This window comes from Chitinophaga sp. 9-1-y (assembly GCF_059511905.2).
The window spans coordinates 4264600-4322270 of record NZ_CM197955.1 but is presented as its reverse complement, the minus strand read 5'-3'; the positions used below and the strand labels follow the sequence as shown (position 1 = coordinate 4322270).

The 57671-nt window shown below is 46.3% G+C and carries 47 protein-coding genes and 1 tRNA gene (2 of these 48 only partly in view); 32 read left to right on the top strand and 16 right to left on the bottom strand.

Features of this window, described 5'->3' with window-relative positions; translation table 11 throughout:
* From mqnE to dnaE, 4 genes are all read right to left on the bottom strand, one after another.
* Positions 1 to 456, bottom strand: partial view of an aminofutalosine synthase MqnE gene (gene mqnE, locus AC5ZC7_RS17015; RefSeq protein WP_496157714.1) — the start only. 726 nt of this gene lie to the left of the window's left edge; the window shows 456 of its 1182 coding nt (coding positions 1-456); its start codon is at positions 454 to 456; its stop codon lies beyond the left edge, outside the window.
* The gene (locus AC5ZC7_RS17010; RefSeq protein WP_496157715.1) at positions 453 to 2594 is read right to left on the bottom strand and encodes a M43 family zinc metalloprotease; all 2142 of its coding nucleotides are present in this window, start codon (positions 2592 to 2594) and stop codon (positions 453 to 455) included. The genes mqnE and AC5ZC7_RS17010 overlap by 4 nt, the downstream gene beginning before the upstream one ends.
* A 242-nt stretch (positions 2595 to 2836) precedes the next feature.
* On the bottom strand, positions 2837 to 3154 hold the full coding sequence (gene trxA, locus AC5ZC7_RS17005; protein ID WP_133810785.1) for a thioredoxin: 318 nt from the start codon (positions 3152 to 3154) through the stop codon (positions 2837 to 2839).
* A gap of 108 nt (positions 3155 to 3262) precedes the next feature.
* Positions 3263 to 6907, bottom strand: a complete 3645-nt coding sequence (dnaE, locus tag AC5ZC7_RS17000; RefSeq protein ID WP_496157716.1) for a DNA polymerase III subunit alpha — start codon at positions 6905 to 6907, stop codon at positions 3263 to 3265.
* A gap of 136 nt (positions 6908 to 7043) precedes the next feature.
* Between dnaE and AC5ZC7_RS16995 the strand changes: the two genes are divergently transcribed.
* The 5 genes from AC5ZC7_RS16995 (at position 7044) to AC5ZC7_RS16975 (ending at position 11794) form a co-directional block, all read left to right on the top strand.
* Complete coding sequence (locus tag AC5ZC7_RS16995) at positions 7044 to 7718, top strand: NlpC/P60 family protein (protein WP_496157717.1); 675 nt, start codon at positions 7044 to 7046, stop codon at positions 7716 to 7718.
* A gap of 136 nt (positions 7719 to 7854) precedes the next feature.
* Complete coding sequence (locus AC5ZC7_RS16990; protein ID WP_496157718.1) at positions 7855 to 8748, top strand: hypothetical protein; 894 nt, start codon at positions 7855 to 7857, stop codon at positions 8746 to 8748.
* Between the two features lie 38 nt (positions 8749 to 8786).
* Entirely contained in the window at positions 8787 to 9785 is a 999-nt protein-coding gene (locus tag AC5ZC7_RS16985) for a polysaccharide deacetylase family protein (RefSeq protein ID WP_496157719.1), read from the top strand.
* 3 nt (positions 9786 to 9788) lie between these two features.
* Positions 9789 to 11030, top strand: coding sequence for a glycosyltransferase (locus tag AC5ZC7_RS16980; protein ID WP_496157720.1), 1242 nt, complete (start codon positions 9789 to 9791; stop codon positions 11028 to 11030).
* A gap of 8 nt (positions 11031 to 11038) precedes the next feature.
* Positions 11039 to 11794 carry a glycosyltransferase gene (locus AC5ZC7_RS16975; protein WP_496157721.1) on the top strand — a complete coding sequence of 252 codons (756 nt, stop codon included), beginning with the start codon at positions 11039 to 11041 and terminating at the stop codon, positions 11792 to 11794.
* A gap of 110 nt (positions 11795 to 11904) precedes the next feature.
* Here AC5ZC7_RS16975 and AC5ZC7_RS16970 read toward each other — a convergent pair whose 3' ends face one another.
* Complete coding sequence (locus AC5ZC7_RS16970) at positions 11905 to 14400, bottom strand: YfhO family protein (protein WP_496157722.1); 2496 nt, start codon at positions 14398 to 14400, stop codon at positions 11905 to 11907.
* Between the two features lie 344 nt (positions 14401 to 14744).
* Here AC5ZC7_RS16970 and AC5ZC7_RS16965 point away from each other — a divergent pair, with 344 nt between their 5' ends.
* The gene (locus tag AC5ZC7_RS16965) at positions 14745 to 15551 is read left to right on the top strand and encodes a queuosine precursor transporter (protein ID WP_496157723.1); all 807 of its coding nucleotides are present in this window, start codon (positions 14745 to 14747) and stop codon (positions 15549 to 15551) included.
* Between the two features lie 119 nt (positions 15552 to 15670).
* Here the strand turns inward: AC5ZC7_RS16965 and AC5ZC7_RS16960 are convergent, their stop codons facing one another.
* Together AC5ZC7_RS16960 and AC5ZC7_RS16955 are read right to left on the bottom strand one after the other, a co-directional pair.
* Positions 15671 to 16123: an NUDIX domain-containing protein gene (locus tag AC5ZC7_RS16960; RefSeq protein ID WP_496157724.1), complete on the bottom strand. Its 453-nt coding sequence runs from the start codon at positions 16121 to 16123 to the stop codon at positions 15671 to 15673.
* Between the two features lie 20 nt (positions 16124 to 16143).
* Positions 16144 to 17082 carry a CorA family divalent cation transporter gene (locus AC5ZC7_RS16955; protein WP_496157725.1) on the bottom strand — a complete coding sequence of 313 codons (939 nt, stop codon included), beginning with the start codon at positions 17080 to 17082 and terminating at the stop codon, positions 16144 to 16146.
* An 88-nt stretch (positions 17083 to 17170) separates the two neighbouring features.
* Between AC5ZC7_RS16955 and AC5ZC7_RS16950 the strand changes: the two genes are divergently transcribed.
* On the top strand, positions 17171 to 18661 hold the full coding sequence (locus AC5ZC7_RS16950) for a lipopolysaccharide biosynthesis protein (protein WP_496157726.1): 1491 nt from the start codon (positions 17171 to 17173) through the stop codon (positions 18659 to 18661).
* A gap of 57 nt (positions 18662 to 18718) precedes the next feature.
* Here the strand turns inward: AC5ZC7_RS16950 and AC5ZC7_RS16945 are convergent, their stop codons facing one another.
* The 3 genes from AC5ZC7_RS16945 to AC5ZC7_RS16935 form a co-directional block, all read right to left on the bottom strand.
* Positions 18719 to 19900: a TDP-N-acetylfucosamine:lipid II N-acetylfucosaminyltransferase family protein gene (locus AC5ZC7_RS16945; protein ID WP_496157727.1), complete on the bottom strand. Its 1182-nt coding sequence runs from the start codon at positions 19898 to 19900 to the stop codon at positions 18719 to 18721.
* A 142-nt stretch (positions 19901 to 20042) separates the two neighbouring features.
* Positions 20043 to 20828, bottom strand: coding sequence for a diaminopimelate epimerase (gene dapF / locus AC5ZC7_RS16940; protein WP_496157728.1), 786 nt, complete (start codon positions 20826 to 20828; stop codon positions 20043 to 20045).
* Positions 20829 to 20858: 30 nt separating this feature from the next.
* The gene (locus tag AC5ZC7_RS16935; protein WP_496157729.1) at positions 20859 to 21737 is read right to left on the bottom strand and encodes a phosphorylase family protein; all 879 of its coding nucleotides are present in this window, start codon (positions 21735 to 21737) and stop codon (positions 20859 to 20861) included.
* Between the two features lie 206 nt (positions 21738 to 21943).
* Here AC5ZC7_RS16935 and AC5ZC7_RS16930 point away from each other — a divergent pair.
* Together AC5ZC7_RS16930 and AC5ZC7_RS16925 are read left to right on the top strand one after the other, a co-directional pair.
* Positions 21944 to 22017, top strand: a tRNA-Cys gene (locus AC5ZC7_RS16930).
* A gap of 397 nt (positions 22018 to 22414) precedes the next feature.
* Complete coding sequence (locus tag AC5ZC7_RS16925) at positions 22415 to 22900, top strand: GNAT family N-acetyltransferase (RefSeq protein ID WP_496157730.1); 486 nt, start codon at positions 22415 to 22417, stop codon at positions 22898 to 22900.
* A gap of 123 nt (positions 22901 to 23023) precedes the next feature.
* Here AC5ZC7_RS16925 and AC5ZC7_RS16920 read toward each other — a convergent pair whose 3' ends face one another.
* From AC5ZC7_RS16920 to AC5ZC7_RS16905, 4 genes are all read right to left on the bottom strand, one after another.
* A complete protein-coding gene (locus AC5ZC7_RS16920; protein WP_496157731.1) occupies positions 23024 to 23761 on the bottom strand; it encodes a 3-keto-alpha-glucoside-1,2-lyase-like domain-containing protein in 738 nt (245 codons plus the stop codon).
* Positions 23762 to 23810: 49 nt separating this feature from the next.
* A complete protein-coding gene (locus tag AC5ZC7_RS16915) occupies positions 23811 to 25133 on the bottom strand; it encodes a Gfo/Idh/MocA family oxidoreductase (protein ID WP_496157732.1) in 1323 nt (440 codons plus the stop codon).
* Between the two features lie 261 nt (positions 25134 to 25394).
* Complete coding sequence (locus tag AC5ZC7_RS16910; RefSeq protein WP_496157733.1) at positions 25395 to 26900, bottom strand: magnesium chelatase; 1506 nt, start codon at positions 26898 to 26900, stop codon at positions 25395 to 25397.
* Positions 26901 to 27007: 107 nt separating this feature from the next.
* On the bottom strand, positions 27008 to 28102 hold the full coding sequence (locus AC5ZC7_RS16905; protein ID WP_496157734.1) for a VWA domain-containing protein: 1095 nt from the start codon (positions 28100 to 28102) through the stop codon (positions 27008 to 27010).
* A 217-nt stretch (positions 28103 to 28319) separates the two neighbouring features.
* Between AC5ZC7_RS16905 and AC5ZC7_RS16900 the strand changes: the two genes are divergently transcribed.
* Together AC5ZC7_RS16900 and AC5ZC7_RS16895 are read left to right on the top strand one after the other, a co-directional pair.
* Positions 28320 to 29165 carry a TIM barrel protein gene (locus AC5ZC7_RS16900; RefSeq protein ID WP_496157735.1) on the top strand — a complete coding sequence of 282 codons (846 nt, stop codon included), beginning with the start codon at positions 28320 to 28322 and terminating at the stop codon, positions 29163 to 29165.
* Positions 29166 to 29320: 155 nt separating this feature from the next.
* Positions 29321 to 30421, top strand: coding sequence for a T9SS type B sorting domain-containing protein (locus AC5ZC7_RS16895; protein WP_496157736.1), 1101 nt, complete (start codon positions 29321 to 29323; stop codon positions 30419 to 30421).
* A 63-nt stretch (positions 30422 to 30484) separates the two neighbouring features.
* Here the strand turns inward: AC5ZC7_RS16895 and AC5ZC7_RS16890 are convergent, their stop codons facing one another.
* Positions 30485 to 31222 carry an ATP-binding protein gene (locus AC5ZC7_RS16890; RefSeq protein WP_496157737.1) on the bottom strand — a complete coding sequence of 246 codons (738 nt, stop codon included), beginning with the start codon at positions 31220 to 31222 and terminating at the stop codon, positions 30485 to 30487.
* Between the two features lie 405 nt (positions 31223 to 31627).
* Between AC5ZC7_RS16890 and AC5ZC7_RS16885 the strand changes: the two genes are divergently transcribed.
* From AC5ZC7_RS16885 to AC5ZC7_RS16785, 21 genes are all read left to right on the top strand, one after another.
* The gene (locus AC5ZC7_RS16885) at positions 31628 to 32347 is read left to right on the top strand and encodes a response regulator (protein WP_496157738.1); all 720 of its coding nucleotides are present in this window, start codon (positions 31628 to 31630) and stop codon (positions 32345 to 32347) included.
* A gap of 124 nt (positions 32348 to 32471) precedes the next feature.
* Positions 32472 to 33281, top strand: a complete 810-nt coding sequence (locus tag AC5ZC7_RS16880; RefSeq protein WP_496157739.1) for a polysaccharide biosynthesis/export family protein — start codon at positions 32472 to 32474, stop codon at positions 33279 to 33281.
* Between the two features lie 3 nt (positions 33282 to 33284).
* Entirely contained in the window at positions 33285 to 35636 is a 2352-nt protein-coding gene (locus AC5ZC7_RS16875) for a polysaccharide biosynthesis tyrosine autokinase (RefSeq protein WP_496157740.1), read from the top strand.
* 98 nt (positions 35637 to 35734) lie between these two features.
* Positions 35735 to 36241, top strand: coding sequence for a transcription termination/antitermination NusG family protein (locus AC5ZC7_RS16870; protein WP_496157741.1), 507 nt, complete (start codon positions 35735 to 35737; stop codon positions 36239 to 36241).
* Between the two features lie 16 nt (positions 36242 to 36257).
* Entirely contained in the window at positions 36258 to 37280 is a 1023-nt protein-coding gene (locus tag AC5ZC7_RS16865) for a sugar phosphate nucleotidyltransferase (protein WP_496157742.1), read from the top strand.
* A 25-nt stretch (positions 37281 to 37305) separates the two neighbouring features.
* Positions 37306 to 38250: a GDP-L-fucose synthase gene (fcl, locus tag AC5ZC7_RS16860; protein WP_496157743.1), complete on the top strand. Its 945-nt coding sequence runs from the start codon at positions 37306 to 37308 to the stop codon at positions 38248 to 38250.
* 10 nt (positions 38251 to 38260) lie between these two features.
* A complete protein-coding gene (locus AC5ZC7_RS16855) occupies positions 38261 to 39607 on the top strand; it encodes a nucleotide sugar dehydrogenase (RefSeq protein WP_496157744.1) in 1347 nt (448 codons plus the stop codon).
* A 30-nt stretch (positions 39608 to 39637) separates the two neighbouring features.
* Entirely contained in the window at positions 39638 to 40735 is a 1098-nt protein-coding gene (gmd, locus tag AC5ZC7_RS16850) for a GDP-mannose 4,6-dehydratase (RefSeq protein ID WP_496157745.1), read from the top strand.
* A 10-nt stretch (positions 40736 to 40745) separates the two neighbouring features.
* On the top strand, positions 40746 to 42299 hold the full coding sequence (locus tag AC5ZC7_RS16845; RefSeq protein ID WP_496157746.1) for a lipopolysaccharide biosynthesis protein: 1554 nt from the start codon (positions 40746 to 40748) through the stop codon (positions 42297 to 42299).
* Positions 42300 to 42304: 5 nt separating this feature from the next.
* The gene (locus tag AC5ZC7_RS16840; protein ID WP_496157747.1) at positions 42305 to 43468 is read left to right on the top strand and encodes a glycosyltransferase; all 1164 of its coding nucleotides are present in this window, start codon (positions 42305 to 42307) and stop codon (positions 43466 to 43468) included.
* A complete protein-coding gene (locus AC5ZC7_RS16835; protein WP_496157748.1) occupies positions 43452 to 44717 on the top strand; it encodes an O-antigen ligase family protein in 1266 nt (421 codons plus the stop codon). Before AC5ZC7_RS16840 ends, AC5ZC7_RS16835 begins: the two co-directional genes overlap by 17 nt.
* A 19-nt stretch (positions 44718 to 44736) precedes the next feature.
* Positions 44737 to 45882 (top strand): glycosyltransferase, encoded by a 1146-nt coding sequence (locus AC5ZC7_RS16830; protein WP_496157749.1) that lies wholly within the window; start codon positions 44737 to 44739, stop codon positions 45880 to 45882.
* 11 nt (positions 45883 to 45893) lie between these two features.
* Positions 45894 to 46820: a polysaccharide pyruvyl transferase family protein gene (locus tag AC5ZC7_RS16825; protein ID WP_496157750.1), complete on the top strand. Its 927-nt coding sequence runs from the start codon at positions 45894 to 45896 to the stop codon at positions 46818 to 46820.
* Positions 46821 to 46823: 3 nt separating this feature from the next.
* Entirely contained in the window at positions 46824 to 48182 is a 1359-nt protein-coding gene (locus AC5ZC7_RS16820) for a hypothetical protein (RefSeq protein WP_496157751.1), read from the top strand.
* Positions 48179 to 49255: a glycosyltransferase gene (locus tag AC5ZC7_RS16815; RefSeq protein WP_496157752.1), complete on the top strand. Its 1077-nt coding sequence runs from the start codon at positions 48179 to 48181 to the stop codon at positions 49253 to 49255. Before AC5ZC7_RS16820 ends, AC5ZC7_RS16815 begins: the two co-directional genes overlap by 4 nt.
* A gap of 9 nt (positions 49256 to 49264) precedes the next feature.
* Positions 49265 to 50395, top strand: coding sequence for an XrtY-associated glycosyltransferase XYAG1 (locus AC5ZC7_RS16810; protein WP_496157753.1), 1131 nt, complete (start codon positions 49265 to 49267; stop codon positions 50393 to 50395).
* A complete protein-coding gene (locus AC5ZC7_RS16805) occupies positions 50396 to 51301 on the top strand; it encodes a glycosyltransferase (protein ID WP_496157754.1) in 906 nt (301 codons plus the stop codon).
* 6 nt (positions 51302 to 51307) lie between these two features.
* Positions 51308 to 51889: a WcaF family extracellular polysaccharide biosynthesis acetyltransferase gene (locus AC5ZC7_RS16800; protein WP_496157755.1), complete on the top strand. Its 582-nt coding sequence runs from the start codon at positions 51308 to 51310 to the stop codon at positions 51887 to 51889.
* Positions 51886 to 53319, top strand: coding sequence for a capsule assembly Wzi family protein (locus AC5ZC7_RS16795; protein WP_496157756.1), 1434 nt, complete (start codon positions 51886 to 51888; stop codon positions 53317 to 53319). Before AC5ZC7_RS16800 ends, AC5ZC7_RS16795 begins: the two co-directional genes overlap by 4 nt.
* Positions 53320 to 53337: 18 nt before the next feature.
* Positions 53338 to 54561, top strand: a complete 1224-nt coding sequence (locus AC5ZC7_RS16790) for a WcaI family glycosyltransferase (protein ID WP_496157757.1) — start codon at positions 53338 to 53340, stop codon at positions 54559 to 54561.
* Positions 54562 to 54591: 30 nt separating this feature from the next.
* Positions 54592 to 55977, top strand: coding sequence for an undecaprenyl-phosphate glucose phosphotransferase (locus AC5ZC7_RS16785; protein WP_496157758.1), 1386 nt, complete (start codon positions 54592 to 54594; stop codon positions 55975 to 55977).
* A gap of 114 nt (positions 55978 to 56091) precedes the next feature.
* Here AC5ZC7_RS16785 and AC5ZC7_RS16780 read toward each other — a convergent pair whose 3' ends face one another.
* On the bottom strand, positions 56092 to 57671 hold the final stretch of the coding sequence (locus AC5ZC7_RS16780; RefSeq protein WP_496157759.1) for a protein O-mannosyl-transferase family. 1654 nt of this gene lie beyond the right edge of the window; only the last 1580 of its 3234 coding nucleotides appear in the window; its start codon lies off the right edge, out of view — the gene reads right to left on this strand; the stop codon is at positions 56092 to 56094.

The window sequence follows — 57671 nt, the reverse complement described above, 5'->3', positions numbered from 1 at the left end:
CGGACGGTGTGCCCTGATTTGTTTGATCAGTTCCACGAAAAAGTCCAGTTGCATTTTAGGATGTACGCCACCTACGATATGTACTTCTGTAACGGGTTGGTTGTCGTATTTTTTTACGATGTCCATCATCTGGTCGATGCTCAGTTCCCATCCATCTTCCCGGTTCTTATACAGGCGGGAATAGGAGCAGAAGTGGCAGGTAAATACACAGACGTTCGTTGGTTCTATATGAAAGTTGCGGTTGAAGTAGGTCTTGTCGCCATGCATGCGTTCGCGTACATGGTTGGCTAACGCGCCTACAAGGCCGATATCTGCTTTTTCAAATAAGACCAGCCCTTCATCGGGCGTAATTCTTTCCTGTTGAAGGATCTTTTCTGCAATGCGCTTCAGTGCTGCGTCCAGGTTGGGTTGCTGAAGGAGCGTTTGAACAGCCGGATTATCTTTTCTCGTCGTCATCTTACTTTCATTAATTTGATGGTGTTGGCCCTGTTCCTGTAAATTAATTTTACAAAATAAACACCATTTGGCTCATTTACCAAATTAAAGGTAAGCCGGTTGCCGGCGCCTATTGCTGATGCTGGTTGGCTACCCATTAGTTGTCCCTGCGTGTTGTAAATAGCAACCTGTTGCAGGTCTTCCGGTACCTGGTAAAAAGTGACCCAAAAGATGCCGGTGGTAGGGTTGGGGTTCACTAAAATCCCCTTTTCCCGGAGCGAAGGATTTACTTCTTTCGTGACAATATTTATATTATCAATATAAATGTTATTCTCTGAATTTGAAATATTTCTGAAGGCTACTTGAAATTTTCCTTTATGTGCAATAGCGGTCAGATCCACAGAATCCCGGCGCCACTCGCTGGCGGTGGGTACAAACTCGGTTTGTATTGGTTTTGCCCTTGTAATCAGGTTGGGGCCCCATTTGGAATAGAGCAGTGTGCCGGTTTGGCGGCAATCATTGGTGGTGATAATCTGTAACGTATCCCAGGAAATACCGGTGCTGGACGGATCTGAATATACGGCTGCTGCCACATCGAAAAACAGGAATACCGAATCGGCGCCCTGCGGATCAATAACCGGTGTAATGAGGTCGTCTGTTTGATCGTTGGTATTATAGCCCAGGTTGCGGATCAAAGCAGACGCGTGGCTGTTTCTGCCTACATCACGGGAACGTTCCCAGGTAAAGCTGCGGTCAGGATTATAGAGATCCCAGCCTGGTGGCGGGAAGCTATCGTCTTCGAAGCCTTGTGAGAGGGGAAGCCTGGCTTCTGCATCATAACGGAAACGGATATTCGCAGTATCGTTGGATACATTGCCATCGGCTTGTCCGTTGGGAGATTGCGTATAGGCTTTCAGGTTATATGTGTTAATAGCCACATCAGCGCCCGGCAGGGTCACTGTTGTTTGCTGTAAGCTGGCGAGGTTCCCCGTCCACTGGTAGGAGGTGAGCGCACTACCATTGAGCTGGTACCAGATGGTCACTTTGGTGAGCGGATTAGTACCCCGGTTGCGCAGCACTACTGTGGGTGTAATATGGTTGTCGCATATTTTACCATCCGGCGCTGTAACGCTTACCAGTGAAGCGTCATTGCCTGCCAGCACCGGCGGCACGCAGCCATTGGAGCTCATCAGGCTCTCCGTAATATTTTCCAATACAAAACGCATCCGGTCTACCTGGCCGGCGGTAAAGAGATGCATGCAGGCATCGTCCGTATAGTCCATGTAGTTCATGAACATAATACCCGGAAACGTGGTAGAACAATTATCCAGTTTAGGGAAAGAAGGACATCCGTAGGTATTATCACCCTGCAGGGGCGTGTCGGTGATCCCATCATCGATGGTACAGCCGCCATTATCATCTCCCCAAACATGTTTTAAACCAAAATAATGGCCTATTTCGTGGGTAGCGGTACGGCCCAGGTTATATATCCCGCCTACACTGCCGGTAGTGCCAAACGCGGTGTATTGTATTACCACCCCTTCCTGTTCCAGCGGGTAGCCGGTTCCCGGAGGGGCCGCCACGCCCAGGTAATTGCCGGAAAGGCGGGTGACCCATATATTCAGGTATTTGGAATGGTCCCAGCCCTCTGTGCCACCGGTAGCGGCATATTTGGCATCCGCCGCACCATTGAGGATAGAAAAGCTTTGTCCGGGTGCTGTTTTCACCCGTACAATGCCATTGGTTGGCTCATCACCGGGCGTACGTTGCGCCAGGCAAAAATGAATTTGCGTATTGCCAATGATGGATTGCCAAACGGGGGGCACCTGGGAAATATCTGTATTGGCGGCATTGTAATCGCGGTTCAACACATCGATCTGCGACTGGATTTGCGCATCGGTCACCACACTGGGATCATCGAGCAGCACATGTACCACTACCGGGATAGATACCGATACCGGGGTTGATTCCGGTCGGACATACAGGCGTTGTCGGATTTGCCCCTGTTGCATAAGGGCTTCGTTTTTTTGCAACAATTCCTGTAAACGCGGAATTTTTTGAACCCGTTGTTGCAAGGCTTCTGCGGTACCGCATTTGCGCTGTGCCATAGCAGTAGCGCAACAGAAAAAGGTAAGAAGGATAATAAACTGATGGCGCAATAAAGTAGAATTTGTAAATGAAGATACGGGAAAGAACGGGGATTTTTGTCTTGCTCAGGATTAGGCTGATTATACTTATTTTTTTTGTTGACGGCGATAGGGGAGATAGAGTAGGTATATTCTTTTCGGTCATCTTTCTAAAATCAATAAATGTAATCAGTGTAATCAGTTTAATCCTGAACAAGACAAAAAAAGCGCGACGGATTATTCCGTCGCGCTCCTAAACTCAGTTTTTATAAAAATTACATATTGGCCTGTATTTTTTTATCCAGTACGGATTTAGGCACAGCACCCACCTGTTTGTCCACTACCTGGCCACCTTTTACGAAAAGGATAGCAGGAATGCTGGTGATACCGTAATTGATAGATAACTGTGGATTCTGATCCACGTTAACTTTTCCAATGTTTACTTTGCCTGCGTAATCTTTAGATAATTCTTCAATTACCGGACCGATAGCGCGACAAGGACCACACCATTCTGCCCAAAAGTCAATAACAGTTAATTTATCGGAATTCAGAACTTCCGTTTCAAAGTTCGCGTCAGTGATTTCTAAAGCCATATACTACGATTTAAAATGTTTTATTTAACGATTGTTTTGATTTTTCGAATTATGTTATGTTATTATCAAATCTTAATCCACGTGCAAATTACTGCATTTTTGGCATCACTACTTATTGATTATCTCTATATACACATCAATGTCAGGTTGTTTATGCAGAAACACTGCCAGCTCGTCATTCATCTCAATATTCCGGTTAAAAGTATGCAGTTTAGCCTGTGTTTGATCGTCCCGGTCGGTCAGGTGCACATGCAGGGTACTATTGCCCGGAAAACGGTTGACATTGTCTACCAGGAAGTCTACCGTTTGTTTGTTGATGAATTTAGGCATCGTATTCAGATAAATCTGTTTGGTATGCGTTTTCTTCACTTCCTGCAGTAATTGTATGCTACTTACTTTAAACTCGTATTCATTATCGTTGAAACGCTTGGATTTGAAGCCGCCATTGATAAAGAGGCATAATCCGGGCTTCAGGTAGGGGGCAAAGCGGATAAAATCTTCACTCCAGAGGGCAAATTCAAACTTGCCGGTATAATCTTCTATGGTCATTACCCCAAATTGCCGGTTGTTACGGGAAATTCTTTCCTGGGCATTGGTGATGTATACGGCCAGCCGGAAATTACGTTCCCGGGAGCGTCCACCGGTACCGCCGGGTTGGGCGATTTCTGTCTGATATTCTACCAGTTCCTGCACGGAGTTCATATGGTAGTGTTTCATTTCAAAACGATAATCATCCAGCGGATGCCCGGAGATGTAGATACCTGTAATATCTTTCTCGTTGTTCAGTTTCATGATCAGCGGCCAGGCATCGCAGTTCGGGATTTTTGGCGGCTCTACATCCGGCAGATCATCTGCCCCGAAGAGGCTACCAATATTGGAGGAGCCGGCAGTTACCTGCTGACCGAACTTTACTATTTTATCCAGGCCATTGAGTTGCTCACCCTCCGGCTTGTGGAAGTATTGTGCACGGTGTAATTCAGGGAAGCTGTCGAAAGCACCGGACATCACCAGGGCTTCCAGTGATTTCTTGTTGACCGCACGCTGATTTACGCGTTTGATGAAATCGAAGATATTTTTGAAGGGACCTTCTTTTTTACGCTCTTCCAGCAGGTTTTCAATGGCCGCTTCACCCACACCTTTCAGGCCACCCAGGCCGAAGCGCACCTGGCCCTGCTTGTTCACCGCAAAGCCTTTGAAAGATTCATTCACATCGGGCGGTAATACGTCGATGCCCATGCGTTTGGACTCTTCCATGAAGAAGGTAATCTTTTCAATATTGCTGGCGCAGTTCAGTACCGAAGCCATATACTCAGAAGGGTAGTGGGCTTTCAGGTAGGCCGTTTGATAGGCCACAAATGCGTAGCAGGTAGAGTGCGACTTGTTGAATGCATAAGAGGCGAAGGCTTCCCAGTCTGTCCACACTTTGTCGCAGACCTTAGGGTCGTGGCCATTTTTGGCACAACCTTCCATGAATTGGGCCTTCATCTTATTCAGTACCGCGATCTGCTTCTTACCCATGGCTTTACGGAGTACGTCCGCATCCCCTTTGGAGAAGTTAGCCAGTTTCTGGCTCAGCAACATCACCTGCTCCTGGTATACCGTGATACCGTAGGTATCGTTGAGGTATTCCTCCATTTCAGCAATATCGTATTGTACCGGCTCCAGCCCGTGTTTACGACGGATAAAGGAAGGGATGTACTCCAGTGGCCCCGGACGATACAAGGCGTTCATCGCAATGAGATCGTCGAATCTATCCGGTTTCAGCTCGCGCAGGTATTTCTGCATACCGGGCGACTCGAACTGGAATGTAGCGTTGGTTTCCCCTTTTTGATAGAGGTCGTATGTTTTGGCGTCGTCCAGTGGAATATTGTCTATTTCAATGGTGATGCCGTGGTTTTGGCGGATTAGCTCCAGCGCTCCTTTGATGATGGTGAGGGTTTTCAAACCCAAAAAGTCCATCTTGATAACGCCGGCAGACTCGATAATGCTTCCTTCGAACTGGGTAACGAGGAGGTCGGAGTCTTTGGCGGTAGAAACGGGGATGAGGTCGTACAGGTCTTGCGGGGCAATGATGATACCCGCTGCGTGGATACCGGTATTACGTACAGAGCCTTCGAGTACGCAGGCTTCGCGGAGTACTTCGGCCTGGAGGTCTGTTCCGGTAATCAGTTCCCGGAGTTTCTTTACGTTTTCAATATCTTCCCCGGCGAGGCCTTCTTTATCGGCCAGACTTTTTTCTCCTTCGAGGGGGGCGTTGAAGATACGGTCCAGCTGAATGCCGGGCTTGTCTGGTACCAGTTTGGCCAGTCCGTTGGATTCTACCAGTGGCAGGTCCATTACACGGGCAACGTCCTTGATACTCATTTTAGCAGCCATGGTACCATAGGTGATGATTTGCGCCACCTGGTTACGGCCATATTTCTGTACTACGTAGTCAATTACTTTCTGACGGCCTTCATCATCGAAGTCCGTATCAATATCGGGCATGCTCTTACGTTCCGGGTTGAGGAAACGCTCAAACAGCAGGTTATACTTAATGGGGTCAATATTGGTGATGCCAATACAGTAGGCCACAGCGGAACCGGCAGCGGAACCACGACCCGGACCAATGAATACGCCCAGTTCACGGCCCGCTTTGATGAAGTCGGCCACGATGAGGAAGTAGCCGGCAAATCCCATGTTTTCAATTACCTGCAACTCAAAGTTGATACGCTCTTCAATATCAGCGGTCATTTCCTGGTAGCGGTTGCGGGCGCCTTCGAAGGTGATATGCCGCAGGTACTGGTCTTGTGTGAAAAATTCTTTTGGAATGGGGAAGTTCGGCAGCAGGATATCTCTTTTAAGATCCAGCAGCGCTACTTTATCTACAATTTCGTTGGTATTGTCAATGGCTTGCGGAAGATCATGAAACAATTTGCTCATTTCTTCCGTCGTCTTAAAATAAAACTGGTCGTTATAAAACGCGAAGCGTCCTTTTTTGGGGCCGGCCGCATCGTCGTCGGAAAAATCTTTATTGGTAGGGGTACTTTTCTTTTCACCCGTGTTGATACAAAGCAGGATGTCGTGTGCATTTGCATCTGCCTGGTCTACATAGTGAGAATCGTTGGAGGCGATTACTTTTACATTGTACTTTTCTGCAAAGCGCAGCAGCACTACGTTTACCTGGTCTTGTTCCGGAATACCGTGGCGTTGCAGCTCCACATAAAAATCATCTCCAAAAATATCCAGCCACCAGCGGAATTCTTTTTCTCCGGCTTCTTCTCCATGACGAAGAATAATCCTGGGAACGGAAGCACCGAGGCAGCAGGTAGTAGCAATGAGGCCTTTGTGGTACTGTACTACCAGTTCTTTATCGATACGTGGATATTTACCATACAGGCCTTCCATATATCCCAGTGAACAAAGTTTGATCAGGTTACGGTAACCTTCATCATCCTTTGCCAGCAATACCTGGTGGTAACGTACATCTTTTTCTTCTCTTGTAAAGGCGCGTTTATGACGGTTTTCTACCACATAAAATTCGCAGCCCACAATCGGTTTTACTTTTAATCTTTTATCTTTCGGGTCGCCCGGATTGAGTTTATTATTATATGCTTCTGCCACAAACTGGAATGCGCCAAACATATTACCATGGTCTGTAATGGCCAGGGCAGGCTGATTAGAAGCCATGGCTTTTTTATACAGTGATTTGATATCGGCAGCACCATCCAGTAAGGAGAATTGGGTATGAACGTGTAAATGGGAGAAATTCATCAGCTAATCTATTTCGTCAAGCGACAAAAGTACGGGAAAAAGGAAAGAATTACGAATTAGGAATTCGTAATTCTTTCCTAACGCCTTGGCCTTCTGCGCAATATTTGTATTTTAGCGAAAATTTAGCCTGCCGATTATGATCAGAGTAAAGGGACATTTATTTGTGAAGCTGTCGATTTGTGCCTTGTCACTTAGTTCCTGCGCTTCACTGAAGAAAAGTACTACCAGTAAGAAAACCACTACCACGCCCACTAGCAGCGGCAACAACAGGCCTGTTGAATTTATAGATGGCATTGCAACTAACCATCATCCGCGCAACAGCAATAGCTTTAACAATAAAGATATCAGCATCAGTAAAAATATTACCAGGGGTAGCGCCACACTGGAGAATGCACAGAGCTGGCAGTTTAAATATGCGCAGTTGCTGGATGTTCCCGTAGAAGACGTGCTAAACCAGAAGTTGTATGGTTTTATTGAAGAATGGTGGGGCACTCCTTATCGCTTGGGAGGGAAAAGCCGTGCAGGTATTGATTGTTCGGGATTCGTGAATACCCTGATGAATGCGGTATTCCAGTCGGGTCTTTCCGGTAACTCCGCCGACTTGTTTACACAGATAAGAAGACTCAGTGTACGTGATTTGCGCGAAGGAGACCTGGTATTTTTCCGGATTCATAAGAAGCGTATTTCCCATGTAGGCATCTATCTCGAAAACGATAAATTTGTACATGCATCTACCAGTGCCGGCGTGATTATCAGCGATCTGAATGAACCTTACTGGAAGCGCTATTTTGCCGGCGGAGGAAGACTTTAACGCCGTTCTACACATTTGTTTTATTGTTAATTTTATACGATTTTTACCGTTTTAACTTAACCACCCCGCTCTGCGGGGACTTATTACATTTATGGAATTCGCTCCCATCGTACTATTTGTTTACAACCGACCTGATTTGACGCTCAATACTTTGCAGTGCCTGAGCAAAAATGAGGAAGCGAAAGAAAGTACCTTATATGTGTACTGTGATGGCGCCAAAGCAGGGGCTTCCCCGGAACAGCTGGAACGGATTAAACAGGTGCGGGAAATAGTGCGCAGCCAGCCATGGTGTAAACAGGTAGTGATTCGGGAATCGGAGAAAAACAAAGGACTGGCTACCTCCGTAATTGACGGGGTAACAGAAGTGATTGGTCAGCACGGTAAAATAATTGTTTTGGAAGATGACCTGACGCTGTCGCCCTTCTTCCTGAAATATATGAACGATGCACTGGTCAAATATGCGGAGGAAGAAAAGCTGATGGCGGTGCATGGTTATCTGTATCCATTTGAAATGCCAGCTAACTATGCCGACACTACTTTCCTGGTGCATGACCCGGGCAGTCTCGGATGGGGTACCTGGAGCCGTGCCTGGAGCAAGTTTGAAGCGGATACCGATAAGGTGATGACTGAGATAAAAGCCAAAGGGTTGAAACGGGCATTTGATTTATGGGGTGCTTACCCGTTTTACAGGATGCTACGGCAGCATAAACAAGGTAAGGTAAGTTCCTGGGCCATTCGCTGGAGAGGTACCGCCTACCTGCATGATATGCTGACGTTATACCCGGTGAAATCGCTGGTAAGACATGATGGCAACGGCGTTGCCGCAACGCATCATAGTACCGCCGAAGATTACTTATATACAGAAGTGTGCCAGTCGCCCATCCCCGTAGGCGATATCCCGGTACAGAATAACCTGCCGATGGAGAAATTGTTTTCTAAATTTCTGCGGGCAAAAGCCGGGATGACTATTCCCGCAAAAATTAAAAACAGGCTCAAAAAATACTGGAGAAAAGTCACCGGTGGTGCTTAATATCAAGCGCGCCTGATACGATTATAAAGTACTATCTGATGGGAAACGTGAGTCAAAAAGTATTTTCAGTGATGCACTATGTGGCGAACAAAGTGCAGCGGCCGGCAGTGATCTTATTGTATCACCGGGTCACTACCTTACAGCAGGACCCGCAGGACTTGTCTGTTACGCCCGCCAACTTCAATGCACAGCTTACCCACCTGGCATCTGACTATACTGTACTGGATGCCGATCGCTTTTTATATCACGTAAAAAATAAGAAGGCATTCCCGGAAAGGTCTGTGTTTATTACGTTTGATGACGGATACGCCGACAACTACCACGAAGCGTTGCCGATATTGACGCAACGGCAGGTACCTGCCCTTTTTTATATCACCACTTCCAAACTGAATACGAATTACGAGTTGTGGTGGGATGACCTGGAACGTATCCTGCTCACCGACAGCAATCTGCCACCGGTATTACGTATTCATATTAACGGGCAGATGTGGCAATACCCCACAGACACGCTCACGGCTATACGGGAAACCTATTATGCCCTGCAGCAGGTGTTACGTTTCTGCAAACCGGATATGATTGATGCCGCGATGGCGCAATTATATGAATGGTCCGGCAAAGATGCTATTGGCCGGCCTACGCATCGCCTTATGACCTGGGACGAACTAAAAGGGATGAACAATGCAGCCTATGCTACCATTGGTTGCCACACCCACCGGCATCCGGCAGTAGGGATGTTGAGCTACGAAGAACAATATGAAGAAATAGGCAGGTCGAAGGAAATACTGGAAAGCACACTGGGCGCGCCCCAGGTACATTTCTCTTATCCTTTTGGCGGCCGGAAATTCCTGGGAACCAAACGTTATTACAACGCAGATAGTATAAAAGCCTGTCAGAAACTGGGTTTACAACTGGTGACGGCCAATTACTACGGACAGGTGCATAGCTGGAGCAATCCATATGCCTTGCCCCGTATCCTGGTGCGCGACTGGCCCATTGACGTATTTCGCAGGCATATGCAACAGTTCTTTAAATACTAGCGGGTGAGAATACTTTTTATCAATAAATATGAGAACAGCGGCGGTGCAGCGATTGCAGCGCAACGGATAGCAGCCGGGCTTTCGCAGTATTATCATACCGACAATCATTTTGTGGTAGGTACGCACCGGGCATCTGCCGGTGTTACTGTTACCCGTCCGGGTATGGTACGCAATGTGATAGAAAGAGGACTGAATGTAGTCAGCAATAAGCTGGGGTTACAATATTTATATTTTCCTTTCTCTACGCCGGTCATCATGCGTGCTGCGCGTGCTTTTCAGCCGGACGTTATCAGTTTACATAATATACACGGTGGCTACTTTGATGCTACGTTGTTGCCGCGTTTGTCCGTACTCGCCCCGGTAGTGTGGACCCTGCATGATATGTGGGCCCTGACCGGCAATGCCGCGCATACTTTTGGCGACACCGCCTGGAAATCAGGCAGGGCCGGCAAATCGGAGCATACACATTCCCCTGCCATGGGATTACCCACCGGTAATTACCTCATGCGCAGAAAGCAACGCCTGTATGCCGCGAGCGACCTGCACATCGTTTCTCCTTCTGAATGGCTATACAATATGACCCTGGAAAGTCCGCTCACCCGGGAGGAGCCGTTATATCATATTCCCAATCCGATTGATACAGATTATTTTCTGCCACAGGACCGGGCCGCTTCCCGGCAGGCGTTGGGATTACCGGCAGATGCGTCCGTTATTACCTTTGTATCCGAAAGGCTGTTTAACAGCGAGTTTAAAGGAGGCGCGGAATTACTGCAAATATTACAACGGCTGGATCAACAGCTGACACATAAAGTATACCTGCTCATGATTGGCAGGGATCGCCTACCGGGCACCTTCAGGCACCTGGAGTGTGTGTACACCGGATACGTGAAGGATACGCAGAAAATGATGCAGTGCTATAGCGCCAGTGATATATTCTTCTATCCCACCAAAGCAGATAACCTGCCCAATGTGTTGATAGAAGCCAGCAGTTGTGAAACGGCCTGTATTACGTTTGATGTAGGTGGTTGCCGGGAAATAGTAAAGCATGGGGAAACGGGGTATGTGATAGCGCCAGGCAACCAGGAACAATTTGCGGCGCATACGTTGTCTTTATTGCAGGACCCGGTGCGTTGCCGCCTGTTCGGTAAGGCGGCGCGGGCATACGTAGAACAGCGTTTTAGTATGCCGGTGGTAGCCAAACAATATTATGAGTTGTTTCAATCCGTGGTAAAGGAACCACTATAATTATTTACATGAGCCAATCAGCAAACCCGGTATTGAGTATTATCACCGTATGTTTTAATGCGGAGAAATTTATAGAAAGCACCATTCAGAGCGTGCTGGCGCAAACCTATCCGCATATTGAATACATTATTGTGGATGGCGCTTCCAGGGATAATACGCTGGGGGTGATTGAGAAATACCGTTCCCGTATTGCCAAAGTGATTTCTGAAAAAGATAAGGGCCTGTATGATGCCATGAATAAAGGTATGCAGCTGGCTACAGGGGACTACCTGTTGTTTTTAAATGCAGATGATGTATTGGCGGATGCAACGGTGGTGAGTAAAATGTTTGCTACCTGTGCGCATGCAGACGTATACTACGGGGAAGCCATGTTCATGGATGAAAATGGGGTGGATATTGGCCTGCGTTCTGAACAAACGCCGCATCAGGTGCCGGAGCAGCTTACCTGGAAAAGCCTGAAACATGGTATGGTAGTGTCGCACCAGGCCTATGTGATTCGTCGTAGTTTAAGCCCGTTATATGATTTGCAATATAAAGTTTGTGCAGATATAGACTGGATGATCCGTACTTTAAAGGCGTCCAGGAACATTTGTCATACACATGTGGTGGTAGCGCGATTCAGGGTAGGTGGTACTTCCAAGCAACATCAGCAACTGGCCTGGAAGGAACGGTATAAGATACTGAGCCGTTATTACGGGCATATTCCCAATTTTGCGCATCATTTGTTCATAGGATTGCGATACATCTTTTCCAAGCGATACTAGAGAAAGCCGAAAGCATAAAGGAGAAAGCAAAAAGCCATTGAGGCGAATGATATAAGCGGAAATAACCTTACGCTTTAATCATTCGCCTCAATGGCTTTTTGCTTTCTCCTTTATGCTTTCGGCTCCCCTTTGATGTATTGATAAAAATCCCATCCAAAGATAGCAGCTACCAGGAGCAGCAGCAATATGGAAGAAATGCCTGCAATTTTTAAGCCGGTGAATATTTTCGTAGGCTCGAAGCGCATTTCAATTTTATGGTCACCTGCAGGAATTTTGATACCACGCAGCGCATAGTCGGTGCGGATGATATCAGCGGGATTGCCATCGATAAATGCTTTCCAGCCGGCAGGGTAGTATATTTCAGAGAATACACCAAAACCTTCCTGTGGGTTATGCGATGCATATTCCAGTTTATTCAGGCCGTATTTGGTGAGCTTGATGCTGGCGCTGCTGTCGGCGCCGGGTTTGAAAGCACCCAGTTGTGCAGCAAAGCGTTTGTCAATGACAGCGGAATCGCGGGTGTTCAGGTAGTCCAGCGTTTTCATTTCTGTATTGGCGTCTGGCGCCCAGATGATATCTTTCACAAACCAGGCATTCCCGTAAGCGCCAGGATTACGTTGAGCAACGGGTTGGCCGCCCTTCTGATCAGGTACAATAAAATATTTCGTGTTGAGCATGTTCAGCACGTGCATATTTTGTTTGGAGATCTGATGGGTGATGAGATCCTGGTAGATCCACAATTTAGCGGGGCTGTAGCCGCCGATATTTTTGTGGAAGTAGGAAGGGGAGGCATCATCAAACGGTGCTGTAGTAACATTAAATACGCGGTAGTAAGGATCCGGGTCCTGTTTGATTTGCTGGTCAGCAGCAGACGGCTGCATTACCTGCATATAGCTCATATCATCTACGAAGCTATCGTTGTTCAGGTAATTTTTATCTACCTGCAAGAGGTCGATGGCAACTGCGCCGGTGATGATGAGGAGGGCAGCCTGCCATTTTATTTTATCCTTGAGATAGGCCCAGATAGCACCTGCCGCAATAAGGATGAAGATAGCAGAGCGGAATGCATCTTTGATGAGCAGGCTACTGCGATCTTTTTCCAGGGCGCGGATCAGGAGTTTACCATTTTCTTCGCCGCCCATCATCTGGGAGAAATAGCCCAGCATATTGGCATCGCTGGCACTGCTGAAGCCGGTGAAGAAATAGCTGATTAACACAAAGCTGAGGAGTATACCACCTGTAATGAACAGGGCTTCTTTCAGTTTTTTCAGCAGATCCGCTTTGGAGAGTTTGCTGCTGATCACTTCCTGTAATCCCCAGCATCCCAACACTACGAAAGTGAGAGAAGGCAGTACCAATGCCTGTGCAGGTGCACGGAATTTGTTATAGAGGGGGAGATGATAGAACAGGAAGTCGTTGATGAATGCCAGGTTCTTACCCCATGCCAGTATGAAGCCTACAATGGTTACTGCTACCAACCACCATTTATGCCAGCTTTTCACTAACAGTAACGATAATACGAACAGGAAGCAAATGATAGCACCAACATATACCGGGCCGGAGGTGCCTTTGGACTGGGCGCCATAGTATACCGGTAATTTCTGTTGTTCAACAAATTGCTCCACCTGTTGGGCAGGTACGCCCAGGCTGACCATTTGTTGTGCAAAGTTGGAATTGCTGCCCAGTTTCTGTGCAGAAGAGTTACCTACGTAACCAGGAATCAGGAAGGTACCTGATTCAGCCTTACCATAGCTCCAGTCGTATGCGTAGTCTATATCCAGACCAGTAGATTTCTTTTGTGTAATATCGCCCTGGTCGAGGGTGAGTTCGGATTTGCTGCCACGCATTGTATAATCGGTATACTCGCGGAGCATCAACAGGCTGTCCATGGAAGTAAGTACTGCCAGTGTACCGGCAATGGCGAGCAGGCCGGATGCTTTTAAGAACTGTGGTATTTGCTTCTCCCGGAGGGCATGAACAAAAGCGCCCACTGCCAGGCAGCCCACCATGATCAGGGTATAATAAATAATCTGCAGGTGGTTATTATAGATGAGCATGCCGGTAGCCAGGGCTGTTAATGCAGCGCCGGTGAGTAGCTTGCCACGGTAGGCGAGTATAATTCCCGCCAATACAGCCGGCATCAGCGCGATGTCGAACATTTTGGTGATATGGCCTACGTCTATAATGATCACGTTGTAGGAGCAAAACGTAAAGGCAACGGCTCCCATGACACGGATCCAGTATTTGAAATCCAGGACGCTAAGGAGCAGGTACATGCTCAGCATCGCCATGAGCAACATATTAATAGGGAAAGGCGTTTTCAGGGTAGTGACCGCGTTCATGTAGGCCATCCGGTTGGAACCAGGACCAGTATAAATCACATAAGACGGCATGCCTGAAAACATGCTGTTGGTCCATAAAGGGCGTTCACCGGTTGCTTCATAAAAGTCCTTTGCCTCTTTCGCCATTCCCTCCACATTCTTCATATCGGCCTGGTTTACTACTTTACCTTCCAGGACGGGAGAACAATACACCACCGCCAACAGCAGGAAGATACCTATTGCTGCAAGGTGCGGAAGAATGGCTTTTAGCCAGTTTTGCTTCATCGGATATTTTGGATTTAGTTTTAAAGAAACAAAAATAACTGTAATTTATCCGAAATTTCAATATGCGCTGGATACGGTTCCTTCTAAAATTTGCTTTTATATGCAATCTTTGCTTTCTAATCAGTGAAATCCTGCGTATTACGGTATATGATCATTCGTTAGATACTGTCGTGAATCATGTGCTGGTATTGGGTGTGGGGATTGCTTTCCCGTTGAATGGATTGGTTTGTGTGCTGACCGGGCTGCTGCTATTGTTAAAAAAAATACAATGGAAGACATTGCCTCCCTGGCTATATTTGCTCAACATTGCCATTTTTATATTTCAACTCATAGTTAATTACTAAATGATCAAGCATCTGTTAAACGACAAGCCTACTAAGCTGTTCGTTATATTCACCAGTTTTTTTGTGGCCAACGCATTGATTGCGGAATGTATTGGCGGAAAGCTATTCTCACTGGAACAACTATTTGGTCAGACACCGCATAAATTTACCCTGTTTGGAGAGGCGGGATTATCCTATACGTTAACCGCAGGGGTATTGTTGTGGCCATTAGAGTTTGTGATGACGGATATTGTGAATGAATATTTTGGCCCGAAGGCGGTGCGCCGTATTTCTTACATCGCAGTGGCACTGATTTCTTATGCCTTCATTATGTTTATGGTGGCTATCAATGTACCGGCAGACGGCTGGTGGGTAGGTAGCAAGGCTGCAGATGGTGTTCCCAATATGCAAACCGCCTTTACCAGCATTTTTGGACAGGGCATGTGGATCATTCTCGGTAGCTTAACCGCTTTCCTGGTAAGCCAGATCGTGGATGTAACGGTATTTCACCGTATTAAAAAACGTACCGGCGATAAGCATGTATGGCTGCGGGCTACAGGTTCCACTATTGTGTCGCAACTGGTAGACAGCTTTATTGTATTGTTTATTGCCTTTAAGCTGGGGAATAACTGGAGCTGGCAACGGGTACTCGCCATTTGTATGGTGAACTACAGCTACAAATTTGTACTGGCAGTGGCACTTACACCATTAATCTACCTGTTGGAGCACCGGATAGAACGTTTCCTGGGGCATGACCTGGCGAAAAAAATGAAGTTAGCGGCTATGGGCAAAGAGCATCCGCTGGTGGATCCGGTAGTTAATGAATAGCAGAAAGCATAAAGGAGAAAGCAAAAAGCTATTGAGAAGAATGACTTTTGCGGATATTAATTCGCTTTGATCATTCACCTCAATAGCTTTTTGCTTTCTCCTTTATGCTTTCTGCTCTATTAGTATCTTTCTTTAACAATATCTGCCACTACTTTATCGATGGGCAAGGTAACCGCATCGGAGGAAAACTCGTTCCAGTCTATCCAGCGGGCGCGCTCTACTTCTTCTACGCCTTCTGGTACCGTAAAGTCAAAAGGAGTAGTACTTACGTTGGCCGTAAAAGGAGAGGTAGGGCTGACCAGGTAATAGATAGAGATGATTTGTGTTTCGTTATCAAAAGCAGAGATCTGGAAGAAGTCGGTAGTATAAATGTGCTCTACTACTTTTACATCTTGCCCCAGTTCTTCCTGCCATTCTCTTATCACACATTCGATGGTGCCTTCACCAAATTCGAGGCCCCCACCGGGGAATTTGGTAAAATAACCGCCACGGATATACTCATCGCTGACCAGCACCTGCTGGTGTTCGTTGATCATGATACCGTAAACTCTTACGTTAAATCCTGTTTTCATATGGTTGTATCAGTTAATGGTCAGAACCATTTCTTCTTCATAAAATACCAGCTGATCACTACAGAAATAGCAATCGAAAGGATGACTGGTATATAGAAGGCGTGCATGGTATGCTGATAGGGGATGTCTACGTTCATGCCATAGATACTGGCCACCAGCATGGGAAATGTAAGGATAATGGTAATGGACGTCAGGCGTTTCATTACCACGTTCAGGTTATTGGAGATGATGCTTGCAAAGGCATCCATGGTACTACTGAGGATATTGGTGTATACGTTGGCCATTTCCAGTGCCTGGGAAGTATCTACAATTAAATCATGCAGAAATTCCTTTTCATCTTCGTTGAGGCCCAGGAAATTGGTCCGTTCCAGCTTCATCAGCAGGAGTTCATTGCTGCGCAGGGCAGTCACGAAGTATACCAGGCTTTTCTGGATACGCATGATACCCAATAGCTCTTCATTCCGGTTGGAATCATAGAGTTTAGCTTCCAGCATATTCCTGCGCTGGTTGATTTCTTTCAGGTAATCGAGGAAATTGATGACCACTTTTTCGAAGATTTTCAGCACCATCATATTCCTTTTCTCCGGGGAGCGGTTATGGAAGGTGTTCAGAAATTTCTTGATCGCCGTATTATCAAAGGAGTTGACCGTGATAATCTGGTGGTGGGTCAGGATAATTACAATCGGGATAGTGATATAGAAGGCATCACTTTCGTTGATCGAATTATTTTCGGTGGGGGTTTTCAGTACAATGAGTTTCACATTGTCTTCCAGCTCATACCTTGATTTTTCGTCGATATCGAGGGAATCCGTGAGGAAGTCCAGCGGGATATCCAACTCTTCGGATAACTGTTCAAATTCAGCCTGTTTCAGGGGAGGGGTAATATTTACCCAGGCACCGTTTTCCGGCTGTTTTATTTCAACAGTTTTGGAATCTATATTTGTGAAATACTGGATCATCGGGCGCAAAGGTAGTTAAAATGTTGAATCCTGTTCCATTTAGCGTAATATTGCAAATTAGGGAATAGTTAATTTTATTTATATATAAATGGGCGTAATAAAACAACAGAGTATCAATTCAACATTGTTGATTTACCTTGGTTTTGCGGTAGGAGGTATTAACATTGTATTCTTATTTCCCCATGTATTCAGCAAGGAGCAGTTTGCACTGACCCGCCTGTTACCTGAAATTGCCATGATCCTGGTGCCGGTATGTACCCTGAGTTCGGTGCCAACCATTAGCCGGTTTTTCCCCTACTATTCCAGTCACCTGAAGAATAAAGATAACGATATGTTAACCTGGGCGTTGGTAGCTACGCTGATAGGGTTTACTTTGTTTGTGGCCGGTACTTTCCTTTTCAAAAGCCTGATTGTAGGAGCTTATATAGAGAAGTCGCGGTTGTTTATTGAATATTTTTACCTGTTATATCCCAACGTTTTTTTGTTTGCGGTATTTGCTGTTTTCGAAAGTTACAGTGGCTCGCGGCACTTGTCTGTGTTCCCGAATTTCCTGAAAGAGCTGGTACTGCGTTTACTGACCACGGTATTGATAGTGGCTTATTATTTCAGATGGATCAACCTGGATACTTTCTTCTGGTTGTTTTCACTGCTGTATGGGATATTGCTGGTGGCGTTGATGGTATACCTGTATCAGCGCGACTTTCTGCATTTCACCTTTAAGGTGAGCAAGGTGACGCGAAGATTGTCCAGGCGGATGGCGACTTACTCTTTCTCGTTATTGGGGGCTATCTTATTTTCGTTGCTGGCAAAGAATATTGCGCCGCTAATTCTTGCCAGTACCGGTGGATTGGAAGATGTGGCTTACCTCACTATTGTTACCTATGTATCTACCCTGATATTGATTCCGCAGCGCAGTATGTCTGCCATTGGTTTGCCGGTGCTGGCCCAGGCATGGAAAGAGCGGGATATGGCGAAGATTGACGAAGTGTATACCAAGTCGTCTTTGTTACAACTGATTTACGGCCTGTTTATTTTTCTCATTATCTGGCTGAACATTGATAACTTTTTCAAGTTGTTACCAGCAGGATATAGTCAGGGGAAATATGTAGTGCTCTACCTGTGTTTGGCCCGGGTAATAGATATGGGAACAGGTTTAAACAGCCAGGTGCTGGCAACGTCCCGTTTCTGGCGTTATGATTTGTATAGCTCTATTGTGTTGCTGGCGTTGTCTTTCCCGCTGAATTTTTTCCTGATCAAGACGTTGGGAATGATAGGATCGGGGTATGCTGAACTCATTTCCATATTTGTGTTTAATCTTATCAGGTACCTGTTTCTCTGGATTAAGTTTGATTTGCAACCCTTTACTATGAATACGGTGAAAGCCATCGCCGTAGGGCTGGTAGCGTACCTGGCTACCATGTGGATCCCGTTTATGATACATCCGATTATAGATATTGCTATCAGGGGAGCTTTGTTTGCTGTGCTCTTTGCTTCGCTGATGTTGGTGTTCAGGGTGTCCGGGGATATTAACAGCACCGTGTATACTACGTGGAATAAGTTAATGAGGAGAGGGGAGTAAGTAGGGTGTTTTTAGTGGTATCACTTTTGGTGATACCACTAAAAAGTAGGTTGTGCTTTAATTTAAAAATTCCTTCAATGACGCCAGTTTTTCTGTTTCATCAAACAGCCTGTCTACCACCGCCACATTTTTCTGAATAGTATCTGCATCCAGCGGTGTTTTAAATTCTTCAAAATCCATCGTACCAATTTCCCTGGAGTCAAAAATGGTGATATCATTTGTTTTCAACAACTCGTAAAGGGTGCTATTACTGTGCAGGAAGATTTTCTTGCCTCTGTATAATAATGCCAGCACATTACCAGCAGCCTGGGAACGATAGTGGAACATCACCGCTACATCTACCTGTGCGAGCATTTTGTAATACTCATCCCGCGCGAGGAAGCTCCGTAACGCCATTACTTTATCTGCGCCAAAGATGCGGATGGCCTCACTTTGTACGAAATCTGCGTATTGGGTGTTGCCATAGTTCAGTGGGATGACCAGCTTAATGGGCTTGTCTTTGTAGGCAGATAAGGCCTGTAATGCTTCCAGGTGGTTATTGGTGATGGTGTCTGAATTGCCCAGCAGGATGGTGGTTACGCCGCTGTTTTTTGCAGTGGCGTTCATCACCGCCAGTTCATCCGCATTTGGTTTTTGACCACAGTCGTAAAAGAAATATTTATGTTGAGCGGGTGTGGTATAATGATTCAGCACCCATTGGTAGTCGATTTGACTCCAGTGGAGAAAGAGGTTGAGTCGTTTGAAGAAAAGGTCGCGGGTGCGGGCGATGGTTCGTTCCGGGCCCTGGTAATTGAAAAAACGTTGGGCGAAGGACGTTAGTACCCGTTTAGGCCGCATTGGATTGAGCTTGAGCTTTGGGCGTCCTTCTGTTTTTTCAAAGTAAGGCAGGCTTAATGGTCCGTAAATCGTTTTTTTGAAGCGGGAAGCCGGGATTTCCACCACATCACCACCCCAGAAAAACATACCGGTGACTACATCGGGAGGGAGACTGAGTACCGCTTGTACGGCCAGGTCAGAAGCCCAGTGTACAAATACTTTGTCTTTATTTGTTATTTTTTTTAAGATGGCTTTGAACGCAGGTGTATAAAAGGGGGCAAAAGTTACCAGGTCGGACTTAACGAATTTTGATTTGTTTTTCCAGTTATCAATGATGTACACATTTTTCCCCGGAGCTACTTTTTCTGCATCACGAATGAAGTCATTGATGAACTTATCGTCAACCATTAAGTGATAATTCATGCCAGTTTGTTTAGGTTGCTGCTAAAAATGAATTACGAATTAGGGATTACGAATTACGGATTTGTGGGGAGATGATAGCGAATATTTTCGCGTTAATGATCTTCTCACAAATCCGTAATTCGTAATTTCTAATTCGTAATTTTTACTTTACGGTAATATCGCCTTCAAATACCAGTGTAGCGGGGCCACAGAGCCATATATCGCTGAAGGTACGTTCTCCGGTTTTAGAGAAGCGTACTTCCAGTTGTCCGCCTAATGTTTGTACGGGTATGGTGTATGCTTTAGTTTCTTTGCCTGCAAATGTTAATGCGGCGGCGGTTACGCCGGTACCACAGGAATAGGTTTCATCTTCCACGCCTCTTTCGTAGGTGCGGACAAAGATGCCATTTTCGAAGGGCTGAACGAAATTGACATTGGTACCTTCGGCTGCAAAGCGTTCGTTGTAGCGGATGCCGCGGCCTTCATTGAAAACGTCTACAGCCTGCACGTCTTCCACAAATTTTACGAAGTGTGGGGAGCCGGTGTTCAGGTAATAGTAGAGGGGGCCATGTTCTACGTCATGGACGTCTGACATTTTCAGGTTTACCCAGCTGTCGCCGTCCATGGTAGCCTCGTGTTCGCCGTCTACTGCGATGAAGTAGAGGTTGCCATCGCCTACGCCCATTTTGTGGGCAAAGGCAACGAGGCATCTGCCGCCGTTGCCGCACATGGTACCTTCACGGCCATCTGCGTTATAATATTTCATGGCGAAGTCGTAGTCTTCGCTTTTATTCAGCAACATTAATCCATCTGCACCGATGCCAAAGCGGCGATCGCACAATTCATTCACCTGTTCGTCTGTGAGCCAGTCGTATTTTCCGTCGCGGTTATCCATGATGACGAAGTCATTTCCGGTACCCTGGTATTTATAAAAGTGGATATTGTTCATGATCACAAAGATAAAAAAATAAGCGAAGGCTTATATACCGGCAATGATGCCAAGTCCTTTTTCAATCAGGGCCGCTACTGCGGCACCGCCGTCTTTACTGAATTCTTTGCGGATACGGTTGGCAACGATGGCGCTGACAGAGAGGCATTCATGACCGAGTACCCGTCCCATTCCATAAATGGCGGATGTTTCCATTTCGAAATTGGTGATGCGGTGTGACTCGTAGGAGAAGCCGGTGAGGTTATCGATCAGGTTTGGATTGGATAAGGTACCGCGCAGTACCCGGCCCTGTGGTGCATAAAAACCGGGGCAGGTAACGGTGATGCCTGTATGAAAACCATCTTTGAAATGATCGTGTAATTTGGCAGATGCTTCAAAGAGGCATGGATTAGCGCCGCCGGGTTGCAGGAATACCTGTCCGCGGAAGGCTTCCAGCAGTTGTTTTTCAGCAGTGGTATTTTCAAAGGCGTAGTAAGGCATGAGGTTATCGAGGCCCAGGCCATGGGAGGATACCACGAAGCTGTCTACCGGGATAGCTTCCTGCAGGGCACCGGAAGTACCGAGGCGTATAATCTGTAAGGAAGTGAGGGCAGGTTTAACGAGCCGGGTATTGAAATCAATATTTACCAGTGCATCCAGTTCATTGAGTACGATATCGATGTTGTCTGTACCAATGCCGGTAGAGACTACTGATAAACGTTTATTACCTATATAACCGGTATGTGTAACAAATTCGCGGTGCTGAAATTTTCCTTCTATTTTATCGAAGTGTTGACTTACGGCGCTTACACGATCGGGGTCGCCAACGGTGATGATGGTGTGGGCCAGCTCATCTGGTCTTACATCCAGGTGATACACGGCTCCGCGGCTGTTGATGATCAGTTCTGATTCAGCAATACGATTATCCATTGTACTAGTTTTTATTTTTCACGAATCAACAATTCCTGTTTTCCAGGGTCAATATTCCTTCCTTCTGCCTTATTATCAAAATATTTTTTAGATATTTTTTAAATAATATTTGGTGGTAATCAGAAATTTACTACTTTTGCAATCCCACAAAACGAATGAGATGTACGCCAGTGGGGCAATCAGGCGGACGTTTCAAAACAACAAATGGTTCCGTGGCCGAGTGGCTAGGCAGAGGTCTGCAAAACCTCGTACAGCGGTTCGAATCCGCTCGGAACCTCCAAAGAAAAGATAAAAGCCGCGTATATCGCGGCTTTTTCTTTTTTATCTCCCCTGGCTTTTTATTTTACAGAACGAGCCCTTGCGGTAGCCCTGCCACATCTACAAAGCCTTACTGCTGGCAGGTTTCAGTTGTTCAAAATAATTATTTTGATAGTGATGAAAATGTGGATGTAAAAGGTTATATTGCATCCCCCGCATTAGGCAGGATGAATAAGCAGAAGGCATGACATTTATCAATGATATACTAATGCTATAGATCACAGCGTATGTAATTTTGATAATAAAGATATCTGGCAACATAGCTACTAAAAAGCGATGTTGTTTACAACTATCCAAGCAAACGGCCTTCTGCATGCAGAAGGCCGTTTGCGTTTTATATACAATTAAAAGAAGTGGTTATGACAGAGATTATTAAAGTAACCGCCGAAGATTCCAAGCACCTGGACCAGGTGAAGCTGCTTTTTCGCGAATATGCCAATTGGTTAAATGTTGACCTGAGTTTTCAGCAATTTGAAGAAGAGCTGGCGCACTTGCCCGGCGTATATGTACCTCCTACCGGGGCCTTGTTCCTGGCATTGGTGGATGGGAAGTTGGCAGGTTGTGTAGCAGTGAGATCATTCGACAACAGTATTGCAGAGATGAAACGCCTTTTTGTAAAGGATGCTTTTAAAGGACATGGTGTGGGGAAAGCCCTTGCCACGGCCGCTATTGAAGAAAGTAAGCGACTGGGGTATAAGCGTATTTTGCTCGATACCCTGGCACATATGCGTTCTGCTATTGAGTTATATACTTCATTAGGCTTTCAGCCTATTGCGGCGTATTATGATAACCCCATCAGCGATGCGGTGTATTTATCACTCAATATAGAGCCGGCGGCAGTGTGAGCATAAAGCTGAAAGCAAAAAGCAAAAAGCCATTGACGCGTATGATAGTAGCGGATATTAATTCTACGCTTTAATCATTCGCTTTGATGGCTTTTTGCTTTTTGCTTTCAGCTTTATGCTCTTTTAGAGCGTTCTGATCCAGATGTTACGATAACTTACCGGATTGCCATGATCCTGCAGGGCAATAGATTTCGGGCCGTGTTTTACATAAGACGGTTTGCCGATGTATTGTGTTTGTCCCTCCAGTTCCACGTTATTTTGTACCAATACGCCATTTTGCAATACAGTAGCCCGTGCGGGTGATTTAAGGGAGCCATCGTCGTTAAAACGTGGCGCGGTCCAGATCACATCATATGTTTGCCATTCGCCCGGTTTTTTGCAGGCATTTACCAGCGGAATTTTTTGTTTGTAGAAGCTGCCGGCCTGGCCGTTGGAGTAAGTACGGTTATTGTAGTTATCCAATACCTGTAGTTCGTAGTATTCCTGCATGAAAATGCCGCTGTTACCGCGTCCCTGGCTTTCTCCCTTTACTTCGGCAGGTGTACGCCATTCAATATGCAATTGAAAATCCTCGAATTGTTGTTTGGTTTTAATGATACCACTGCCTTTTATCACAGTCATGATGTCATCTTTTACTTCCCAGGTAGCCGGACCTCCTTTGTCTGATTCCCAGTTGTCCAGGTTTTTGCCATTGAACAGTACAATGGCATCGGAAGGGGCGGAGAGTATTTCAGTACCCGGTGTAATTACTTTGGGTACCGGCTCCCAAACCTCTGTGGCTTCGGGTTTCATCTGCTCATTATTTTGCGCTGCTGCGGTGAGCGACCATAAAGTACAGGCAGATAGCAATAGCGTACGCATGTGTTATTTTTATTTTTTAGGTAGATGAAAAGGGCGGTGTTACTTTCGTTTATACGGTTACGTTAGGCAGTTTATACCCGTTATGGTATTGTGCTGCGAGCAGTTTGTTGGCATCGCTGTCGGTGAAGGCGCCTTTTTGGGCATCCCAGTATATTTTTTTACCGGTGCGATAGGCAATATTGCCCATTTGCGCCGTGGTAGCCACCAGTGAGCCTACCTGTACGGATGCGTGCAGGTCGTCCAGCTTGCGGGATTTTACTACTTCCACAAAATTGGTGGTATGCAGATCGAGGCCGTTGTCAACAGATTTTTGCCTGGGCACGGCTTCCATCTTGTCTTTTTCAGGAATCACTTCCCAGCCGCCGCGGTCCAGTACAAGCGTGCCATTGTTGCCAATAAAAGCAATACCATGATCACGGCCATAAGGGCCACCATCAATGCCAATGGCTTGTTCCCATTGAATATTATAATCTTCGAATTCGTATACCGTGGTGAGGGTATCCGGGGTTTCCGCGGCGTCATCGGGGTACGCGAATTTGCCGCCAGCAGCCATAATGGATTTGGGAGCAGAAGATTTCATGCCCAGCAGTGCATAATCGAGCAGGTGTACGCCCCAGTCGGTCATAAGACCACCGGCATAGTCCCAATACCAGCGAAAGTTAAAGTGGAAGCGGTTTTCGTTGAAAGGCCGTTTGGTGGCAGGGCCCAGCCAGGAGGCATAGTCTACACCGGGAGGCGGTGTGCCATCCGGTTTCACCGGGATAGATTTCATCCAGCCCATATACGCCCAGGCTTTCACCAGGCGTACTTTGCCCAGTTTTCCGGAGTGTACAAATTCGATGGCATCCTTAAAATGTTGCTGGCTGCGTTGCCACTGGCCCACCTGTACGGCGCGGCTATGGCGTTGTTGTGCACCTACCATGGCGCGGCATTCGATGATGGAGTTGCCCATGGGCTTCTCCACGTATACATCTTTACCGGCGGAGCAGGCATCGGTCATCTGGAGGCAATGCCAGTGGTCGGGCGTACCAATGATGACGGCATCGATGTTCTTATCTTCCAACAGCTTACGGTAATCGCTATAGGCTTTCACTTTGATGCCTTTGCCGGCCAGTTCGCTCACGCGTTTGTCGAGCACATTTTTATCGACATCACAGAGCGCCACGCATTGGGCAGCAGGATTTTTCAGCATAGCCGTTAAATCGGCCCAGCCCATGCCATTGATACCAATGGCAGCAATGTTAAGGCGATCACTGGCAGCGATTGTTCTAAGGGGTAACGCCTGTAAAGAAGCGGGTAGGGCAGACACCAGCCCGGCGCCGGCCACCAACGTGGAAGCCGATTTGATGAAGTTTCTACGGGAATTGTTCATGTAATAAAACGGTTTTGTGGAATTCTATAATTGTGTGATTGACACTAATTAATACAAAATAGGAAAATTTTGGAGGATTTTAGTGGATTTTGTCGGGAGGCAGGATTAAACTGATTTTTATTTTTTTGATTTTAAAAGATGAGGGAAGATACAAGCGGATAAATTTGCTTATATCTTCCCTCATCTTTTAAATCTTATAAAATCAAAAAAAATAACATCGGAAAATCAGTTTAATCCTGCTCCCCGACAACCTTCGCTGCACTATTCTTCTTCTGGTTCTTCTGCATCACCGCCCAGGCTGAAGTTCATCATGGTGCCAAGGAGGTCACTGAAGCGGGTTTCATTTTCCACTACTTTTTTGCTGATGAGCGAGTACGACGACAAGCCATGGAGTACAAATTCCATGAGCAGCAACGCTTCCTTGTTATTGGCTTTGGGGAAACGGGCTTTGATCAGTTCCCGCAGACCTTCCACTTTGCTGAGGGTAGCTTCGTATTGTTTGTCGCTGACATCTTGTAGCAGCTGTACGGAATTGCCTTTGTCGAACCACTGAATAACGCTACGGTAAGGGTTTTCAGCGGGGGCACCCTGTTTCTTTTTCTTGAAAGAGTCCGGATTCGGGAAATAAATGGCAAAGAGGGTACGAATGGCTTTGTCGAGCAGGTTATGTGCTACCTGCAGCGGGCCTTCCTGTTCGCCTTCATATACCAGTTCAATTTTACCGGTGATGGCTGGTATGATGGCCTGTAGATCGGCTATGCGTACCTGTGTTTCCTTTTCATTATTGATGATGGCGCGGCGTTCTCCGGCGCTGACCGCATTCTCATAGGCCGCGATGGTCAGACGGGCAGATACCCCGCTTTTTTTGTCTACGTATTCGCTGCCACGGGCTTCGAAAGAGACTTGTTCGATCAGGCGTTTTACCATATCGGCAATCTGCACTTTGCTAACCTGGTCGTCGTGTATATCGGCTTCCTGTTCGGTGATGAGCAGGGCGTTTTCGATGGTTTTCGGGTAGTGGGTGATGATCTGGCTCTCGATCCTGTCTTTCAGCGGCGTTACAATGGAGCCCCGGTTCGTATAGTCTTCCGGGTTAGCGGTAAACACAAACAGGATATCCAATGGCATTCTCACTTTGAAGCCCCTGATCTGGATATCGCCTTCCTGGAGGATATTGAACAGGGATACCTGTATGCGGGCCTGCAGGTCGGGGAGCTCATTAATGACGAAGATGCCGCGGTTGGAGCGGGGAATGATACCGAAGTGGATCACTCTTTCATCGGCGTAGCTGAGCTTCAGGTTAGCGGCTTTGATCGGATCGATATCACCTACCAGGTCGGCCACAGATACATCCGGGGTGGCGAGTTTTTCGCCGTACCGTGCGCTGCTATGGAGCCAGGTGATGGGTGTTTGGTCGCCTTTTTCCGCGATGAGGTCACGAGCGTAGCGTGACAGTGGATTAAACGGATCATCATTTACTTCTGATCCTTCAATCACGGGGATGTATTCATCCAGCAGATCGGTCATTTGCCGGGCCATGCGTGTTTTCGCCTGGCCGCGGAGGCCGAGGAACAGGATGTTATGCCGGGAGAGCAGGGCTCTTTCTGTGTCCGGGATAACGGTGTCTTCGTAGCCGATGATGCCGGGGAAAGCGCTTTCTTTATTTTTTAATTTTTTGATCAGGTTGCGCCTGATTTCTTCTTTTACTGATACTGTTTTATAGCCGCTTTTTTTGAGTTCGCCTAATGTTTTTATGCTTGTATTCATCTTTAATAATTACGAATTACAAATTACGAATTACGGATTGGTGGGGAGATTAGGAAGAATAGTCTTCGTGTTTATCATCTACACAGATCTGTAATTTAGAATTTTTGTTAATAGAATTTCCTTTTGCCGCTTTCGAAATCGCGGAAGAGAAACTGTCCGAGTTTGTCGGTACCGGAAAAGAACGCTTTACCGTTATTGGTTTCAGTAAATTCCTGTACAAACTGCTGTAGCCAGGGATCTGAGGCTACCATAAAAGTGGTGATGGGTATTTTTAATTTTTTGCATTGTGCGGCCAGGTTGAGGGTACGGTTGAGTATTTTCCTGTCGAGGCCGAAGCTGTTTTTATAATATTGTGATCCTATTTTCAGGCAGGTGGGTTTGCCATCGGTGATCATGAATATTTGTTTGTTTGGATTGCGCCGGCGGCGGAGCAGGTCCATCGCCAATTCCAGCCCTGCCACGGTATTGGTATGGAAAGGGCCTACCTGGAGGTAGGGGAGGTCTTTAATTTCTATCTGCCACGCATCGTTGCCAAATACGATGATGTCGAGGGTATCTTTCGGGTAGCGGGTGGTGATGAGCTCTGCCAGCGCCATAGCTACCTTTTTGGCAGGTGTGATCCTGTCTTCCCCATACAAAATCATGGAGTGGGAGATATCGATCATCAGGGCAGTAGACGTTTGTGTTTTGAAATCCGTTTCTTTTACTTCCAGGTCGTCCTGGCTGATGGAGAAACTGTCGATGCCATGATTGATTTGCGCGTTGCGGATAGAGGCGGTAATATCCAGTTGGTCCACGCCGTCGCCGAATTCGAAGGGGCGGGTTTCGGCATTGAGTTCGTCGCCCATGCCGGATTTGCGGACATTATGATTGCCGGTGGCTGATTTTTTCAGTTTTCCGAAAATTTCTTCCAGGGCATTTTTCCGGATAGTTTGTTCTGCTTTGGAAGTAATTTCAATGTCGCCGCTTTCCTCATTTTCGCGGATATATCCTTTGTCTTTCAGTTCTTGTATGAAGTCGCCGATCCCGTACTCCCCGTTGGTCAGTTTATACTCGTTATCCAGCTCAGTCAGCCATTGCAGGGCTTCTGACACGTCTCCGCTGGTGTACGTAAGGAGTTGGGTAAAAAGGTCCAGTAGTTTCTGGAAAGGTGGCTTCTTGTTGTCGTCCGGGTTGAACCTGGTGAATTGTATTCCTCTCATAGCTCTTCTTCTGATTTAAATTTACCACTTTTTTTTGAGCAGAAAGCATAAAGCGGAAAGCAAAAAGCTATTGTAGCGGATGAACCGGGCGGAAGACAATTTTATACTTAAATCATTCGTTACAATAGCTTTTTGCTTTCCGCTTTATGCTTTCTGCTCAAAAAACTTGCATTTTATCTTGAAAGCAACTACTTTCAATCATCAAAAAAAAATTCATATGAAAAAACTGAAAAATGCATTGATGCTGGCAGGCGGATTAGCAGTTGCATTATTTGCAAATTCCGCAGCCGGTCAGGCGAGGGCAGATGCAATAGGCTGGAAACTGGGAGCACAGGCCTGGACATTCAATCATTTTACTTTAGCAGAGGCACTGGATAAGATGGATAGCTGTGGCATCCAGTATGTAGAAGCTTTTCCCGGCCAAACCATTGGTGGTGGCATTGAAGGTAAATTCGATTACCATATGTCGCCTGATCAGCAGGAAAAAGTAAAGGCACTGTTTAAAAAGAAACACAAAGTGTTGGTAGCATTTGGGGTAGTAGTACCCGGATCTGCTGCAGAATGGCGTATGCTGTTCGATTTTGCGAACAGAATGGGCATTCAGAGCATTACGTCTGAACCTAAAGAAGAAGACCTGGACCTGATTTCTTCCCTGTGTGATCAATACCAGATCAAACTGGCGATTCATGACCATCCAAAACCAAGTCATTACTGGAATCCAGACATTGTGCTGGCGGCAATTAAAGGCAGAAGCAAACTGATGGGCGCCTGTGCTGATATCGGCCACTGGGTACGCTCAGGACTGGATCCGGTAGAATGTATCAAGAAACTGGACGGTCATATTGTAAGCCTGCATTTTAAAGACCTGGACAATAAATCTCCTGAATCTCATGACGTAATTTGGGGTAATGGTGTTTGCCAGATGCCCAAAGTGCTGGAAACATTGAAAGCACAGAAATTCAAAGGTTTATTTTCTGCTGAATACGAATACAACTGGGACAACAGTGTGCCAGATGTTAAAGCCAGCGCGGCTTTCTGGAGAACAATGGTTTCCAACCTGTAATCAATAACTTATTAATAGTCCGGAGATGGCGGTTTACCGCGATCTCCGGATTTTTTTTGTGGGTAGGTGATTCTTTTTCCCCGGCTACAAACTACTAATATGAGTATATGCCACCACTTTTATAACCGGTAATTTTATCGCAGTAAATATGACGAATGTTTTCAGAACCGGGTATCATTTACGGAATGCTATGCTGCTGGTGGTTTTTATTCTTCTCCATCCGGGTGGAGGCGCAACATATACCTCTCCGTAATCCTTCCCTGGAGGGGCCTCGGGGTAAAGGGCTATTGCCGGCTCCCTGGTATGTGGCTGCCGGTACACCTGATACCCAGCCGGGTGTTTTTGAGATAAAGCTGTTGCCGTCGGCAGGTAGCAGTTATGTAGGGCTGCATAGTGGCAAAGGGTTCCTGGAAGGCATCGGGCAGGAGTTGCCGGTGGCTATGAATGCGCATACGGACTATGTGTTGAGTTTTGACCTGGCGTATACGGCTTATTATCTTTATCCCACCTGTTATGGCAACCTGGCTATTTATGGCGGCAATGCGCCGGGAGATACCGCTGAACTCTTATGGACGTCGGGGAATTTTACGCATGAAAGCTGGCAGCGCTATGATGCGGTGCTAAGGCCTTCCGGCGCTTACCGGCATCTTTCATTTATAGCCTACCCCAATACGCCCTGTAATAAAAGTCAGTATGGTATTGCCTTGTTGCTCGATAATTTATCGGCGCTGGATCGCCTGGAATTGCCGGCTGTAACCGCGCAGGTACAACCCTGTAGCTGCGGGGAAGTGACGGATGGCAGCATTACAGCACATATTACCGGGGGAGTATCTCCTTTTCAGTATAGGTTAGATAATGGGAGATGGCAGGCAGACAGTGTATTTACAGCATTGGCAGCCGGGTCACATATTGTTGAAATACAGGATAGCCACCGTTTTACCGCGAGGGTCACCGCCAAAGTGGAGTCGCCCTGGAGAAATTGCCTGGTAGTAATGCCTACTGCTTTTACGCCTAATAATGATGGACAGAATGATGTGTTCCGGCCAAAAGTATATGATGCTATTCATGACTACCGGTTACGGGTATACGACCGGTGGGGACAATTGATTTTTTCCGGCACAGTACCGGAAGAAAGTTGGGACGGGACTTTTAAAGGAAGCCCTGCAGCGGTACAAGCTTACGTATACATATGCACGTATACAGATAGCCGTCAGCAATCACATGTTTTAAAGGGGACCGTATTGTTATTGCGATAATGTGATGTTGATTTGGGTTAAACAGCATGGAGGGAAGCGGGCTTTAAAGTGGTGGTATCATGATCAGGGCTGCGTAGTGCGGGCGTAAGGAAACGTAACTGTAAAAACAGATCCTTCTTTTCCACTGCTGACAGTGATAGTGCCGCTATTGGCGGTGACAAAGGATTTCACAATTGCCAGTCCCAGTCCTGTGCCTTCCCTGTTGCCAACATTTCCCGCCCGGAAGAAAGGAGTGAATAAAAAGCGTATATCCTTCTCCGGTATGCCGATACCATTATCTTTTACTTTGATGCGCAGTTGATCTTTCCTGTAGTGCAGGCTTAATAAAGGGCCAGGGCCGGAAGAGTATTTGAATGCATTGCTGATAAGATTGGTCAGGATGCCGGAAAGTTGGGTCCTGTCTATATTTACCGGTTGGGGGCGACCAGAAATTTTTATCCGCAGCTGACGTTTATCCGTTCGTTTGTGGAAGTACTGCTGCCGGATCATTTTGGCAAATGTGCATACGTCTGTTTCTTCCGGCTGACTAACAGGATTACCTGCTACCATGCTACCGGTAGTGAGTATGTCATCCACCATATTACTGAGAACAATTATTTCTTCTTTGATGCGGGAAATATTTCTTTCGTAAAATGGTAGCATCATTTCATCGAGTTGCATTTTTGTTTCCAGTAACTCTATGGAAGAAGAAATGGCTGTAATGGGGGTTTTAAATTCATGCGTAGCCATGGAAATATATGCTGTTTTCATTTCCACTAAAGATGTCTGGCTGACGGCATGCCTGTTGATGTGTTTCGGCATACGGGTATTTTTGGTTGAACAGAAATATGGTTACTATTTCGATGGATATGGGTTGACAGGACAAATATGCTTATGTACACAATATAGTGAAGTTTTTATTAAAATTATATTATGTTATTTATAATATGTTATATAATTTCTTTAATGTGCCTTTTCAGTATGTATTTGGCAGGATTTTTTAAAAGAATAAACGAATTGTAATATTTAAACTAGATGTAGAAAATATAAATATATAATTATTTATAAATTGTCTTTTCGAATGCTCGTATCGACGAACGTATATATAATTTATTGATAAACAGATTATTAATATTTTTTACTATCTCCCTATTTCTTTTCCTGTTATATTTACTTATCAGATATTTTATTGTACCATATCAATTGAAAACCTTACCCCTTTTTTGTATGATTAATATTGGAATCATTGAAGACAACCATTTTCTATTAAACAATTACCGGGAGTTCCTGGAAGATTTCCAGGAATGTAAAGTGGTATTTGCCTGTAAATCGATAGAGGAATTTATTTCCCTGCCGGTAATTTACCCAGATGTAAAAGTGATCCTGCTGGACATCAGTTTGCCTGGTATTTCGGGTATTGACGGTATCCCGGAAGTAAAGCGACTTTATCCCGAAACGAAGGTGGTTGTATTATCAGGACATGAGGGCAAACAGTATATTATTGAGGCTATTAAAAAAGGCGCCAATGGTTATATTATCAAGACCAGCCGCCTGAGTGACATCTACCAGTCTGTTATGGACACGGTGCAAAGCGGCGCCGCATTATCTCCCAAGGCAGCGCATCTGCTCATTAGCCATCTGAATAAAGATCCCCTGGAAAGTATCAAAGATAAACTGACCCGCCGGGAGTACGAATTCGTCACGCTACTGAAAGAGGGTTACTCATATAAGGAAATGGCAGAGCGGATGTTTGTTACTGTGTTTACGGTGAACCAACATCTGAAAAAAGTATATCAGAAGCTGAATGTTTCCACCAAATCAGAATTGATTTCAAAAATTTGGTCAAATAATTTATTCCCTGTCTTCGTTTTTGCAACAATGCCTTCTTTTTATTCAGATTTTAATTTAATTGATATGTTCACTGATTTTGTGATTGACTTACTTTAATGAGTAACAGGAAATGAAGGAATACCTGAATTTATACTATAGTGAGTAATTGAAAGCGTGGGTTAACTGAACTAATATTGTATGGAGCGATAAGGACAGTGTAAGTGATGATGTAAAACGCCATATGATGATATTGAAAACCTGCTTAACCTGGATAGGATGGGGATTGCTATGCTTCAGTTGTTTGTTTACTTCCTGCGTGTCAACTAAAAATGCTGTTTATTTCAGTGATATAAAAGACACGGTATTGTCGCCCGTTGATGGCAATTTTGAACCCAGGATACAGAAGAATGATATACTGCAGATTAACGTAAGCAGTCTTAACCCGGAGGATGTAATTATCTACAATGTATCCAATATGACTTCTGCTTCCGGCGCAGGAGGCGCCAATGCCGGAGCCGGCGCCATGTTGGGCGGATTCCTGGTAGATGAACAGGGATACATTCAATACCCGGTAATAGGACCGGTAAAAGTAACGGGTCTTACGAAAAAAGCACTCACTGTTTATCTCCACGATCAACTGATAGAACGTAAACTGCTGGTAGACCCGGTGGTCAGTATACGCTTCCTTAACTACCGCGTAACGATCCTGGGAGAAGTGAGTAAACCGACAGTGGTAAACGTTACGAACGAAAAAATATCAGCACTTGAAGCGTTGGGAATGGCGGGAGATATAACGGTATTCGGTAAACGAAATAATATCCTGTTAATCCGGGAGGTAGACGGAGAGCGGATTATACGCCGCATTGACCTGAATGATAAGCGTATTCTTAATTCTCCTTACTATTTTCTGCAATCCAATGATATACTATATGTGGAACCTAACAGATCAAAAATAGCTACTGCTGATCGTTCCCGGCAAATACTGCCTATTGTTCTCAGCAGTTTGTCCTTACTCGTTATTATCCTGGACCGTTTAGTCATTAATAAGTAGCATATGCAAAAAGTAAACGGAAATAAGACCCAACAAGGAGAAACGCCATTGAGTGTACTTACGCTCATCCGCTCCCGTTATCTGCCTTACTGGCCGGTGTTTGCAGTGGCTGTGGTAGTTGCGGTGGCAGGCGCTTTCCTTTATCTTCGCTATGCTACCCCATTGTATAAAATTTCCGGTGTGCTGCTGGTACAGGAAGCTACCAACGGCCTTGCTGCCAGCGATATGTTGCAGTCGCTCGACCTGATGGGTGGCGGTAAAACCGTCATGGAAAATGAAATAGAAATACTGAAATCGCGTACCCTAACGAAAGCGGTTATACGAAATCTTAATCTTTATGGAGAAGTGATAGAAGAAGGGAAGATAAGAGATGTGGTACTGTATAAAAATAGCCCGCTGAAATTTGTTTTCCTGGAGCCAGACGCCATACAGATGGCGGCAACAGGTATGTGGCCATTTACTTACAATGCCGCAGCCAGGCAGGTACTCATAGATGGGAAACGCTACCCGGTAGGGGACACCGTGCAAACCCGCTGGGGGAAATTAGTGATACAGCCGCAGGGCAAACGACCGGATACAACCACGAATTATACCTTGCATTTGATGACTGAAAAGCAATGGATGCAACTATTGCTGGCCACCATGAAAATTATGCCCGCTGCCAAAGCCGGCAGTGTAGTAGACCTGGAGTATACAGATGCTGCACCGGAAAGAGGAGAAGACATTGTGAATGAACTGATCAGTGTTTATAATAAAGCGGCCGTGGAAGATAAGAACCGGACTTCTACCAACACTATGAACTTCGTGGAAGAACGCCTGCGTATTGTAAGTGCGGAACTGGGGCGGGCAGAAACACAGGTGGAGCGCTTTAAAACAGCGGAAGGCATTGTAGATATCAGCGAGCAAAGTAAGCTGTTCCTGGCCAGTGTACAGGAAAACGACCGGAAAATCAGCGAAGCCAATATGCAGTTATCGGTGTTGGATGCGATTGAAAAATATGTGACCAGTCAGAATCCTGGCGGAAACATCGTACCCGGAACGCTCGGTCTTTCTGATCCGGTATTACTGGAACTGGTAACGAAATTATCAGAAACGGCATTACAGCTGGAACGGTTGCGTAAAACAACCGGCGAAAACAGCCCGCTACTGGCCAGTTTAACGCGGCAAATGGATCGACTGAAACCAGCCATCGAGGAAAATATCGGCAGCTTGCGTGCCAATCTGCAGGCTGGTATGACAAGATTACAAGCAGAGAACAGTCGTAATATGGGCATCATCCGCAGTGTGCCCGGTAAGGAAAAAGCCCTGCTGGAAGTAAGCCGGCAGCAGGTGATCAAGAATAACATTTACACCTTCCTGTTAGAGAAACGGGAAGAAACAGCACTGGCTTATGCTGCCGCGGTATCAGACAGCCGGATAGTAGATGCTGCAGAATCTGCCGCCTATCCTTTCAGTCCGCAGAAACCGATGGTGCTGGGCATTTCCGTACTGGCCGCCCTCGCGCTTGTAGCCGGATTTGTTTCCGTGAAAGATATGATGAACCGGGAAGTGATGTTCCGTGCGGATATCGAGAAAGTGACGAATGCGCCTATTGCAGCTGAAATAATGTATCACGAAGGGAAAGATCCGGTTGTGATGAGCAACAACAGCAGAACTGCTGTAGCAGAACAATTCAGGGCATTAAGAACTTCGTTATCCTACATTGGCCTGAATGGGGACCGTAAAACGTTACTGGTTACGTCGTCCATTTCCGGGGAGGGAAAAAGTTTTATATCAATGAACCTGGCGATGAGCCTTTCCCTTGCCAAAAAGAAAGTAGTACTGCTGGAATTTGATCTGCGAAAACCAATGATCAGCAAAATGCTGGACATGCGTGCAGATCCGGGCATCAGCAACTACCTGGTAGGTAAAGCCTCTTTACAGGACATCATGCGAAAGGTGGGGGACAATGACTTTTTATATCTCTTGTCTGCCGGTGTTATGCCTCCTAATCCCAGTGAGCTTATTTTGAATGGTCAGCTGGAACATTTGCTGCATGAGTTGAAAGAGCGTTTTGATTATATCATTATTGACTCAGCCCCGGTGGGTCTGGTAACAGATGCCAGGTTAATTGCTCCTTTCTGTGATGCTGCGCTGTATGTGGTGCGCCACCAACGTACCCCCAAAAATTACCTGAAACTGGTAGAAGAGTTGTATCAGAACAGGGAGCTGGGAAAACTGAATATTGTTTTTAACGGTATAAAAAGACAAGGAGTGGCTGGGTACGGATATGGCTCCGGGTACGGTGACATTAACGGATACGGCTACACGGAAGTAACCAAAAAAACCGGGTTATTCAAACGCGGTGTAAAGTAATAACAACCCTTTTTATTGGATATTCGGGCGAAGCTATGCCCGGTTCTGCCTTTGTAAGTTCCTCACAAAACTATCCGATCACCTTAAAACTGGCTCCTATGTTTAATGAACAACCATTAGCCTGGTATGCTGCGTATACCCGGCCCAAATGCGAAAAAAAAGTAGCTGACCTGTTTACGCGCAAAAAAGTAGAACACTACTATCCTGTAAAGCAGTTGGTGCGCGCCCGTAAAATTATAGAGGAACCACTTTTGCCTTCTTATGTATTTGTACACATTCCTGAAAGCAGAAGTTGGGTAGTACGGGAAACGGATAACGTTGTTAACCTGGTATACTGGCTGGGCGCACCTGCGGTGATACCCGATCACGAAATTGCGTTGATGCGGCGTTTCCTGAATGATTACGAAGATGTAGCGGTAGAACAGTTTCCTATTAAGGCTGGCAACGAAAGAACGCAGTCGGGGGGAGGCAAAATTATAGAGATAAGCAGCAACCGTGTGAAAGTAGAACTCAGCAGTTTAGGATGTATGCTGGTAGCCAAAGTACCGTCAAGAGAAATAACAGTGATAACAGGTAGTAAAGCCGTAAACGGAGACCATTACTGATTAAAACATCAATCCTATGATACAGCATGTTATTCTTTGCGGCGGCTCCGGCACGCGGTTATGGCCTTTGTCCAACCAGCAAACGCCCAAGCAGTTATTGACCTTGTTCGATGGTTATAGTCTTCTGCAACTGGCTTTCCGGCGTAACCGGTTTGCCTGTAGCAAAGTAATGGCGATTGTTAATGAGCAGCAGGCGGAAATTGTAGCAGAACAACTCACGCAGGCAGGAGCGGATTCACCGGTATGCCTGGCAGAACCTGTGGGCCGTAATACCGCCGCCGCCATTGCGTTGGCAGCCTTTGTAGCCGATCCGGAAACTACTTTATTAATCACACCCGCTGATCATCTTATCGGCACCCCGGATCGATATGCCATGGCCATAGAAACAGCCGGTATCCTGGCTGCGGGTAACCATATTGTTACCATCGGGTTGGTACCCACTTACCCGGAAACAGGATTCGGTTACATCAGTTATTCCGGTCATGATGTGCTGCATTTTGTGGAAAAGCCGGATCGTCCGGTAGCAGAAGCCATGCTGGCAGCCGGCGGCTTCCTCTGGAACAGCGGTATCTTTTGTTGTAAGGCCCGTATCATGCTGCAGGAATTACAAAAGCATGCACCCGCCATTTATGAAGCAGCGGCTATTGCCGCGGAAGAATGGAAAAACACCGGGATACTCTCACGTGAAACCATGGAAGCCATTCCCTCAGATAGCATCGACTATGCTGTACTGGAAAAAAGCAACATTGTAAAAGTGGTGCCTTCAAAAATGGACTGGAGCGATGTGGGCAGCTATGAAGCCCTGGCAGACGCACTTTCCCATCATTATCAGTACCGGAATCACCAGGCGGTATTCATTGAAAGTGATCCGCACAATAACATGGTGATTGGAAAAGATAAACTGATCGCACTGGTTGGCGTGGAAAATATGGTGGTGGTAAATACCGCCAGCGCGCTGCTGATCATGCAGCGCGGAAGGGGGCAGGATATTAAACAATTGCACCAGTGGGTAAGGGAAAACCGCCCGGAACTATTATAAACAGTAACATTTATAATCAACCTATATGGAAGCAAATGATCCGATTTATATAGCTGGTCACCGGGGAATGGTGGGTAGCGCCATTAAAAGGAGACTGGAAGTATTGGGCTACCAACATATCATCACACGTAACTCCGGTAGTCTTGATTTACGTAAACAGGCAGAAGTGGATGACTTTTTTGCCACTGAGAAGCCAGCCTACGTATTCCTGGCAGCAGCCAAAGTAGGAGGGATTCATGCCAACAATACCTACCGTGCGGAATTTTTATATGATAACCTGATGATAGCCGCCAATGTAATACATGCCGCGTGGAAACACCAGGTTACCAAACTGCAATTCCTGGGTAGTTCGTGTATCTATCCCCGTATGGCGCCCCAACCGATCAAAGAGAGTTTTTTACTTACCGGCCTGCTGGAGCAAACCAATGAGCCTTATGCCATCGCTAAAATAGCTGGCATCAAACTCTGTGAGGCTTACCGCGACCAGTATGACTGCAATTTTATCAGTGTGATGCCCACCAACCTGTTTGGAATAGGAGACAACTATCATCCTGAAAATGCGCACGTATTACCCGCACTGATCCGCCGCTTTCATGAAGCTAAAGTGAATAATAAGCCATCGGTAACGGTATGGGGAACGGGAACGCCTAAACGTGAATTTCTTTTTGCAGATGACCTGGCAGATGCCTGCGTTTACCTGATGCAGCATTATAATGAAAAAGAACCGGTGAACATCGGTATAGGAGAAGATCTGACTATAAGGCAACTGGCAGAATATATTAAAGAGGTGGTTTGCTATGAAGGAGAATTGATATTCGACGCATCTAAGCCGGATGGTACTCCCCGCAAGCTTATGGATGTATCCCGCCTGCACCGCCTGGGATGGAAACATAGCATCAGTCTGAAAGAGGGGCTGGTAATGGCTTACAGGGACTTCCTGCAGCAGGATCAGTTTAAGTTACAATCTTAAATATAATGGTATGAAAGTCGTGATTGTAGGTACCGGATATGTTGGTTTAGTAACCGGCGCTTGTTTGGCAGAAGTAGGAACAGAAGTGGTCTGTGCAGATGTGGATGCAGGAAAAATTGGCCGCCTGCAAAATGGGGTGCTGCCCATTTATGAACCAGGTTTGCAGGAAATCGTGGTGCGTAATCAGCAAAGCGGGCGCCTGTCATTTACTACAGATCTGGCAAAAGCCCTACCGGGTGCGGAAGTAGTATTTATAGCGGTAGGAACTCCTCCCGGCGAAGATGGAAGCGCCGACCTGCAATATGTATTACAGGTGGCAGACCAGATAGGCGCGCTAATGACCAACTACCTCGTGGTGGTGACCAAAAGCACCGTGCCGGTGGGTACTGCCGTGAGGGTGAACAGGGCGGTAAAGGAAAGTTTATCGGCACGGCAGCTGATCATAGACTATGATATAGCTTCCAACCCGGAGTTTTTGAAAGAAGGTGCGGCCGTAAATGATTTCCTGAAACCGGATCGTATCGTCATTGGTGTTAATACCACCAGGGCGCGCCAAACGCTGGAGCAATTGTACCGTCCCTTCCTGCTCAATGGCCATCCTATTTTATTTATGAACATCGCCTCTGCAGAAATGACCAAGTATGCTGCCAATGCCATGCTGGCAACCAGGATTTCCTATATGAATGATATCGCCAATTTGTGCGGACTGGTAGGTGCTGATATTAACCAGGTGCGTAAAGGAATTGGCAGTGATCCACGCATTGGTAAGCACTTTCTTTATCCCGGTATGGGCTACGGCGGTTCCTGTTTTCCGAAAGATGTAAAAGCACTGGCGCAAACCGCCCGGGAATATGGTTACCAGCTGCGTATCCTGGATGCCGTGGAAGCGGTAAACGAAGACCAGAAGAAAGTACTATTCGGGAAAGTGCTTCGTCACTTTGACGGAGACCTCAAAGGTAAAAAGTTTGCCGTATGGGGATTATCGTTCAAACCCAATACGGATGATATGCGGGAAGCACCGTCCCTGGTGCTGATCCGCAGCCTGCTGGATGCCGGCGCCACGGTTAGTGTATACGACCCCGTAGCCATGAAAGAGGCATTACCTTACCTGGGAAGCAGCGTCACCTTCGCAGATGACATGTATAGTGCCGCAGAAAATGCCGCCGCTGTGCTGCTGGTAACAGAATGGAATACTTTCCGGATGCCGGATTGGCAACGCCTGCATGGGCTGTTGCAAACCCCTTTACTTTTTGATGGCAGGAATATTTATGATGACATACAACTGGTCAAGCATGGATTTACTTACTACGGCATTGGCAACACCGCTGCTAATACCATCAACGCACTAATGCAGTAACAATTATTTTTTATCACTAAAACAGATCATATGAAAGTAGCCCTGATAACAGGTATTACCGGCCAGGATGGCGCTTATCTGGCAGAATTGCTGCTGAGTAAGGGATATATGGTACATGGTGTTAAACGCCGCGCTTCTTTAATCAATACAGAACGTATTGATCATTTGTACCAGGAAATGCATAGTGAGAATATTCGTTTCCGGCTACACTACGGCGATATGACCGATAGCACCAACCTGATCCGCATTATACAGGAAACGCAGCCAGATGAAATTTATAACCTGGCGGCGATGAGCCATGTACGGGTGAGCTTTGATACGCCCGAATACACCGCCAACGCAGATGGCATTGGTACGCTGCGCTTGCTGGAAGCCCTGCGTATCCTGAAGCTGGAAAAGAAAACCCGTATTTACCAGGCCAGCACTTCTGAATTGTATGGGTTGGTACAGGAAGTACCTCAGAAGGAAACAACACCCTTTTATCCCCGTAGTCCGTATGCGGTGGCCAAGTTATATGCTTACTGGATTACTGTGAACTACCGGGAGGCATATGGGATGTATGCCTGCAATGGCATCCTGTTTAATCATGAAAGCCCGTTACGCGGGGAAACTTTTGTTACCCGGAAAATTACCAGGGGCGCTGCGGCTATCGCTTTGGGATTGCAGGAGAAATTATACCTGGGTAACCTGGATGCGCAGCGTGACTGGGGCCATGCAAAAGATTATGTGGAAGCGATGTGGCGCATACTGCAACAGGAGAAACCCGATGATTATGTAATTGCTACCGGTATTACCACTACGGTACGTGAATTTGTACGCATGTCATTTGCTGAACTAGGTATCACTGTTACGTTCCAGGGAACCGGGGTAGAAGAAATCGGTGTGGTAACAGCCTGCACCAATGAAGTATATGCGTTGCCATTAGGTAAGGAAGTAGTGGTCATTGATCCCCGTTATTTCCGTCCTACTGAAGTAGAACTGCTCATTGGCGACCCTACCAAATCCAAAACGGTACTGGGTTGGGAACCTGCCTATGATTTACCGGCACTGGTAAAAGAGATGATGGCGAGTGACGTGGAATTGTTTGCCAAAAAAGAAGTAACACAACTGGAACACTTAATCGGATAATTCAACAAAGATGCAGGTAGCAAACAGGGTGATATTAAATACAGGTGCGCTCTACGGACGGATGCTCATTACCGTTTTTATTTCATTGTACGCTACCCGGTTGGTGCTGAACTTACTGGGGGCGGCTGATTATGGGCTGTTCAACCTGATCAGTGGCGTCATTGCCATGCTATCATTTCTGAATATCGCTATGACCATCAGCACACAACGGTATATGTCTTTTCACCTGGGTACAAAAGACAGCAATAAATTGAAGATGGTATTCAACTCCAGTTTGCTGCTGCATTTTATACTAGGCCTGGCACTTGTTGTTTTATTCGAAGTAGCCGGCAGTTACCTGTTTGCCCATGTGCTGAACTACCCGGCAGAACGTACTACAGCAGCCAGGCTTATCTTTCAGTTCATGGTGGTCAGTGCTTTTTTTACCATCATCTCTGTACCCTACGATGCTACACTCATCGCACAGGAAAACATGGTGATGGTAGCCATACTGGGAGTTGTAGAGTCGCTGGGCAAGCTGCTGATTGCGGTGATACTGCAATATACCGCCTACGATAAACTGATTGTATACGGTGCGTTGATGGCGCTGTTAACGGTATTGTTGCTGCTTTTTAAGCAGGTCTACTGCGCCATGAAATACGAAGAAGCAAGGATTCGGCTTCGCAGCTATTTCGACGGGCATTTGCTGAAAGAAATGTTTGCTTATGCCAGCTGGAATATGTTTGGTGCCGGCAGTGTTGTGGCCCGTAACCAGGGGATTGCGCTTTTGCTGAATGTTTTTTTTGGTACCATCGTTAATGCGGCCTATGGTATTGCCAACCAGGTGAATGCACAATTGAGTTATTTCTCGGTTACCATGCTGAGGGCGTTAAATCCACAGATCATTAAAAGTGAAGGTAGTGGCGACCGTGCGAGAATGTTGCGGCTGGCTATGATTGCCAGTAAATTCTCCTTTTTCCTGCTGAGCTTTTTCTCCATCCCTATAATGATTGAAATGCCTTTTGTGCTGCAATGCTGGTTGAAGCAGGTACCTGCTTACACGGTAATGATGTGCCGCCTGATAATTATTGCTACACTCATCAACCAGTTATCTGCCGGTATACAGGTAGCTGTGCAGTCGGTAGGGAAGATTAAAAAGTACCAGGTGGTAGTTAGTACCATCGTGCTGCTTAACCTGCCTGTTGCATGGCTATTGCTTAAAGCCGGTTATCCTGCCGCCACGGTGTTGGTCAGCGCCATTGGCATTGAAGTGGTGAGTGGTATTTACCGCATGGTGGCTGCCAAAGAGATAACCGGGCTGTCGCCGGCGCTGTTCACGAAACAAGTGATTGTAAAGGCCGTGACGCCGGTGATATTATCTACTGCATTGGCAGGTTTACCACAATTATTTCTACCGGAAGGATTCCTGCGCCTGGGTGTTACTACTTTGGCAGGTGCGTTGGCCATGGCAGTATGGATACGCCTGATCGGGTTAACACCGGATGAAAACGCAAAAATGAGGCAATTATTTAACCGGATCTTTTCAAAACTACAGGCCAGACTGGTAGTACTAAAAGCGAACTAACGTATATGTATATACTCTTCTTCACAGATATATCTCCTTTTCCGCAGAACGGAGGAGAACGGATCAGGAGCTACTACCTGATTAAAGCCTTATCGCAGCTGGGATATCAGGTAATTGCCTTAGTGCGGAATGTGGAAAAAGTGGACTTGCAGCAATATCATCTCCCTAATGTTATTTTTTATACCTACGAAGCAAAACCTTATGACCTGGTCACTCGCATTACCGGTAAGCAGTACTTTCAGCGTTCACCACAGGTGATGAATATGTTTGAAGAATTATGCCAGGAGTACCCGATATCCGCTGCTATACTGGATTATGGTTATGTGGGGCATTATATTTCTTTTTTCAGTGCCAGGAATATACCGGTGATACTGGGTACGCATAATGCACAACCTATGATCACCTGGCAGTTGCCATCCAATAACCTGCTGGATAAACTGCGCAAGCTGCAATTGTTTGGCATGGAGAAACTGCATGAGCGTCTTTATTTTAAGAAGGCTGCCGCGGTTTTAGTAGTAAGTGAAGATGATTACGTGTACCATACCCGCTTCCTGGACAAACAGCGAGTTTTTACGGTACCTAATTTCCTGGATCAGAAAGACTATCACCTGTTCGGCAAAAAGCAGCAACGGGTACTGGTCATGACAGCTAACTTCGGTGTATATATGAATTTCGCCGGACTGAAATGGTTTGTGGAAAATGTATGGGACGAGGAATTGGCCGGTAAATACGACCTGTGGCTGGTAGGCAGGGGATCTAAAGAAGCCCTGAAGCGGATTACCGGCAAAGAGGAATACCAGAACATTGTTGCTTTTGGGAAAGTTGATGATGTGAAATGGTATATCTCTGTGGCCAGCGCCGTTATTATCCCATTGATACATGGCAGTGGTACCCGGTTAAAATGCCTGGAGGCGATGGCGTTGAGAACCCCTGTTATCAGCACCACAAAAGGAGTAGAAGGGGTTAAAAGTAAACATTTCATCGTAGCAGATGAACCGGCGGATTTTAAGCAATCACTACTCAACTTTGAGCGTGATACGGATAAAGGCGACAGGCTGCAGGAAGATTTTCAGCTGGAGTACAGCCTGGAAGTAAACCGGCAACGGCTGCAACAGATTGTTAACTACGCTGTGCGCGGTAAAATACCTGCCTATGTTCAACCGGCTTAAAATAGCCATGTATACGTTGTTGAGTGGCGTTAATATGGCGCTGGTCGGGCAGCTGAAGCTGAATGAGATCATGGTGATCTTGTCTGCGCCCTTTGTATTTGATGTGCGCGACTTCAAAAACTATCCATTGTTCCGGAAGATCATTGTTGCCCTGGTGGCCTTGTTCATTTTCCAGGTGATCACTGATCTGTTTGTTGTAAAAAGCACCTCTGAAAATTTTATGCGGGGATGGGCGGCGATTATTATGTCTATCCTGTCTTTTCTCTTTTTGTTTAAAACATTGAAAGATGATAAAGCAATTTTTTTCTTTCTCTGTATGACCCTTATAAAAAATATTATCTGGACAGATGACAATGCGGACACAGATATGTCGTACTTCAAGTTTAAGATGGTGCCAATTTTGTCGTATGGCGTATATATCCTGTCCTTTTTATTATATCGCAGCGGGCAGTGGAAATCCGTACTGGCGTTACTGTTAGGATACTGCCTCCTTTGTTTTGCACGCGACTCCCGGTCCACCGGCATGGTATTTTTTATTGGCGCCATCATCATATACTGCTTCAACAGCGGCATGTACCTGACGCGGGATCGTTTACTGGTGTTTGGGTTAGCCGGCGCCATCCTGTTTCAGTTTGCTTATGTGAGTTATGTAAACGGCGTATTGAATCATGAAATAGGTGGGGAGCATGCCTCAGAACAGGTAGACCGCCTGGATAATCCGTATAACCCGCTGGAATTACTGATGACAGGAAGGGGTGAAACATTTGCGGCGCTTGCTGCCATCAGCGATGCACCTTTATTTGGTCATGGTTCATGGGCTAAAGATGACAACCTGAAATACTACCGCATTTTGTTGTTATACCAGAATGAAGAGATGAACGAACAACTGGCTGTTTCAACGGATCACCTGATTCCCAGTCATTCCATACTGTTGGGGGCCTGGGTAAACTGTGGCGTCGGAGGATTTGTAGCGGTATTGCTGGTATTCATTTTACTGCTTAGAATGGGTTTTTACCTGGTAAGACATGCAGCAGATACTGCGCTGTACCCGGTGCTGGTGCTTATGACAATAGGGGTGATCTGGACATTTCTTTTTTCCCCGATACAGCAGTTACGGTTTAATATACCGGCAATAGGTGCTATCCTGCTAAGGGCCTACTATGAATGTGTGCAGGAAGAAACAGCCATGGATGACATTGTGTTTGCAAACGACACTACAGATTTCATTTCTCCCGAAGGGAAAATATAAAAGATAAAAAATAGCTGCTATGAAAATATGTTTCATCACACTTGGCGATATTAAATTCATTGCCACCATGAAAAGAGCCATCGGAATGGCTGATCCGCTGTTAGCACTGGGTTGGGAAGTGGCCATCATTGTGCAGGACAGCGAAGAAAACAGGAAACGTATTGCCATGGAGTGCAGTGAAGCGGTGAAAATATATTACTACCCCGAGGGAACAGCTGCTGAGGAAGTGCAGGCAAAAACGGCACTGGTCAACCAGATTGCACCAGATTATATTTTGTTTTGCTCCTTTAGTTTCCGCAATCGCATTTTGAAAAATAAGCTGAAGCTGAAACCCACGATTCTAATTGAACACTCAGAATTGCCATCTGGTATTCCGGATAACAAGGGCCTGCGTAGAATTGCTATGCTGGCCCTGGAATACTGGTCTGTGTTGTACGCAGATGGTTTGTTATGTGCCAGCAGGTATCTCTGTAAAACCTATACGAAAAGAGCAGCGCAATTATTCCGCAAGCAGCTACCGGTCCTTTATTCGCCATACGCATTTAACAATGATGTGATGGAATCGCCCCGCATCCGCTATAAAGAACTGGAAGAAGCTTATCGTGATAAAACCCTGCTTATTTATATGGGTACTATGACACGCAACTACGGATTGTTTACCATGTTGAATGCGATGGAGATGATCAGTAAGGAACGTACAGATGTAACCTTGTTGTTATTGGGACAGGGCCGGCATCTGGCGGAAGCAAAAGAGTTTGTCAAAGCAAAAAAGCTGGACTTCCAGGTGCAGTTTATGGGGTATACCGCAGAAGAAGAACTGAGTTCTTATTTCGCTGCTGCCGATGCTTTTATTTCTCCATTGAACGATACGGTGCAGGACTGGGCGCGGTGTCCCAGTAAGATCTACATGTACATACCGTTTAATAAGCCGGTGTTCACCTGCCGCATTGGAGAGCCATTGGAAATATTTGGAGAGCAGGGATATTATTTCAACAATACTGCACCAGCATCACTCGCGGCATTGATCAGCCAGCTGGCAGCGGGTAAACTGGCGCCGGTAGCCGTAAATAAGGATGCGCACAGCTGGGCCAAACGGGCGGCCGATCTGACAGAGTGGGCCGGTAACCATTACGGTGCGAAGGTATTACGTATTGCTAACCTGTAAATAATTGCACTGTGAACTATGTATATTATAAAGATCCGAAAGGTAATTTCGGCGATGACCTGAACGGATGGCTGTGGCCCAGGTTATTTGGAGAAGGCAATGTAACAGATCCGGATGTATTCCTGGGTATAGGCTCTATTTTGTTTGATGCGTCACCCTTGTTTCGCGACCTCTCAAACAAACGAAAAATTGTATTTGGTACAGGTGTCAGACCCGCATACACCACTTTTCGTCTTGATAGTAGCTGGGATATCCGCTTTCTGCGGGGGCCTTTGTCTGCCTATGCCTTCAATAACCAGTTTCCCTATGTGGCAGATGCAGCCTATGCAATCCGCCAGCTGCCGGAATTTAACCAATTGCTGTCGGTGAAGAAAAAGTACAAGGTTAGCGTCATCCCCTATTTTAAATCCGTGCCTTATTTCAATTGGGAAAGCCTCTGTGACAGATTGGGTTTCCATTATATTTCACCGAGGTCTGAAAAAGGGGTGGAGCATACCTTACAGGAAATTGCTGCATCACAGTTTGTGATTGCGGAGGCGATGCATGGCGCTATACTGGCCGATGCCCTGCGGGTACCCTGGCACCGGCTGGTACTGTCTACTCCACATACCGAAGGCAGCGGCGTATCTGAGTTTAAATGGATGGATTGGCAGGCGGCCATTCATCTATATAATATCAACGCCACCCCCGTGAAATTATACCGCAAATCATTTTTGCATCAGAAAATAAAAATGCTCTCTGGCAACCGTATCAGCGCTGAGTTCCTGGCGCCGGATATTGTTAAAGCAGAGCTGTTGAATACACTGCAGGACATTACAGAATTTTATTTATCGGAAGAAGATGTGATACGGCGTATTGACAATAAGATCTACGACCAGGCTTTTTTGCTGCGTAAAGAGAAAAGCCTGGATGCTTCATCCTTCATTACAACACATTAAGTTATGCAACAGGAATTTATATTATCAGCAGGAGAAGGCGATTTCTTTTTTGGTTTTCATGACCTGGTCGCCTGGAACGCTGCAGGCGATAAGTTACTGGCGCTGCAATCACCGGATATTACGGTGCCCCCGGACCCCCGCGTGCCCTGTAATATAGGTTATTTTGATGCTGCGCAGCAATTCCATCAGCTGGGCGATACCTATGCCTATAATTATCCGCAGGGCGCCCGGCAGCAGTGGATTGGTGATACCGATACTTTCATTGTAAACGATCGTGTAGGGGATAAGTGGGGCGCCAGGATTTATGATGCCAGTGTAGACAGATGTGTGTCAACACTACATTTGCCTGCACATGTAATCACAGACGATGGCATGGCATTCGGAATTGACTATGCACGACTCTTTCGCGTAGGTGGATATGGTTATACCGGACTTCCTGATAAGCAGGCGCATCTCCATGCGCCTGTGGATTCCGGCATTATAAAACATAATGTATATACCGGTGAACAGGCATTGCTGCTTTCTATTTCAGCCGTAGCCAATTACAAAATGAATCCTTCGCTGGGACAGCATCATTACATCACACATTTGCTGCTGAATCCATTGCAAAACAGGCTTGCATTTTTACACCGGTATAAACTGAAAGACGGAGGTGAAACTACCCGGCTGATGACCATCAGTACAGACGGCAATGACCTGCGCTGCCTGGCCACTGGTTTTCTCAGCCATTTCGACTGGAAAGACGACACGCATATTGCCATCTGGGGTAGAACAGGGAGTAATATTGAAAAGCTGCGCGGTTCCCTGCTGTATAAAATAATGCCCGCCGGCTTAATATCGAAGGGGAAAAAAGTACTGAAGAAATTATTGTACACGCGTACGCAGGGTGCGCAGGCGGTAGCGCCTTTTAACTGGATGTTGTTGCCGGACGTGGATAACAGCACAGCTTCCCTGTTGGCCAGGGATATTATTACGGAAGATGGACATCCTATGTTTTGCCCGGCCAACCGTGACTGGATGATTTGTGATACTTATCCCAATGAACAGGGCATCCGGACGTTGTTTCTTTTCCAGTACAGTACACAGCAGAAAACTACGTTGGGTACTTACCGTATGATTGATACCAAACCGGATCTTCAGCTGGTGAATCCTTTACTGGAGGGAGTAGATGAAGGCGTGTTGAAAGCTTTTTCCCTGGAACAAATGGCTTTTACCCGCAGCGGGTTACACTGTGATCTGCATCCCCGCTGGAAGCGGGATGGTAGCCTGGTAGCTTTCGATTCCATTCACGATGGCCGCCGGCTGATCTATGGATATGATGTGAGTAGTATTGTTCACGCAGATAAAAATGTGTTGGTATGATAGCTATTCTGCAGCCTTTGGTGCCACATTACAGGGAGCATTTCTTTAACCGTTTGCAGGAGCAGGCGCCATTTGATCTGTATTGTTATGATGGAGCCGATGCGCTGAAAAAGCAAAACATGTCCGCCGGCAGTACTGCGGTGAAGCCATTACCGGCTTGGAGCGTGGGCCCGTTTGTGTTATATAACCCGTTACGTTTTTTCAATCGCAATTATAAGGTGCTGGTGCTGATGCTCAATTTTGCACACTTGTCTACCTGGATGATCCTGTTACTAAAGCCTTTGTTGAAGCAAAAAGTAATCCTCTGGGGACACGGTATTTCTGTGAAAAGATATGTACAGGAAGAACAACAGCCCAGCCGTTTACTGAAATGGATGATGCAACTGGCGGATGCCACCTGGTTTTATACGGCAAAAGAAATGGAGCTGTGGCGGCAGGTAATGCCGGATATGAATGCGGTAGCCTTGAATAATACTATTTCAGAAGTAGAGAAAATTATGCTGCAACCGGCACCGGATAAGGCATTGCTACAGGAAAAGTACCAAATTCATGCACGCCGGGTATTGATTTATTGTGCCCGGTTTAATGAAACAGGAAGACGTATTGATCTGCTGCTGAATCTGATAGCAGAAACCGATCCGGCTGATTTTGCCTTTATTATTATCGGGGAAGGTAAGTACAAACCGGACTTCAGTGCCTATACGCATGTACGCGACTTTGGCGCAGTATACGACCCGGCGGTTAAGCAGGAGCTGTTTGGCCTGGCGGACCTTTATTTTCAGCCAGGATGGATAGGATTGTCTGCCGTGGAGGCCATGGCCTATGGTAAGCCGGTATGTACTTTTAAACGCACGGAGGAAGTGCTGCAATGCGTGGAATACAGCTATATCCGTGATGGTTACAACGGGTTGATATTTGAAAATATGGACGAGTGCTTATACCTGCTGGATAATCTCTCTGAAGAGCAGATTGCGGAGATGGGGGAACACGCCAGGTTGTTTGTAAAGGAACACCTGACCATGACCGCAATGGTGGATAGTGCCCTGCACTCACTGCATGCAATGAATCATTAATATCCGATTATGAAGATACTTTTTATTGTTCCTTCTTATAAGCCGGCATACGTATACGGCGGCCCTATTGTGGTGATAGCGCGGTTAGCAGAGCAACTTGTGCAGATGGGACATGGTGTGGAAGTATACACCACCACCGCCAACGGAGGGCAGGAGCTGGATATAGATGCTAATACCACCCGGATAATGGATGGTGTTAGGGTGACGTATTTTAAACGTATCACCGGCGATCATACGCATGTATCGCCTGCTTTGTGGAAAGCAGTATGGCATAATGCGGGGCAGTTTGATAAAGTTCATATCCATTCGTGGTGGAACTTCCTGGTACTGGGCGCTTCTTTTATCCTAAAGTGGAAGAAGATGAAGCCGTTGCTATCGCCGCACGGCATGTTTTGCGACTATGTATTAACCGCCCGGAATAACCGTAGTAAGCAGTTGCTTCATACGGTGATGGGTAAACGTTTATTGCGCAACACTTACCTCCATGTATCTTCCGAACTGGAATGGAAGGAATGCCAGCAGGTGAACAACGGATGGGAGGGCGGAAAGGTGTTTAACCTGGTAGAATTACCTGCGGGCAGCTATACCCGTACTGATAATGATGTTTTTACGATTAGTTTTCTTTCCCGGGTTGATCCGAAGAAAGGGCTGGACTTGCTGATACGGGCGCTTTCCCGGGTATCGTTTAAATACCGGCTGCTGATTGCCGGTTCAGGAGATAACGCTTATGTACAGACGTTAAAAGAATTAATTGCTTCATTAGGGATGGATAATAACGTCGAATGGGCAGGTTGGAAAGGGAGCGAGGATAAATTTCATTTTCTCGCTGCCACCGACCTTTTTGCGCTGACTTCCCGCAATGAGAATTTCGCCATTGTGGTGATAGAGTCCCTGTTTGTGGGAACACCTGTGCTTATCAGCGACCAGGTGGGGCTGGCGGCATATGTAAAAGAGCATGATATGGGCTGGGTAACCAGTATTGAAAGGGTGGACGCCATTGGGGATCAGCTGACAGCGGCTTACCGGGATAAGGCACGGCGACAAGAGATCAGCCGGAAAGCGCCTGCACAGATCCGGTCTGATTTTGATGCGGTCACACTGGCATCTTCTTATGTACAACTTTACGAAAAATGTAACTAAATGGAACTGGCTGTAGTGATACTCACTTTTAATGAATCGATACACTTGTCGCGTTGCCTGGAAAATCTCCGGCAGGTAACAGATAAGATTTACGTGGTAGATGCTTTTTCTACGGATAATACAGTGGCTATCGCGGAAAGCTTTGGCGCAAAGGTATTTCAGCGCAAATGGGTCAACTATGCAGGTCAGTTTCAGTGGGCGTTGGAGCATTGTGGTATCAACACGCCCTGGGTAATGAGAATGGATGCAGATGAGTACCTGGAGGATGGCCTGTTAAAGGAAATAAATACGCGCATGCAGGAGATTCCGGCGTCTATAACTGGTATCTATATACGTAGAAAGGTGTTGTTCAAAGGCAAATGGATACGTTATGGTGGATTTTACCCGCATACGTTACTGAGGATATGGCGTAATGGTCTGGGAAGCATAGAGCAGCGCTGGATGGATGAGCATATTGTGTTGTCGGAAGGTACTACCATGCTGTTTAAAGAGCATATTGTGGACGATAATCTAAATTCTATTCATTGGTGGGTGAACAAACATAACAACTATGCGATAAGGGAAATGGTGGATTTGTTGAATATACGATATGGGTTCTGGAAAACTGATCAGCGGTTGCTGAAAGCAGAGGGCTCGCAGGCAAAGCGTAAGCGGTTCCTGAAAGAGAAAGTATATGCTGCTTTGTCGCCCGGCGCCCGTGCATCTATGTACTTCCTGTTCCGCTATGTGCTGCGTTACGGTTTCCTGGATGGGTATAAGGGTTTTCTGTTTCACTTCATGCAGGGATATTGGTATCGTTTACTCGTGGACGTTAATGTACAGGAATTTCAACAGAAGTTACGCGGCAATGAAAGCAGGGAAGATATTATGGCTTTGTTGAAACAGGATTATAACATTCATATCTGATATTTTATGAAAACCAATCTTGCAGCTTTTAATACCGGTGACTATTATGCCGGTCCCAGGTGGAAAGTGCTGGCCTGGTACTTTTGTAATTACTATATTCTGTATAGTGTATTCCCATGGCCATTTGCGCTGAAACGTGGATTGTTGCGGCTCTTCGGCGCCCGTATAGGCAAAGGGCTGGTTATTAAAACAAGGGTACGGATCAAATATCCGTGGCGGTTAACGATCGGTGACCATTGTTGGTTGGGGGAAGATGTTTGGATAGATAACCTGGCAGATGTTACCATAGAGGACCATGTATGTATTTCGCAGGGCGCCCTGTTGCTGACAGGTAACCATGATTACAAGCAGCCTGATTTTCCTTACCGGCTGGGAGAAATACATATAGCATCAGGGGCCTGGATAGGCGCTATGGCAGTAGTTTGTGCCGGTGTAACCTGTGGCTCGCATGCGGTACTCACTGTTAACGCGGTGGCATCAAAAGACCTGGCGCCCTGGTTGATTTATTCCGGTAATCCTGCCGTAGCAGTGCGTAAGCGGGAAATGACAGGAGCGCCGGTGAAAGTTCTAAATACAGCGGCTATATGAAAAAGAAATGCTGGATGATATGGTTAGTGTTTGTGTGTACCAACGTATCAGCACAACACGGGTTTACAGATTCACTGGAACTACATGCGGGCGCCGTGGGTACGGTGGCGGGTAAGGAGTATCAGCCACTATGGCTGCTGTCCAACAAGTTTGGCACTATCAGCGACCGTAAAGGAGATGCCGCCATCCATGTGGGTTTCAGTAACCAGCAGGTATGGCAAAATAAATTTTATGTGAAGTATGGACTGGATGTGCACAACAACAATCATTTTGGGAACACTTTTATAGAGCAGGGCTATGTAAAAGGTGGTTATAAAAACTGGGAAATCAGGGCGGGGCGATATGAAGAAATCATCGGGGAAGTAGACAAAGATTTGAGTAGTGGCTCTATGGGGATCAGCGGCAATGCGCTGCCTATACCCAAAATAGGGATTGCGGTAACCTCCTACACCAATGTACCATTTACAAATGGCTGGGTACAGTTCAAAGGCTTGCTGAGCCATGGCTGGATGGGGAAAGACCAGTTCATTAAAGATGCATATCTGCATGAAAAGAATTTTTATCTCCGGATAGGAAAAAACAAACTGAAGTTATTTGGCGGCATACAGCATTACGCGGTATGGGGCGGCAGCCGTAAAGACTTACCCGCCATAACCAGCAACTGGCAAGGGTTTATGGACGTACTGCTGGTGAAAACAAAAGATGATGGTACCGTAGGAAATACGAATATACAGCCTAACCGGCCGGGGGATCACCGCGGCATTATTGAAGGCGGTATTGACTGGGAGGATGAACGGCTGGCATTGCGCCTGTATAATCAAACTCCTTTTGAATCGGGGCAGGGTATTGATATCCGGAATATTGACCGGTTGATTGGCGTAGCCTATACTAACAAGAAGACAGGCCGCTGGCTGGAGAAGATCACAGCAGAGTTTATCTATACCAAACAGTCGAATGATTTCTTTTTGCTGCGGTTGCGCGAAAGCTATTATAATAACGGCGTATACCTGACCGGATGGGACTATCACGAACGTATTGTAGGTACACCTTTGTTCATTGACCGTAACAGGGGGCAGCAGTACTTCCCGAGTATGAAGCCTATGGACTGGGATGCGCCTAAAGATTCGCTCCGCGGGCGGGGTGGAAACATTATCAATAACCGGGTAACAGGCGTGCATATCGGGTTGATTTATCATCTCACAAAAAGAATAACGGGCAAAACATTGGTCACCTATACACAGAACTATGGCACTTATACCAACCCGGCACTTTTTACGCCAATGAAGAAGCAGTGGTATACGTTGGAAGAGCTGCGTTATGGCCTGCCGGAAAGGAGTATTGTGATTACTGCGGCCGTGGCGGCAGATTGGGGAGATCTTACAAGTAATATAGGATTTATGATGGGGGTATTGTGGACCTGGAAGAAGTAAAATTTAAATATAACGTATATGGGTAAACGAATATTACTGATAGGCGGCAATTTTTCACCGGAGCCAACAGGTATTGGAAAATATAATGGTGAAATGATCAACTGGCTGGCAGGTAACGGGTACGAGTGTACGGTAATTACTACCTATCCTTACTACCCGCAGTGGGCGGTGCAGCCGCCTTACAACCGCGCAAAGAACTGGTATAAGAAAGAGGTCAAAGAAAATGTGACCGTTTACAGATGCCCACAGTATGTGCCGGCTACACCATCCGGTAAGAAGCGCATGCTGCAGGATGCTTCTTTCGCTGTTGCTGCCTTCCTGAAAGTAATGCAACTGATATGGCATAAGAAGTTTGATGTGGTCATCACGGTGGCGCCACCATTTCACCTGGGATTACTGGCGGTGTTATATAAGCAATTGCGGGGGGCCACATTTGTATATCATGTGCAGGACCTGCAAATAGAGGCAGCCCGCGACTTACAGATGATTAAGTCCAAACGGCTGATCAATTGGCTGCTGAAACTGGAGAAGGCTATTTTGCGCCGGGCAGATCATGTGAGCAGTATCGCTGATGGCATGATCCGGAAAATAAGTAATAAAACCGGGGGAGAAGTATTGCTTTTCCCCAATTGGGTAGATGTTGCACAATTTTATCCGCTAAGGGATAAAGGTGCGCTGAAGGAGGCTTTTGGCTTTACAGCCACCGATAAAATTGTGTTGTATTCCGGTGCTATCGGAGAAAAGCAGGGCCTGGAAGCATTACTGCATGCGGCGGCTGCCTGGCAGCACCATCCGGAGATCCGCTTCCTGATCTGTGGCTCGGGGCCTTACAAAGCAAAGCTGGAGCAGCTGGCAGCGCAACTGCAATTGAAAAATACGGTGTTCCTGCCGCTACAACCCGCAGCGGAGTTCAATAATTTCCTGAATATGGCCGATGTACACCTGGTGATACAAAAGGCGCATGCCAGCGATCTGGTAATGCCTTCCAAACTTACCACCATACTGGCCGTAGGAGGAATTGCACTGATCACCGCCAATAGCGGCACCGGTTTGCATGAACTGGTGAGCCAGTATAACATGGGTATCCTGGTAGATGCAGAAAACCAGGAAGCTCTGCAAACCGGCATTGGCAGGGCCGTGTGGGATAATACCGCAGAAATTGCCAGTAACGCGCGTGCCTACGCCGCTGCCCACCTTTCTATTTCGGGCGTCATGACACGTTTTAAAGAGCAGGTGGCATAACCCTTTTTTTGATCAACCATATCTATTTCTATGCTGAACCGATATCTTAAAATTTGCAGTATCCAGTTGATTGCGCTGGATTTTATTTGTTTAAATCTAATGTTTTTCCTTTGCAGCTCATGGTTACAGCGCTATGATCGCATGCAGGATATTAACGTGGATCTTTTCCTGGTAGTATCCAATCTTTCCTGGATGGTAGCCCTATATACGACAGGTATTTATTTTCTCAGTCAACAGTTGTCCTTTGACCGCATTGCACGCAAAACCGTGCAGAGTATCCTGTTATACCTGCTGTTACTGTTATTGTCCTTATTTCTTTCCAAACAATTATACTCGCGTTTATTTATTTTCATTTACTGCACCGGGTTTATAGCCATGGTATTGTTAGGGCGCTGGATCTTTTACCGGGTAACCAGTCATATCCTGCACCGGGCGGGTGTAGAAAAGAAAGTGGTGATACTGGGCTATAATGAGTTGTCCAAGGAGCTGGCCAATAAACTACTGGAAGATAACAGTAACCTGAAATTTGAAGGCTATTTTGAAGAATCCGCCAATGTGCATGAGTTGTCGTATTACCCGGTGATCGGCAACCTGGAGGCCTGCGTACCCTATGCGCAATCCAATAATATCCGCGAAATATACTCTACGTTGTCGCCGGAGAAGTTTCCTTATCTCTATACATTGGCGCGGGAAGCAGAATTGAACCTGATCCATTTCCGGTTTGTGCCGGATTTCAAATTGTTCGTTAACAGGCAGATCTTTGTAGATTACTTCAATAATATCCCCATCATTTCCCTACGTGCGGAGCCGCTGGATGATATTGCCAACCGGATTCGCAAGCGGGTGTTTGATATTGTATTCAGCAGCCTGGTGATCCTGTTTATATTAACCTGGCTGATCCCCTTACTGGCGTTACTGATTAAGCTGGAGTCCAAAGGCCCTGTGTTTTTTATACAGTACCGCACCGGTCGTAATAACCTGAACTTCCCCTGCCTGAAATTACGGAGTATGTATGTAAACGGGGAGGCTAACTCCAAACAGGCTACGCGGCATGATAGCCGTTTTACGCGGATAGGGCGTATTCTTCGTAAAACCAACCTGGATGAAATGCCGCAGTTCCTTAATGTATGGATGGGAGATATGTCGATTGTAGGGCCCCGGCCTCATATGCTGCGACATACAGAAGAATTTTCACGGGTAATACAACAGTATATGATCCGTCATTTCCTGAAGCCCGGTATTACAGGCTGGGCGCAGGTAAGCGGGCTACGTGGTGAAATTACGGAAGAATCGCACCTGCGTAAAAGAATTGAACACGATATCTGGTACATGGAAAACTGGTCGGTGTACCTGGATCTGCGGATTATATTTTTAACGATCCGGAATACGGTTAAAGGAGATGACAATGCCTTCTGATGGCTGATTATTTTTCTACCAGGAACGTGGCTAAAAGGGTGGGGGCGTAAAATGGAAAGAGGCTGCATCATTTATTTATGATGCAGCCTCTTTTTTATTGTCAGGGTGACCAGCTTATTTGGAAGTATCGCTTGCAGCAGGTACTGCATTGGAATCTTCGGTATTCATTTGTATCACGCCTTCTTTATTTCTTTTAGCGCCGTTTACGCCATAGTCAGCTTTCATTTGGTGCAGCCACTGAACAAACTGCTGTGCATTCTGACCATCACGTTGTAAGTCGTTGGTCATTTTGCTGGCAGGCAGTTGTGCATAGTAGCGCAGCTGTTGTTCGCAATCCCTGATCACTTTATCTGCCAGTTCATCCGCTCTTTTTGCATCACCTGCGATGTAATAAGCGTAGATAGTCTGGATAGAAGTGTAGTTGTGCATGTTACCTGGTGTAGTCATGGCATAAGGGAAGTTGGTTTCTAGTATACCTTTATCCATGTAGCGTAACACGTTCAGGGCGCTGTCTTTAGACATACCGTTCTGTGTCATTGCCACAGACAGTTTAGTGAATGCCTGACGGAGGTACATGATCATTTTCCTGTTAGGCTCATCGAAGTAGGTACCGCGGGTTTGTGCGCCACCGAATTCAAATTTGTGCATCAGGTTATCATACATCACGCCTACGTTGGCATTGATATCCATACCTAACGGATCTGGAGTGGATTGCTTAGGCAATGGCACCAGGTGATAGGTCAGACCATCTGTTTGCATGTATTCATTCAGGCCAAGATCAGTAGGGCTGGTAAAGTAGATAGGTCTTTTCCAGTTGTTGGCAGCAATGATATCATATACAGCGAGGTCATTTTTCAGCAGGTAGTTCTTGTTTATTTTGAAAGGCATGGAAGGTAAGATCTTCGCACTGTCTTTCGCCGCTACCACACCGTTGGTGAGTACCGCCTGTTTGTCTACCGGAATGTACAGTTGACGGGTAGGGAGGAAGTTTTCCGCACCACCATCCTGTGTAGTCACTTTGCTGTTAGGATCATCGCTTCCCATGAAGTTCATGATTTCTATCAGGTTGAAGGACTTGTTGGCAGGGATGTTACCCGGATCAAAGAAGCGGATATAGTTGCGGGTTTCGCCCTGGTATTTATCGGCAGACCAGGTCATTGGAATGGCAGGGCTTTCGTTTACGGCTCTGCGCATCTGATCAATGTACCAATCTACCCCGAGGAGGCTCAGGTTAATTACCCTGATATCCGGACGGATATGTTCTACTTCCTGTGCGTACCACAGCGGGTAAGTATCGTTATCCCCTACGGTAAACAGGATGGCATTTTTCTGACAGGATTCGAGGTAGTCTTTTGCTACGTCTCTTGCTACGTATTTGGTAGAACGGTCGTGGTCATCCCATTCCTGGAAGGCCATCAGTACCGGTACAGCGAGCAGGCAGATAGCGGTAGCCAGTGCAGGCGTCATCGCGCTCTTTATTTTCTTTGCCAGGAAGCTGTAAACTGCCAGCACACCTAAACCTATCCAGATAGCATATGCGTAGAAAGAGCCTACATAAGCGTAGTCACGTTCACGTGGTTGGTTACCGGGTTGGTTCAGGTAAATGACAATGGCAAATCCTGTGAAGAAGAACAGCAGGGATACGATGAGGGTATCTTTCCTATGATTATTATATTGGAAGAAGAAGCCCAGTA

Bases quoted from the DNA above. Each gene is read 5' to 3' on its own strand.
- fcl (WP_496157743.1), top strand. From the start codon at position 37,306: ATGGAAGCAAATGATCCGATTTATATAGCTGGTCACCGGGGAATGGTG.
- AC5ZC7_RS16910 (WP_496157733.1), bottom strand. From the start codon at position 26,900: ATGAATACAAGCATAAAAACATTAGGCGAACTCAAAAAAAGCGGCTAT.
- AC5ZC7_RS16845 (WP_496157746.1), top strand. From the start codon at position 40,746: ATGCAGGTAGCAAACAGGGTGATATTAAATACAGGTGCGCTCTACGGA.
- AC5ZC7_RS16800 (WP_496157755.1), top strand. From the start codon at position 51,308: ATGAAAACCAATCTTGCAGCTTTTAATACCGGTGACTATTATGCCGGT.
- AC5ZC7_RS16955 (WP_496157725.1), bottom strand. From the start codon at position 17,082: ATGATCCAGTATTTCACAAATATAGATTCCAAAACTGTTGAAATAAAA.
- AC5ZC7_RS16995 (WP_496157717.1), top strand. From the start codon at position 7,044: ATGATCAGAGTAAAGGGACATTTATTTGTGAAGCTGTCGATTTGTGCC.
- AC5ZC7_RS16835 (WP_496157748.1), top strand. From the start codon at position 43,452: ATGTTCAACCGGCTTAAAATAGCCATGTATACGTTGTTGAGTGGCGTT.
- AC5ZC7_RS16805 (WP_496157754.1), top strand. From the start codon at position 50,396: ATGGAACTGGCTGTAGTGATACTCACTTTTAATGAATCGATACACTTG.
- AC5ZC7_RS16815 (WP_496157752.1), top strand. From the start codon at position 48,179: ATGATAGCTATTCTGCAGCCTTTGGTGCCACATTACAGGGAGCATTTC.
- AC5ZC7_RS16875 (WP_496157740.1), top strand. From the start codon at position 33,285: ATGCAAAAAGTAAACGGAAATAAGACCCAACAAGGAGAAACGCCATTG.
- AC5ZC7_RS16795 (WP_496157756.1), top strand. From the start codon at position 51,886: ATGAAAAAGAAATGCTGGATGATATGGTTAGTGTTTGTGTGTACCAAC.
- AC5ZC7_RS16920 (WP_496157731.1), bottom strand. From the start codon at position 23,761: ATGCGTACGCTATTGCTATCTGCCTGTACTTTATGGTCGCTCACCGCA.
- gmd (WP_496157745.1), top strand. From the start codon at position 39,638: ATGAAAGTAGCCCTGATAACAGGTATTACCGGCCAGGATGGCGCTTAT.
- dapF (WP_496157728.1), bottom strand. From the start codon at position 20,828: ATGAACAATATCCACTTTTATAAATACCAGGGTACCGGAAATGACTTC.
- AC5ZC7_RS16965 (WP_496157723.1), top strand. From the start codon at position 14,745: ATGATCAAGCATCTGTTAAACGACAAGCCTACTAAGCTGTTCGTTATA.
- AC5ZC7_RS16830 (WP_496157749.1), top strand. From the start codon at position 44,737: ATGAAAATATGTTTCATCACACTTGGCGATATTAAATTCATTGCCACC.
- AC5ZC7_RS16810 (WP_496157753.1), top strand. From the start codon at position 49,265: ATGAAGATACTTTTTATTGTTCCTTCTTATAAGCCGGCATACGTATAC.
- AC5ZC7_RS16915 (WP_496157732.1), bottom strand. From the start codon at position 25,133: ATGAACAATTCCCGTAGAAACTTCATCAAATCGGCTTCCACGTTGGTG.
- AC5ZC7_RS16935 (WP_496157729.1), bottom strand. From the start codon at position 21,737: ATGGATAATCGTATTGCTGAATCAGAACTGATCATCAACAGCCGCGGA.
- AC5ZC7_RS16960 (WP_496157724.1), bottom strand. From the start codon at position 16,123: ATGAAAACAGGATTTAACGTAAGAGTTTACGGTATCATGATCAACGAA.
- AC5ZC7_RS16900 (WP_496157735.1), top strand. From the start codon at position 28,320: ATGAAAAAACTGAAAAATGCATTGATGCTGGCAGGCGGATTAGCAGTT.
- AC5ZC7_RS16985 (WP_496157719.1), top strand. From the start codon at position 8,787: ATGGGAAACGTGAGTCAAAAAGTATTTTCAGTGATGCACTATGTGGCG.
- AC5ZC7_RS16905 (WP_496157734.1), bottom strand. From the start codon at position 28,102: ATGAGAGGAATACAATTCACCAGGTTCAACCCGGACGACAACAAGAAG.
- AC5ZC7_RS16925 (WP_496157730.1), top strand. From the start codon at position 22,415: ATGACAGAGATTATTAAAGTAACCGCCGAAGATTCCAAGCACCTGGAC.
- AC5ZC7_RS16855 (WP_496157744.1), top strand. From the start codon at position 38,261: ATGAAAGTCGTGATTGTAGGTACCGGATATGTTGGTTTAGTAACCGGC.
- AC5ZC7_RS16895 (WP_496157736.1), top strand. From the start codon at position 29,321: ATGTTTTCAGAACCGGGTATCATTTACGGAATGCTATGCTGCTGGTGG.
- AC5ZC7_RS16970 (WP_496157722.1), bottom strand. From the start codon at position 14,400: ATGAAGCAAAACTGGCTAAAAGCCATTCTTCCGCACCTTGCAGCAATA.
- AC5ZC7_RS16885 (WP_496157738.1), top strand. From the start codon at position 31,628: ATGATTAATATTGGAATCATTGAAGACAACCATTTTCTATTAAACAAT.
- AC5ZC7_RS16840 (WP_496157747.1), top strand. From the start codon at position 42,305: ATGTATATACTCTTCTTCACAGATATATCTCCTTTTCCGCAGAACGGA.
- AC5ZC7_RS16865 (WP_496157742.1), top strand. From the start codon at position 36,258: ATGATACAGCATGTTATTCTTTGCGGCGGCTCCGGCACGCGGTTATGG.
- AC5ZC7_RS16820 (WP_496157751.1), top strand. From the start codon at position 46,824: ATGCAACAGGAATTTATATTATCAGCAGGAGAAGGCGATTTCTTTTTT.
- AC5ZC7_RS16890 (WP_496157737.1), bottom strand. From the start codon at position 31,222: ATGCCGAAACACATCAACAGGCATGCCGTCAGCCAGACATCTTTAGTG.
- AC5ZC7_RS16945 (WP_496157727.1), bottom strand. From the start codon at position 19,900: ATGAATTATCACTTAATGGTTGACGATAAGTTCATCAATGACTTCATT.
- AC5ZC7_RS16975 (WP_496157721.1), top strand. From the start codon at position 11,039: ATGAGCCAATCAGCAAACCCGGTATTGAGTATTATCACCGTATGTTTT.
- AC5ZC7_RS16790 (WP_496157757.1), top strand. From the start codon at position 53,338: ATGGGTAAACGAATATTACTGATAGGCGGCAATTTTTCACCGGAGCCA.
- AC5ZC7_RS16950 (WP_496157726.1), top strand. From the start codon at position 17,171: ATGGGCGTAATAAAACAACAGAGTATCAATTCAACATTGTTGATTTAC.
- AC5ZC7_RS16785 (WP_496157758.1), top strand. From the start codon at position 54,592: ATGCTGAACCGATATCTTAAAATTTGCAGTATCCAGTTGATTGCGCTG.
- trxA (WP_133810785.1), bottom strand. From the start codon at position 3,154: ATGGCTTTAGAAATCACTGACGCGAACTTTGAAACGGAAGTTCTGAAT.
- AC5ZC7_RS16870 (WP_496157741.1), top strand. From the start codon at position 35,735: ATGTTTAATGAACAACCATTAGCCTGGTATGCTGCGTATACCCGGCCC.
- AC5ZC7_RS16880 (WP_496157739.1), top strand. From the start codon at position 32,472: ATGATGATATTGAAAACCTGCTTAACCTGGATAGGATGGGGATTGCTA.
- dnaE (WP_496157716.1), bottom strand. From the start codon at position 6,907: ATGAATTTCTCCCATTTACACGTTCATACCCAATTCTCCTTACTGGAT.